Raw genomic sequence first — 55,078 nt, 5'->3', positions numbered from 1 at the left:
ATGGCACTGGCTTCCGGCCTCATCGGTTCGTTCGTGGGTGGTCTCCTCATCAGCCTGATCGCCGGCGACGGCCTCGAGTTCCGTCCGAGCGGCATCATCGGCTCCATCATCGGTGCGCTGATCGTGTCCGGCATCTGGATCGCGGTCGACCGCAAGCGCGCCGAAAAGTAGCCGTACGCAGGCGATTAGCGCTCTGACCGTCGCGTGAGCTAAGGTAAATTCGCTCCGCACGGCGGGGCAACGGGCTGTGGCGCAGCTTGGTAGCGCACCTGACTGGGGGTCAGGTGGTCGCAGGTTCAAATCCTGTCAGCCCGACCAAGAAAATTGCAGATTGGAGCGGCTTCCCGAGAAACTCGAGAAGCCGCTCTTTTCGTCTCAACCACCTCACTATCCCGCTCCGGCTCGACGTACTCCCGCGCAGCGACCGCCGCACGTTGTTCTTGTGCAAGAGGTGGCGAATGGTCAGGCAGGCGGCCAGGCTCCTGAACAGGTCAGGGGTGGCGCCCTCGCGGACGTGACTGCGTTCCATGTTGGCCGGACAGATTAAACCACTGGTGACCGGGTCACGACCGGTGCGGAATCACTCAACATCATCAAATGTCGTAACCGCGTTCTACCTTGAATCATGGGCGGGCGAAGGTCGTACTCAGATGAGGAATTGCTGGAGGCTGTCTCAGTGTCGGCATCGTGGCGGGGCGTGCTCCGCGAGCTCGGCCTGACAGCGACTTCCGGCGCGGCGATTCGATCGGTGCGCCGACGTGCGGAGTCGCTCGGTGCAGACTTCGGTCACATCGTCACGGGCCGTCCACCGGTTGAAAAGGCTGTGCGTCCGACTTCAAAGCCAGTGGAAATCGGATGCACGGATGTTCGGAGGCTGGCGCGCGCGGGTTCGCTGTACGCTGCTGCGTGGTACACATTGTCGGGCTGCGAGGTTTCTTGGCCACTGGAGCCGAATCGATACGACTTGATCGTATTCTGCGGCGATGCGGATGCCCTTCGGGTGCAGGTGAAGACGACAACAGTTCGCGTGCGACGGACCTGGAAGGTCTACATTTCGACGGGAGGCGCGAGTCGTCGGGCATACTCTCCCGACGAGATCGACGAGTTCTTCGTGATAGATGGAGAACTGAACTGCTACAGGATTCCGGTTTCGGCAGTGGCCGGTCTTCTTGCAATTCATCTCAGCGCATACCGTGAGTATCGAGTGTCGAGCCCGTTCAGCGCGCGCTCTGGCTTCGTGCGCAGTGTGGGGGCGAGCGGGCCAGCGACCGACTGATACATGCTGGCACGTTCATAGGTTGTGGTGCAGCCCAGAAATATTGAGAGGCGAACCCGCCCCGCCGACTTGTACCGTCCCGGTATGCATCGCATCGACCCGGCATGCATCGCATCGCCCCGGCTTCGCTGTCCACTCGCATCGCAGGTATCGGCTCGTCGCCGGTGCGGGATCTGCTGGCGCTCACGGAACGGCCCGAGGTGATCTCATTCGCCGGCGGACTGCCGGCGGCGGACTTCTTCGACGTGGACGGCATGCGCGCGGCCTATGATGCCGTGCTGACTCAGGATGGGCGACGCGCCCTGCAGTACTCGACGACGGAGGGGGATCCGACGCTCCGCGGACTCATCGCCGAACGCCTGAACTCTGCGGGCCTGGCGACGGACGTCGACGACCTCCTCGTGACGACCGGATCGCAGCAGGCGCTCACGCTGCTCGCGACGACGCTCGTCGATCCCGGCGATGTGGTGCTCGTCGAAGATCCCGGGTATCTGGCTGCGCTGCAGTGCTTTTCGCTAGCAGGAGCGCGAGTGGTGCCGGTGCCGACAGACGATGACGGCATCATTCCGGAGGCTCTGGCCGACGTCGCGGCGCGCGAGCGGCCCAAGCTGCTGTACCTGGTGCCGACGTTCCAGAACCCCACCGGGCGCACACTGCCGATCGAACGACGCCGGGCGGTCGCAGAGTCGGCGGAGCGGCTGGGGTTCTGGATCGTCGAGGACGATCCGTATGGCGAACTCCGTTACGACGGCCGGCCGGTGCCGTGGATCGCGACGATTCCCGAGGCCGGCGACCGGACCGCGCTGCTCGGGTCGTTCTCGAAGGTCGTGGCACCGGGGCTGCGGATCGGCTATCTGCGAGCGCCGGCACAGCTGCGCCGGGCCTGCGTGATCGCGAAGCAGGCCGCCGACCTCCACACCTCGACCGTCGATCAGGCTGCGCTGGCGTGGTACCTCACGGAGCGGGACGTGGCCGCGCACATCGAGCGGGTTCGCGACGAGTACCGGAACCGTCGCGACGCGCTGCTGGCCGGGCTGCCCGGCGCGTTGCCCGCAGGAAGCACGTGGAACCGGCCGGCGGGCGGGATGTTCGTGTGGGTCCGTCTGGCAGACGGGCTGGACGCCTCGGCGGTGCTGCCTCAGGCGATCCGGCGGGACGTGGCCTTCGTTCCGGGCGGACCGTTCTATGCGGGCAGGCAGGATCGGTCGGCGCTGCGGATGTCATTCACCGCTCACCCTCCGGAGGAGATCCGGGAAGGCCTTCGCCGGCTCTCCGGTTCGTTCCCCGTCGACGCGCGCTGCTGACCGCAGGGCCCAGCCGGAGAAACGCTTATGCCGTTGATCGTGACCGAAATACGGTCACGATCAACGGCATAAGCGTTCGTCGAGGGTCAGGCGACGGTCACGGGCAGGACGGACTCGAAGGGCAGGCCGGACTTCGGGCGCGCCGAGCCCATCTGCTTCGTGTCGCACAGGAACGAGACGAGGTCGGCGAGGGTGTCGGCCGAGGACCGCGGCTCGTAGCCGAGCTCGGCCTTGGCCTTCTCGATATCGACGGTGGGCTGGGCGACCAGGGCGGCGATCGAGGCGCGCGAGACCAGGTCGGACCCGAAGAGGTGGCTGATCGGTTCGGCGATCGGGACGACGACCTTCAGGACGCTCAGCGGGACGGCGAACAGCGGGCGGAAGCGGCCGCAGAGTTCGGCGACGGTCCGCATCGCGTCGAAGAGACGGACCTGTTCGCCGCCGAGCAGATAGTTCTCGCCGGTGACGCCGCGCTCGGCCGCGAGGGTGAGGCCTTTCGCGACGTCGCGGACGTCGACGAGGTCGAAATTGCCCTCGACGAACATCGGGACCTTGCCCTGGGCGGCGTCGCGGAGCATGCCGTTGATTCGCGACAGTCCGTGGTCGACGGGACCGTACACGCCGGTCGGATTGCAGATCACGGCGTCGAGTCCGTCGGCGATGACCTTGCGCAGTTCCTGCTCGCCGGCCCACTTGGAGCGGTCGTACACCGGGAGTGCGGGATCCTCCGACCGCGGCGAGGTCTCGTCGACGACGCCGTTATCGGTGTACTGATCGAAGGAGTGGATCGAGCTGCAGTGGACGAAGCGGCGAACGCCCGCGGCCAGCGCGGCCCGGGCCGTCGACGCGACGCCTTCGGTGTTGACCCGCCAGGCGAGTTCGTCCTGCTGCTTGAGCGTGATCATCGCGACCAGATGGTAGACGGTGTCGACGCCGTCGAAGGCCGCGGCGAGGGCGTCCTGGTCGAAGATGTCGGCGGAAGTCCAGGTCACCTGGGGGTGGTCGAGGCAGTGGGCGGGGGAGACGCGGTCGATCGCGACGACGTCATGGCCGTCGGCCACGAGCTGATTGACCAGGTTGGTTCCGACGAATCCTGCTGCTCCGGTGACCGCGACCTTCATATGCATCCTCATTCTCGACGTGACATCGACTCGGGGAGAGTCCTCAGCTTCTAGAACACGTTCTAATTTGGTCGAGGCTAACCAAAGTGCTGACGATCACGCAAGGCTCGCGTGAATTCGTGCCGGACGCCGGCGGTGGTCGGACCCACCGGCCGGGGCGCTCATCAGTTGAAACGTCAAGAGTCGACAAGGATTCGGCGAACAGGCACGATGTGCGGCATGAATTTCTCTGACATGACGGCCTCGGCGGGCGCGCGGATTCTGGAGACCGGTCACCGACTCCTGCTCACGGTGACCGGCGGTCGCTTCCCGAAGAGGCTGCTCGGTATGCAGACGCTGGAATTGCACACCGTCGGTCGCAAGTCGGGGCAGCGTCGGTCGACGATGCTGACGGCGCCGATCTTCTCGGCCGACCGCATCGTGGTGGTCGCGTCGAAGGGCGGCCACTCCGAGGATCCGGACTGGTTCAAGAACCTGGCGGCGAATCCGGAGGTCGAGGTGACGGTCGGGGACGTCACGACCGCGTGGGCGGCGCGTCGGGCGAGTGCGGCGGAGAAGGCCGAACTGTGGCCGGAGCTGGTGAAGGCGAACCCGGGCTACGACGGATACCAGCAGCGGACCGATCGCGACATTCCGGTGGTGATTCTGACGCCGCGATAGAGGGCGCAGGCGACGAGCGTCAGTGGTCCCGCCGGAAGGTCACGTGGGTCACCTGGCTCGGTGCCGACTCCACCGTCACCCGATAGTCGTTCTCGAGACCGCGGAGGTCGTCCCAGAGCCGGATGCCGCGTCCGAGCAGGATGGGAGCGATCGCCACATGGAGGCGGTCGACGAGGCCGGCGAGCAGGAAGTCGCGGACTACGGTGATGCCGCCGCCCACCCGGACGTCCCTGCCGCCGGCGGCCGCGTGTGCGCGTTCGAGCGCCGCGGCGGGCGGCTCCGACACGAAGTGGAACGTGGTTCCGCCCGCCATCTCGATCGAGTCGCGGGGCGTGTGCGTCAACACGAACACCGGACAGTGGAAGGGCGGCTCGTCGCCCCACCAGCCGCGCCAATCGGGGTCGTCGGGGAAGTCGTGGAGCCCGAACATGCCGGCACCCATCACCTCCGCCCCGACGTCCTCGAAGTAGGCGGCGGCGTAACGGTCGTCGACGCCGGTGGTGCCCTCGCCGCTGGTGTCGCCGAGGACCCGCGCGCGGAAGGTGCGGGTCGAGGCGTAGGCGTCGACGAGCCGTTGCCAGTCCGCGCCCATCGGGTTCTCGGGAGTCTGATCGGTGGTCGTCGCGAAACCGTCCAGCGAGATGTTGAGGTCCACTCGGACGGAGCCGCGCTCGGGGGAGCTGGTCATGGGCGATCTCCATTCGGTGTGCGGAAGGCACATCGATTGTCCCGTACCAGAGCGCGCGACGGCGGAGGTTTCGGCGGCGTCGTGCCGCCGCCGGGTTCGGCGACCACAGGCGAGCGATAGAGTCCTCGCTCATGGATCCCCGTCTGCGTTCGGCTCTGCTGTGGGTGCCGTATGTCGTCGTCGCGGTCGTCCATGTGATCGCGCTGGTCGTCGACCGCGGGTCGGCCGGCCCGACGAAATTGTTGTTGATGCCGCTACTCACGCTCCCGGTGATCGGGGCTTGCGCTGTCGTGGATCGACGCGTGACGACGTTGCTGTTCGCAGCGCTGGCCTCGTCATGGGTAGGCGACAGCGCGGGAGAACTCGTCTCCGGCGGCGGCGAGCTGCCGCTGATGCTTGCGTTCTTCGCGGCCGCGCACATCGCCTACATCGTGCTGTTCACCCGACGGATCGCCGTGCGGAGCCTGCCGCGGTGGACGGTGGTCTACGGCATCTGGTGGATCGCGATGGTCGCGGCCGTCGGCCCTCACGCCGGTGCACTCGTCGTGGCGGTGGCGGCTTACGGTCTGGTGCTCGCGGGCACGGCGGCGACGGCGGGACGATGCGCACCGCTGGTCGCGGTCGGCGGAGCCTGCTTTCTGACCAGTGACTCGCTGCTCGCCTTTCGGCTGTTCCTTCCGGATGCCGCACCGGGTTGGTTCGGCCCGGCGGTCATGGCCACCTACACGGTCGGGCAGGGGCTCATCGTGGCCGGCACGCTCCGTGCGGCCGGATCCGCACCGATTCGCGAACGGACCGACGACTCTCAGCGCGCGGCAAGCTGACCGGGCGTAGCGTCGCAGGAATGTCTGATGGGACGCTGAGCGTCGCGCGGCCGCTCCGGGCGGCGATGGTCGTCGGCGCACTGGGCGTGGTGTTCGGAGACCTGGGCACGAGCCCGATCTACACGGTGCAGACCGTCTTCGACCCGAAGGATCCGCATCCGATCGCGCCGACCGTCAACAACGTGTACGGCGTGATCTCACTCATCTTCTGGTCGATCATGATCATCGTGACCGTCACCTACGTGCTGCTCGCCATGCGTGCGGACAACGACGGCGAGGGTGGGATCCTGGCGTTGATGACCCTGCTCAAACGGTGGGCGACACAGATCCGGCCTCGAACGTTCATCACCTTGTCGGCCCTGGGGATCCTCGGTGCCGCACTGTTCCTCGGCGACAGCATCATCACCCCGGCGATCTCGGTCCTGTCGGCGGTCGAGGGGTTGAAGGTGATCAATCCGGAACTCCACTCGTGGGTGGTTCCGTTGACCGCGCTGATCGTGTTCGTGCTCTTCCTCGCACAGCGCTTCGGCAGCGGGCACGTCGGCCGGTTGTTCGGACCGGTGATGGTCGTGTGGTTCGCGGTGATCAGCGTGCTCGGGATCCGCGGAGTCCTGGTCGAACCCGGGATCCTCCGCGCGTTGTCTCCGACCTACGCGATCGGCTTCGTCACCGGGCACTTCCACATCGCATTCTTCGCGCTCGCCGCGGTGGTGCTGGCGGTGACCGGCGCCGAAGCTCTCTACGCCGACATGGGTCACTTCGGGCGCAGGCCCATCTCCACCGCCTGGATTCTGATCGTCGCGCCCGCCCTCACGCTCTGCTACCTCGGGCAGGGCGCGTTGGTGCTGCACGACACCCGGAATCTCAGCGCGCCGTTCTTCCTGCTCAGTCCGAGCTGGGGCCAGATCCCGCTGGTGATCCTGACGACGATGGCCACGGTGATCGCTGCGCAGGCGGTGATCTCCGGCGCGTTCTCAGTCGCGGCGCAGGCGGCGCAACTCGGCTACATGCCGAGGCTGCGACTCGTACACACCTCCGACCGCGAGTACGGGCAGGTGTATGTACCGTGGCTGAACTGGTTTCTGATGGTGTCGGTGATCACGCTGGTATTCGCGTTCCGCAGCTCCGCCGCGCTCGCGTACGCCTACGGCATGGCGGTGACCGGGACCATCGCGATCACGACGATCCTGTTCTTCGTCGTCGCCCGGCATCGCTGGCATATCCCGTCGTGGGCGATGGTCCCGGCAGCGGCATTCCTGTTGACCGTCGATCTACTGTTCTTCGCGGCCAACATCACGAAGTTCGTGCACGGAGCGTGGCTGCCGCTGGTCATCGCGCTCGCCGCGTTCACCATCATGACCACATGGCGTCGTGGACGCCTGCTCGTCGCGGCGCGGCGCAGTCTGCGCGAGGGGCCGGTCGACGAGTTCCTCGAGTCTCTTCGCGACGGCCGGCGGCCGACCGAACTGGTCGAAGGCACCGGTGTCTTTCTCAACCGCGACCCGAAGAGTGCGCCGCTCGCATTCCGGGCGAACGTCGACCACAACCACGTCCGTCACGAGAACGTCCTGTTCGTCTCGGTGGAGACGGCAACGGTTCCGCGGATCGATCCCGCCGAGCGCGTGCGACGGATCGATCTGGGTGCCGACGACGAGGGCATCCGCGGGATGATCGTTCGCTTCGGGTACGCCGAGTCGCCGGACATCCCCGCGACCCTGGCTGCCCTCGAGGACACTCCGCCCGGGGTCGACCTCGCCAGGGCGACCTACTTCCTGTCGACGGTGGAACTCCGGATCAGTGACGAGCCCGGTCTGGCAGCGTGGCGCAAGCGGGTGTTCACGGCGAGCTCGCACGTCTCCTCCGACGCGAGCGATCACTTCAGCCTGCCGCGCGACCAGGTGATCGTGATGGGTGCGCAGATCCCGGTCTGAGCCCGGGATGCCTCAGCTGAGGGCGATGACCCCTCCGGTCGGCGTCGTGGTCGGCTTGTCGCCGCCGCCGATGTCGCGGGCGATCCACACGGTGGGGGTGAGTTGGCGGTACTCGTGCAGGCTGATCCGGTATCCGTTGAAGTCGGCGGCGAAGTCGGCCGCGTACACCGGTCGGCCGTCGACTCGCGATACACCGCGCGTCACCGCGGCGCCCGCGTCGAGTCCCCAAGCGTAGTTCTTGTAAACCCACGGCTGTCCGCCGCGTCGGGTGAACGTCAATGCGTCGCCGAGCACACTCTGTGCACGGGTCAACGCCTTCGCGCTGTCGTAGGGCAGCGCGTCACCGCTGATCTGAAAGACCGGTAGCAGTGACAGCGTCTTCGTACCCGTCGGCATCAAGCCGAGCGGTGCGTCGGCGAAGAGCCCGAGGATCTCGCCGGTGCTGCAGTCGCTCATCAGCGATGCCACGGTGCGGGTCGCATCGGTCTGGTCGATCACACAGCGTTTGGCCGGGGCCGCGCCGGCCGGTGCGGGGGACGCCGCGATGGTCACGCCGACGGCGGCAGCGGTGGCGATCAGAGTGATTCCGGTCCTGGTGATTCGTCGCACGAGGCCCATCAAACAGCACCCAAAACGGGCAAGCAATCCGTGATCGCGGGCATTGTCGGCAAGATGATTACTTTGGTCCCTAGTTGAAAGCCGCTCCGATGCGCTTACCTGGGAATTGAGTCAGTTTTCTCAGGTGTGACCGCGGTGACCGGCATCACGCGCATGGAGTAGAGGTGGGTTCTCGTGGCGCTGCGAGTGCAGACGGGGAAGGCGGTGTCGCCGGCGAATCGTCATTCGACGATTCGCGGTGATCTCGCCGTGCTTCTCCTCGCGATTCTCGCCGTCGCGGGGGTCCTCGTGCACAACCGGGTCGACACGCCGGACGAGCCCCTGTTGAGTCCGATGAACGTGGCACTGACGGCCGTCTATCTGGTCCTGGCGATCCTCGGATTCATGCGAATCACGAGACCCGCGGCGAGCTGGATGCTGATGATCTGGGCGTGGATCATGGTCGTCGCGTCGTTGATCAGTCTGATGCCCCAGGCCACGTGGGCGGGGTCGCCTACCAACGTCGACGTCCACTACGGCTCGCACGTCCTGTTCGGCGCCTGCCAGATCCCGTTGATCATCATCCTGATCCGTCGTCTCAACGGCGACGTCTGTCGTTGGACCGCCCCCCGCTGATCTCGGTTCCACGTTTGCACCGTCAGAATCCTGCCCTTGCATCCTCGGTACTAAGCGTTACTATGTACTAGTACTAAGTGTTAGTGAGTACTGAGGAGGTGTGCATGGGAAAGCAGATGACCGAGATGCTCAAGGGCGTCCTGGAGGGTGTGGTTCTGGCGGTGCTCGCGTTGCGGCCCGCGCACGGTTACGACATCACCGCCTGGCTGCGCGACGAAGGCTTCTCCGACATCGCCGAGGGGACCGTGTACGCGCTGCTGGTCCGGATCGAGAAGCGGGGCCTGGTGGACGTCGAGAAGGTGCCGTCGGAGAAAGGGCCGCCGCGCAAGGTGTACACGCTCAACGCGGCAGGCCGCTCGCACCTGGACGACTTCTGGCGGACCTGGGAATTCCTGAACGGGCGCCTGGCCCGACTCCACGATCTCGACCGCAATCGAAAGGCGGATGCGTAGACATGTTCGTGACCAAGATGCTCGATGACAAACGGCGCTATCGCGAGTTCAAAGCGCATAAGAAGGCGCTCCCGCGCGACTACGAGATCGCCGTCGACGCCATCGAGCGATACATGATGTACTTCGGCTCCGGCACCGCCGACGCGGTACTGGACATGCTCGCCGACCTGATCGAGGTGTTCGAGCAGGGCGTCGCTGACGGGACGCCGATCCGGACCCTCGTCGGCGACGACCCCGTCGACTTCGCCGAGACGTTACTGCAGAACTACCCGGAGGCGCAGTGGATCGGCAAGGAGCGGAGGCGACTGGCCGACGCGATCGTCGAGGCCGAGGCGGTCGGGGACCCGGAGAACGGGGCTCCGTCATGAGCGCGGCCGTGCTCGCGCCGGCGATCAGCGTGCGCGACTTGACCAAGACCTATCGCGACACGCCGGTGCTGCGAGGGGTGGGCTTCGACGTGGCGAAGGGCAGCGTGTACGCGCTCCTCGGTTCGAACGGCGCAGGCAAGACCACGACGGTGCGGATCCTCAGCACGCTGATGCGTGCCGATGCGGGGACGGTGTCGGTCGACGGACACGACGTCGACGACTCGCCGGATGAGGTCCGGGAGTCGATCAGTCTCACCGGGCAGTTCGCCGCCGTCGACGAGATCCTGACCGGCCGGGAGAATCTGATCCTCATCGCCCGGCTCCGTCATCAGCGTGATGGGAAGACCATCGCCGCGGATCTGCTGGCGCGTTTCGGCCTGGCCGACGCGGCCGATCGTCGGGTCGGAACATACTCCGGCGGCATGCGGCGCAGGCTCGACATCGCGATGAGTCTCATCGGCGACCCGCCCGTCGTCTTCCTCGACGAACCGACGACCGGGCTCGACCCACAGGGACGCAACGAGGTCTGGGATACGGTTCGCGCTCTGGCGGCCGATGGAACCACCGTTCTGCTGACCACCCAGTACCTCGAGGAGGCCGAACAACTCGCCGACCGGATCGGGATCCTCCACGAGGGACGCATCATCGTCGAAGGGACCCTGTCGGAACTCAAGGCACTGCTCCCACCGGCGAAGGTGGAGTACCTCGAGAAGCAGCCGACGCTTGAAGAGGTCTTCCTCGCGATCGTCGGTGCCGGCTCGTCCGGGGAGGAGACGCGATGACCACACACGCCGTCGGTGACACCGTCGTCCTGTGCGGACGGTCGATGCGACACTTCACCCGCAGCCTCGACACGATCATCACGGTCTCGTTGACACCGATCGCCCTGATGCTGTTGTTCGTCTACGTCTTCGGCGGGGCGATCTCACCCGGCGGATCGTACGTCGACTACCTGCTCCCCGGAATCGTGCTCATCACCATCGCCACGGGGACGTCGTACACCGCGTTCCGGCTCTTCTCCGACCTGCAGAGCGGGCTCTTCGAGCGGTTCCAGTCGATGCCGATCGCCCCGTCGAGCGTGCTGTGGGCCCAAGTGCTGACTTCGCTGCTGTCGTCGTTCGTCTCGGTGGCGATCGTCGTGCTGGTCGGCGTGGCGATGGGATTCCGGACCGAGGCGAACCTGTGGCAATGGCTCGCCGTGCTCGGCCTGCTGCTCGCGTTCGCGCTGCCGCTGACCTGGCTCGCGGTGATCGCCGGACTCTCGGCGAAGACGATCGACGGTGCCAGTGCGTTCTCGTACCCGCTGATCTTCCTGCCGTTCATCAGCTCGGCGTTCGTGCCGACGGCAGGTATGCCTGCGGGAGTCCGGGCCTTCGCGGAGCACCAGCCGGTCACGTCGATCGTCGATTCGATCCGATCGTTGTGGGCAGGCGAGACGCCCGGTTCGAGCGTGTGGATCGCCCTCGCGTGGTGCGCGGCCCTGCTCGTTGTGACGTACTCCGTCGCGATGGTCCTGTATCGACGCCGCATCCGGTGAGCGCTCTGGTCGTCACCGCCGTCGGGAGGTGGCGACCACGCCGGCGCTCGCCGCGACGACGAGCGCGATCGCACCGAGTTGCCGCGCGTCGAGCGATTGACCCAGCACCACGAACCCGGCGAAGGCCGCGACCGCGGGCCCCAGACTCGACAAGACCCCGAAGACCCGGGTCGAGATCCGTTTGAGCGCAGTGAACTCGAGAGCGTACGGAATCACCGACGTCAGCACGGCGACACCGGCGAAGGCCGCGAGCAGGGCCGGGTCGCCGCTGACGGCGGGCGCCGCCTGAAACAGGCCGACCGGCACGATCACGACCGCCGCGACGACCATCGCCGCCGACAGTCCGTCCACACCGTGGACCCGGGCACCCAGCCGCGCCGACGCGAGGATGTACAGCGCCCAGCATGCCGCCGCGGTCGCGGCGAGCAGCGCACCCACGATGTCGATCGCGCCGCCGGCGTGTACCCCGAGGAGCGCGATGCCGGTCGCGGCGAGCAGGACCCACGCTCCGTCGACCGGCCTGCGGCTGCCTGCGGCGGCGACCGCGAGTGGCCCCATCAACTCGATGGTCACGGCGACGCCGAGCGGGATCCGGTCGATCGCGAGGTAGATGAACAAGTTCATCCCGCCGAGGCCGAGGCCGAGCAGGAGTGCGCCGAGCCAGGTCCGCCGCGACCATCCTGCGACGCGGGGACGGACGAGGAGGGCGAGGATCAGCGCGCCGCAGCCGAGCCGGAGCGCGGCCGCGCCGAACGGGCCGACACGGTCGAACAACGAACCGACGATCGCATTCCCGAACTGGACGCTGAAGATCGCAGTGATCACCAGCGCGGTCGCCGGAACGCGATCGAGCGGATTGGCGCGGGGCTCCACGGTGGGGACTCTATCCGGATCGGGTAGCGGCTAGGCTGGCGACCGTGGGACGGATTACCGCGCGATGGCCGGTGACGAGGCGCAGGCTCGGCAGCGAGCCGGATCGCCGACCCGATCTGCTGGCCGTCGAGGAGCCGTTGGAGATCCGATTGTCCGGCAAGCCGCTCACGGTCACCATGCGGACGCCCGGTCACGACGTCGAGCTCGCATCCGGATTCCTGGTCTCGGAGGGCGTCGTCACGCGGGCGGAACACGTGGTGGCGGCGATCCACTGCGGAGGTCCGGGGACCGGCGGCGAGCAGAACTCGTACAACGTCCTCGACGTGGCGTTGGGCGAAGGCGCGGCCGCCGTCGTGACGCAGGCCGAGCGGAACTACTACACGACGAGTGCGTGCGGGGTGTGCGGCAAGACCAGCATCGACGCGATCGAGACGTCGTCGTCGTTCGACGTCGCGGGCGACGACGTGGTGGTCGCCGCCGAACTCCTGGTCACGCTGCCTGATCGTCTCCGAACGGGGCAGCGGGTGTTCGACACCACCGGCGGCCTGCACGCGGCCGCGCTGTTCGACGCGGCGACCGGGGAGCTGCTGGTGCTCCGCGAGGACATCGGCAGGCACAACGCCGTCGACAAGGTGATCGGCTGGGCCGCGATGCACGACCGTCTGCCGCTGCGCGGGACGGTCCTGCAGGTGTCCGGTCGCGCCGGCTTCGAGATCGTTCAGAAGGCGGTGATGGCAGGCATCCCGACACTCGCCGCGGTCTCGGCGCCGTCGTCGCTCGCGGCCGAGCTCGCTGCGCGGTCCGGCCTCACCCTCATCGGCTTCCTGCGCGGTGAGTCGATGAACATCTACACGCGGGCCGATCGGGTGCGGTAGCGACGCTAGATGGGGTCGGTCAGGCGCCGCAGGAAGGTCGCGGTTCGTTCGTGGCGGGGTGCCCCGATGACCTGGTCGGGCGCTCCGTGCTCGACGATCACGCCGCCGTCCACGAACAGGACCTGATCGGACACCTGCCGGGCGAACGTGATCTCGTGCGTCACGACGACCATCGTCCAGCCCTGGTCGGCGAGATCCCGGATCACGCGCAGCACCTCGCCGACCAGCTCCGGATCGAGGGCGGAGGTGGGCTCGTCGAGCAGCAGCACCCGCGGGTTGAGCGCGACGGCACGGACGATGCCGACGCGCTGCTGTTGGCCCCCGGACAGCTGACCGGGATAGTCGTCGGCGCGGCCGAGGAGGCCGACGCTGTCGAGCAGCCGGCGGGCGTCGTCCGTGGCCTCGGCGACCGGGCGCTTCTGCACCACGACTGGACCCTCGATGATGTTCTGGAGCACGGTCTTGTGCGGAAACAGGTTGTGGTTCTGAAACACGAATCCGCTCTGGGCTCGGTACCGGGTGAGGTCGGCCTTCGAATAGACGCCGCCGAAGTCGATCGTCGCGTCGGCGACCGTCACCACGCCCGCATCGGGGACGTCGAGCGCGTTCAGGGATCGCAGCAGCGTGGTCTTGCCCGAGCCGGACGGTCCGATCACCGCGGTGGCCGAGCCGGCGTCGACCTGGAAGTCGATCCCGCGCAGGACATGATTGTCGCCGAACGACTTGGTCAGCCCGTCGACGCGGATCAGCTCGGTCATGTGACGATGAACCTTCCCAGTCGTGTTTCGAGTGCACCCTGCAGCAGTGACAATGCCAGACACACGATCCAGTAGTAGACCGCCGCCGTCATGTAGAGGGCGAAGAACTCGAAGGTCGGTGCGGCGGCGATCTGCGCCACGCGAAGGAGCTCGGTGACCAGGATCGTGGAGGCGAGCGAGGTGTCCTTCACCAAGGAGATCAGGGTGTTCGACAGCCCGGGGACGGCGATCCGCGCGGCCTGCGGGAGGATGATCCGGCGCATCGTGGTGGCATAGCTCATCCCGATGGTCTGCGCGGCCTCGCTCTGGCCCTTCGGCACCGACATGATCGCACTGCGGATGATCTCGGCGGCGTACCCGCCGACATTCAGGGAGAAGGCGATGGCGGCCGCGGGGAGCGGCGGGACCTTGAATCCGAGCTCGGGCAGCGCGTAGAAGATGATGAACAGCTGCACAAGCAGCGGAGTGCCACGGATGATCGAGATGTACGCGCGCGCGATCCAGGCCAGGACGCGGTTGTCGGCCATCCGGGCCAGCGCCACCAGCAACGCGATCACGAGCCCGATCGCGAAGCTCACGGCCGCGAGCGGAATCGTCGTGGTGATGGTGGCCTTGGCCATCGGCCACAGATTGCGTGCGACCAACTGCCAGGTGTTCTGTTGCTGCGGCTCACCGGGCGAACTGCCGCTGGCGTCGGCCTTGAGGTACTTCTGCGAGATCGCGGTGAGCGTCCCGTCGTTCCGCAGCTTCTCGAGGGCGTCGTTGATCTTCGGGATCAGCGGACTGCCCTTGTTCGCGGCGAACGCCTGCTCGCTGGTCTGTCCGGTCTTAGCTGCGATCTTGACCGATGTGTCGCCGGTCTCGGCGAGGTAGGCGTACACCGCGATGCTGTCGTTGACGGTGGCGTCGACCCGTCCTTGGCGGAGCAGCGTGATGGCCTGAGTGAAGCCCTCGACCGTCTGCACATCGGCACCCGCGTCCTTCGCGACCTGGGTCCAATTGCTCGTCGCGGTCTGGGCGACCGTCCGGCCCCCGAGGTCGTCGACGGAGCGGATGGAATCGTCGTCGGATCGCGTCACGACCACCCCCTCGCCGATCGCGTACGGGGTGGACAGCGCGTACTTGGCCTGGCGCTCGGGCGTGACGGTCACCTGGTTCGCGACGACGTCGAAACGGTCCGCACCGAGTGCGGCGAACAGGGAATCCCACGGCGCTTCGACGAACTCGGCTCGCATGCCCATCTGCTTCGCGACCGCGTTCGCCACGTCGACGTCGTAGCCGGACAGCTGCCCGGTGGCGGGATCATGGAAGCTGAACGGCGCGTACGTCCCCTCGGTGCCGACGCGCAGCACTCCGCCGCCGTTGTCGCCGAAGCGGTCGTCGGAACCGCCGCACGCCGATAGCAGCCCGGCGACGGCGAACAGCACGGCCAGCAGGGGCGCGAGCGCTCGCATCCGGGGACTCATAGTGCGAGTAAACCCCGTCGGCGGCCCGGGCGTCATTCTTTGGGCCGTCGGGTTCGGCGCGTCGCGCGGTTCAGAAGGATTCGGGCACCAGCCCGGCGATCCGGAGGTGATCGTGGAGGCCCGCGGCCAGCGGTACGGACGCCAGGTCGGCCGCGGTCATCCACCGTGCGTCGTCGGCGTCGTCGCCGGGGCGGAGGTCACCTCCGACGATCGTCGCGGCGAAGTCGTGGATCTCGTAGCTGCGGTCGCCCGGGTAGTCGATGGTGGCGCACCACAGCTCCGCACCGATCTCGACGCGCAGACCGGTCTCCTCGAGAACCTCGCGGGCGGCGGCCTCGGCCGTCGTCTCACCGATTTCGACGTGGCCGCCCGGGACCGACCAGCACCCCCGCTCCGGATCGTGCCCGCGCTTGACCATCAGGATGCGACCGGCATCATCGACGATGACGGCGCCGGCGGCCAGAACTGGTTTCACCCTCTCTACGGTAGGACGTCGATCTCGGCGTCGTGACCGCGGTGGCCGCCCCGGCGAACTACTGTCGGCGGAGTGACGGAACGTCGAGCGGAACCGATGAGGCTCGCCGCGATCGTGGCGACGGCGACGGACGTCGCGTCGACCCGATCCCGGACGGCGAAGAAGCGTCGCCTCGCCGAACTGCTCGCCGCCGTGGCACCGAGCGAGACTCGCGCGGTAGTCGGACTGCTGCTCGGCAGGCCGATCCAGGGCCGGATCGGAGTCGGGTGGCGGACGGCGCACGCCGTGCGTACCCAGCCGGCGGCGGATTCGACATTGACGGTCAGCGACGTGGACCGGGCGTTCACGGAGGTCGCCGCTGCGGCGGGTCGCGGCGCCGCGCAGGCCCGCGCGGCGACGCTGGAGTCGTTGATGCGCCGGGCGACGGTCGATGAGCAGGACTACCTGATCCGCGTCCTCACGGCCGAGATGCGCACCGGCGCGCTCGAAGGCGTTCTCACGGACGCGGCCGCCGACGCGGCGGGCGTACCGCCGTCGGAGGTACGCCGCGCAGCGATGCTCTCCGGTGATCTCGGGAGCACTGTGCGGGCCGCCTTGGCCGGCGAGGACCTCGGCGCCGTCGACCTGACGCCGGGCATTCCCGTCGCTCCGATGCTCGCGGGCACCGCCGGGTCCGCCGCGGAGGCCGTCGCGGGCATGGCGGACGCGTCGGTGGAGGTGAAGCTGGACGGCGCCAGGATCCAGGTGCACCGCGTGCGCGGCGAGGTCGCCGTCTACACGCGCAGTCTCGCCGACGTCACCGTCCGCGTGCCCGAGATCGTCGCGCTGGTGTCGGGGTTCTCCGGCGGCGATCTCGTCCTCGACGGTGAGACACTGGCGCTGGACGCCTCGGGAGCGGCGCGGCCCTTTCAGGAGACGATGAGCCGATTCGGTATGGGTGCGGGCGATGTCGCGCTCAGCGCATGGTTCTTCGACGCGCTGTACGCCGAGGGCCGGAGCCTGATCGACGAACCGCTCCGGCGACGTCGCGAGGTGCTGTCGCGGTTGGTCGGGGAGCGGCGGATTCGGGGAATCGAGGTCGCGGGCGGCGAGTCCGCGGCGCGGGCCGACGACTTCTTCCGCGCGGCGGTGGCCGGTGGCGACGAAGGCGTGGTGGTCAAGTCGCTCGACTCGCCGTACACGGCGGGACGTCGTGGGAGCCAGTGGATCAAGGTGAAGCCGGTCTACACCTACGACCTGGTGGTGCTGGCCGTGGAGCAGGGCTCAGGGCGTCGGCGGGGACTGCTGTCGAATCTGCATCTCGGCGCCCGTGACCCGGACGGGCGATACGGTCCGCCGGGCGGATTCGTGATGGTGGGCAAGACGTTCAAGGGGCTCACCGATGAGGTCCTGCGGTGGCAGACGGACTACTTCCCGACGATCGCCACCGGCGAGGCGGGGCATGTCCTGAACGTCCGGCCGGAGACCGTCGTCGAAGTCGCGATCGACGGTGTCCAGCGATCGTCGCGATACCCCGGCGGAGTCGCACTTCGGTTCGCGCGCGTCAAGCGGTACCGCACCGGCGTCGACGGCAAACCCGCCGTGGACGCCGATACGATCGACGTTCTGCAGTCGTTGCCGGGGGCTCGCTCGCGGGCGTGATCCGCGGTGATGGACGCGATCGACGGGAGTATCGGGTCGGCGACCGGTAAATGGGTTGCCGTGCCGATTCGTCGGATCTACCGTCTACTGCCATGAACGATCTCCGCGCCTCGCGTCCAGTCACGCGCTGATCCCGCGGCCGCTCGGCGGCCGCGACGGCATCGGCGCATCCGAAGCCGTTGGAGCCGTCATGTCTACCGATCCGTCCGCGTTCTCCGCACCTCCCGCTGTCGTGCTGTCGAATCTCTCGTTCACCTGGCCGAGCGGTGCCGAGTTGCTGACTCGTATCAACGTCGCGTTCACCGCGGGAAGCACCGGTCTGGTCGGTGCGAACGGGAGCGGGAAGTCCACCCTGCTGCGGCTGATCGCAGGCCGACTGACACCCACGTCGGGGTCGGTCAGCGTCCGCGGGACGGTGGCGTCTGCGCCGCAGGACCTGGGGCTGCGCAGCGCGGACACCGTCGGTGACCTGCTCGGCGTCCGGTCCCGAATCGATGCGGTGCGGGCTGTCGAGAACGGGTCGTGCGATCCGTCGTTGTTCGACCTGATCGCGGACGACTGGGACGTCGAAAGGCGTGCCGAGGGCGCGCTCGCGGAGGCCGGACTCGACGGGCTAGACGTCGACCGACCAGTCGGCACCGTCTCCGGGGGCGAGGCCGTGCGTGTCGGCCTCGCAGGGTTGCGCATGACGGACCATCGGATCACTCTGCTCGACGAGCCGACGAACAGCCTCGATCGGTACTCCAGGTCGGCAGTGTACGAGGCGATCCGGACATGGTCGGGGACGCTGATCGTGGTGAGCCACGACGTCCGGCTGCTCGACTCGATGGACAGGACCGCCGATCTGCACGACGGCACGCTGTCGACATTCGGCGGCGGGTGGAGCGACTACCGGGCACAGCTGGCAGACGGCCAGCACGCCGCCGAACGTGCCCTGCGGTCGGCGGAGGAGACACTCAAGGTGGAACGACGTCAGCGCGCGGTGGCCGAGGTCGCGTTGGCGCGCCGGCAGCGTTATGCGCGTACCGATTTCGACATCAAGCGGCGACCGAAAAGCATCATGCAGACGCGAAGGATGCAGGCTCAGGTGTCAGCGGGCAAGCTCCGCCGCCGCTTGGACTCACGGGTCGACGCGGCCCGAAGCGCGGTCGACGACAGGGCCGATTCCGTCCGCAGAGACGATCGGATCCGGGTCGACCTGCCGTCTCCCGGGGTGCCCGCGGGACGGCGCCTCGCCGAGTTCACCAGCTGCCGCGGAGAGACATTCGAACTCTGGGGTGCGGAGCGCGTCGGTGTGATCGGACCCAACGGAGTGGGGAAGACGACGCTGATCAGCATGCTCGCCGACGGGTCGCCGCACGGGCGCGCGATGCGGAGTACCGCGGTCATGGCGCGTGCGCACACTGATCGGATCGGCTGTGTCCCGCAGCTGCGAGACCTTCGCGCCGATGCGGAATCGGTGCTCGACGTGGTCAGCGCGACCTCGCCGAATGCGTCGCCGGATCGGATTCGGGCGCGGCTCGCACGTTTCCTGCTGCGTGGCGACGCCGTCCACCAGGCGGTCGGTTCCCTCTCCGGAGGAGAGCGGCTGCGCGTTCTGCTGGCGACGGTCCTGCTCTCCGACCCGCCCAACCAACTGCTGTTACTGGACGAGCCGACGAATGACCTCGACTCGTCCAGCGTCGACGCGCTCGTCGACGCACTGACCGGATACGGAGGCGGGCTGGTGGTGGCGACTCACGACGACGCCCTGCTCAAGCGACTGGCGGTCGGGACGGTCCTCGAACTGGACGGCGACGGGTTTCGAGTCCGGCGGGTGAGGGATTGACGAACGCGGATCGACCTCGGCCGAGCGAGTTCGTGTCACCCAGCGGATCCAGCGAACCGGACGGGGAAGACCACGGTGCGTTCGACGACCCGCTCCCGCTCCGCGGCCAGGCCTCGCCGGCGGGGATCGCCGAGGTAGGCGTCGAGAGCCACTTCGTCCGGAAGGCGGATGAACTGCGTCTCGTTGGGAGTTCCGTCGGTCCCCGGGCCGATCGCCCGGGCGAGGAGTTCGCCGTGGTGGTCGGGGAGGAGGGCGAGCACCTGGTCCTCGTACGCTGCCATGTCGTGTGCCAATTCGGCGCGAGCCCAGAGCAGACAGCACAATTCGATCGCCGCACGCCCCGGTGCGGACGGTGTCGGGGGGATGGGAAACTCGCCAGAGGCTCCCCGCGGAGTCGATGCCATGGTGACCTTCTCGATGTCGATCGCGCTGCTCGCCGGTTCCTCCAGCGTAGTGGAAATCGGACAGTGCGAGAACGGATTTGGCCTCCGCGGCCGATTCGGCACCGTAGTTCGCCGGGTTGGCGACCCGTCTGACGCTGTCACGACACGCGTTGCGCGGCAAAGTGTGTCGTCCATCCACGACGGGTCGATCCGCGGCCGGGTTGGCCATGGGGGACGTGGCGGCGGACGGATGTGGTAGGTCTGCGGGAAAGCTCATGCGGTCGTCGGGCAAGGAGTCGTGAACGTGAAGAAGTGGGCATTGCTCGCGGGAGCCATCGTGTCGGAGGTCGCCGGAACGATGCTGCTGCGCGCGTCGGTGGACCATGCTGGATGGTCGGTCGGCGTGGTGGCCGGGTACCTCGCGGCGTTCGGACTGTTGGGCATGACGCTGCGTGAGGGCTTGCCGGTCGGCGTCGCCTACGGCGTGTGGGGCGCGACCGGCGTCGCGCTGACGGCGGTGCTCGGTTCGATGGTCTTCGGGGAGACCCTCAGCCCGGTGGCGATGGTCGGCATCGCCGTCATCATCGTCGGAGTGCTCGTGGTGCAGACCGGCGGCGCGCGCTCGGGAGACGAGGAACGAGTCGAGGTCGGGAGATGAGCTATCTGTGGCTGGCGCTGGCCATCACAGCCGAACTGACCGGCACGTTGAGCATGCGTGCGAGCGACGGCTTCCGGAGGCGGTGCTGGCTGGTGCCGATGGGGCTCGGCTACATCGCGTCATTCGGCTTCCTGGCACTCGCATTGGCCGCGGGGATGCCGGTCGGCGCCGCGTACGCGGTGTGGTCGGCGGTCGGAATCGTCTTGGTGGCGTTGCTGGCCCGGGCGATCTGGCGCGACCCGCTGACCCTGCGCATGACGATGGGCTTCGCGATCATCACCCTCGGCGTCGTTCTCGTCGAGCTCGGGTGAGACCTCTCATCGGCGACGGAAGACCCGGCTGGACGCCACACCGGTGGCGATGAGTCGCCCGTCGTCGTCGGTGACCTTGATGTCGCTGAGGGTGGACGTGCGCGTCCGACTCACGACATCGGCGGTCGCGGTCAGGTCCCCGGTTCCCGGGAGCAGGTAGTGGACCGTCAGGTCCGTCGTCGCACCTCCGGTCGCATCGGCATCGGCATCGCTGAACCCGGAGGCGGAGGCCGCCGCGGCGACGGTGTCGATCAAGGTGGCGATGACGCCGCCGTGGAGGACTCCGGGGACGGTGGTGGCGTCTTCGGAGTAGGGGAGCGCGATCGTCACCGATTCGGGTTCGGCCGTCAGAAGCCGGAACCCGAGGGCCTTCGCCACGGGGGAGCCGAGGAGTGTTCCTTCGATCCAGTGCTGAGCGATCTCATGCATGATGTCGTCCTTCCGGTCGGGCGGCGTGATAGGCCGCGACTACGAGTGTCCGGCGGGCGGACCGGAAGGGCGATGACCCCGGAGGTCATGGTCGGGATGACCGCGCCGCATTGAGGACGGTCTCGCGGGTGGCGGCGTCGGCGGGATAGAAGCATTCGACCCGCAGTTCGTCGATCGTCACGTCGTGCGCCGATTCGACGCTGGTCAGGACGCTGAAGAAGCGCAGCTCGCCGTCGTCGACCCGCAGCCGCATCGGTACCACGACATCGGTCGGGTCCGGTGGATCGACGTCGTCGCCCGGGTAGGCGGCCACCTCGTCGGCGAGTGCGGCGAGCCGGGGATCGGCCAGTCGATCGGCGCGACGGCGAACCTGTCCGATCAGGTGTCTGCGCCACTGGCCGAGATTGATGATCTGCGACGCCACTCCGTCGGGGTGCAGGGCGAGCCGGACCGCGTTCATCGGCGGTTCGAGCAGGTGCGGCGCGCATCCGGCAAGCAGCGGATCGACGGCGGCGTTGTAGTCGACGACATCCCACCACCGATCCAGCAACAGGGCGGGAAACGGTGATTGGGCTTCGAGCAGGGCCTGCAGGGCGGAACTGACCGCGAACAACTCGGGCGACGAGAGGTCGGAGCACGAGTAGGCCGGAGCGAATCCGCCCGACAGCAGGAGTTGGTTCCGTTCGCGGAGAGGCACGTCGAGATGCCCGGCCAGCCGCTCGATCATGTCGCGCGTCGGCCTGGACCGGCCGTTCTCCACCCAGCTCAGGTGGCGCGTGGACACGCCCGCGCGATTCGACAGCTGGAGTTGGCTCAGTTGCCGGTGCTGTCGCCAGCGCCGTAGTTGCGGCCCGATGCCGGGTTCTGCGGTCACGCTCGTCATGCAGTCGACGCTAGCCGCCCTGGATCACGCAGACCATGACCTCCGAGGTCATGCTGCACCGACGTCATCCGGCGGCGATGGCTTTCGCGTCGGTGAGCACCGCTTCCAGCATCGGGGCGGTCAATCGGTGGGTGAACGTGTTCTGCTGGCTCACGTGAAAGCAGCCGAGGAGTGCGAGTGACCGACCGTCGGGATGCTCGATCTGCACGCGCACGCCATGACCGAAGGCCGGCCGCGGGCGCGGAACGGTCCAGCCGCCGTCTGCGAGCGACGACAGCAGCGCCTGCCAGCCGAAGCCGCCGAGCACGACCGCGGCCCGAAGGCTCGGGGCGAGCAGTTCGAGCTCGCGACCCAGGAACGGGGCACATCGTCGGCGCTCTTCGGGCGTCGGCTTGTTCGCGGGCGGAGCGCAGTGGACGGGTGAGGTGATCCGGGTGCCGAACAGCTCCAGTCCGTCGTCGGCCGAGACGGCGACGGACTGACTCGCCAGGCCGACAGCGTGCAACGCCGCGAACAGGAAGTCGCCGCTGCGGTCGCCGGTGAACATCCGTCCCGTTCGATTGGCGCCGTGCGCGGCCGGAGCCAGGCCCACGATGAGAATCCGGGCGTCGCCCGGTCCGAACCCGGGAACCGCACGGCCCCAGTACGTCTGGTCGCGGAACGCGGCGCGCTTGGTCGCTGCGACCTCCTCGCGCCAGGCGACGAGCCGCGGACAGGCGCGGCAGTCGGCGACGAGGTCGTCGAGCGCAGTCAACGACCGGATGCGTGCGGCGCGGTCGGGGGCGGATTCGGCTCGCCGGCTCATGACTGGTGACACTAGACCCGGCGGACCACACTTCGCGCGGTCGCCGGTCACCGAACCGCGTTCACGGCATAGTGAGACCATGCGCCGAACGCTCGCCGATGTCCTGCCCGCCGTCACCGAGGCGCTCGCCGGCCGCGGCGACAACGCTCTCGACCTGGCCCCTGCGAGGGACGTCGTCGTCCTGCTGATCGACGGGCTGGGCGCGCGGCTCATCGCGCGGCACAGCGAGATCGCGCCGACCCTGGCGGCTCATGTGCGGGCGACTCTGCGCGCGGGGTTTCCGGCGACCACCGCAACGAGCATCTCCAGCCTGGCCGTCGGTGCGCCGTGCGCGACGCACGGCATCATCGGATACAGTTTCGGGCTGCCCTCGGCGGACGGGCCGGAGAACTTCAACGCGCTGCGCTGGCGAACCGGCGGCGCGGCGGGAACGGATGCGCGGGAGACACACGCGCCCGAGTGGCTGCAGCCGACTCCGAGCGTTGTTCAGGAGCTGGCGGAACGCGGAGTCGAGATCCACTACGTCGTACCGGCCTACCAGGTGGAATCCGGACTGACCAGGGCGGCGTTCCGCACGCCCGGACTCCTGCATCCGGCCGAGAGCCTGGCCGCGGTGCGCGACGGCATCCTGGAAGTGGCCCGCCATCCCGACGCGGGACGTCGTTTCGCGTATGCCTACCACCCCGACCTCGACATGCACGGTCACATCTCCGGACCGGAGTCGGCGGAATGGCTCGCCGAGCTCGGCGCGATCGATGCCATGGTCGCGGATCTGCTCAGCGATCTCCCGTCGAGCTGCACGCTGCTGATCACCGGTGATCACGGGATGATCTGCGCCGGAGACGTCATCGACCTCGAAGCCGACCCGGACCTGTCACGCGACGTGGAGCTGATCTCCGGCGAGGCCCGCGTTCGCCACGTCTATGCGCGGAGTCCGGGGTCCGCGGCGGTCGTCCAGGACAGGTGGACCGCGGTGCTCGGTGACCACGCGCTCGTCGTGAGTCGCGAACAGGCGCTCGATGAGCACTGGTTCGGTGCGACGCCGCCGACCGAGACGATCGCGGCCCGCATCGGTGACGTGGTCGCGGTCGCACGCGGGACCGCGGTGCTGACCTGTCCGACCGCCGAGCCGCTGGAATCGACGATGGTCGGTCATCACGGGGCGCTGACCGACGACGAGCAGCTGGTTCCGCTGATAGTGAGCGGCGGAGCCGCTGGTTGAGCCGATTCGCGAGGCCGAAGGCCGAGAATCGGTCGAAACCGTGGTGAGATTGCAGCGAAAAACGGGCCGCGATCTGGAGTCTCAGCCCGGGTGACTGGGGTTTCGACTCGCTCCGCTCGCTCAACCAACGGTGGTGGGCTGCCCAATCTCCGCTTCCCCTTTCATCATAACCGGTGGTCGGGGCCTTGCGGCAAGGCCCCGGGCAGCGTGCACAATGGGCGCTCCGTCGCATCGAACCGAACTGGAGTCCCATTTGCCGAACCCTGTATTCGACCTGCCCGACCGCCTCGCCGACAAGACCGATCCCGGGCTGATCGCCGCCGATGCCGAGCACCTGGCCCGGGTCGCCGACCGGGTGGCCGGACAGATCACCGATCTGCGCGCCCAGCTCGACGCGGCGCGGAGATCCACGGACGTCCGCGTGGGAGCGGGACTGGAGCGCGACCAGGAGATCCGCCGGTTGGGTGCCCGCATCCGGACGCTGTCGCGGTTCGGTGCCGACGTCTGTCTGGGGCGGGTCGTCGGGGCGGACGGATCGACGACCTATGTCGGTCGGCTCGGTGTCTCTGACGAGGACGGCGCCCCGCTGCTGATCGACTGGCGTACTCCGGAGGCGGCACCGTTCTTCGCGGCGACGCTGGCCGAGCCGATGGGTCTGGTCAGTCGACGGCACTATCGCTGGTCGCGCGAGAGGATCGTCGACTTCTGGGACGAGCTGTTCGGGCCGGCCGCCGACGAGCCGACTGCTGCACTCGACAGCCAGTCTGCGTTCATCGCCGGTCTGGGCGCGAGCCGGTCGCCGAAGATGGCGTCGGTGCTGGGCACCATCGCGGCGGACCAGGATCTCGCCATCCGCGCCGATTCACACGGACCGCTGGTGGTGGACGGCGGCCCGGGGACGGGGAAGACCGTCGTCGCCCTGCATCGCGCCGCCTATCTGCTGTACGCCGATCCCCGGTTGAAGGGGAACCGCGGCGGGGTGCTGATCGTCGGCCCGCACCGGCCGTACCTGTCGTACATCAGCGACGTCCTGCCGAGCCTGGGCGAAGAGGGGGTCGCGACCTGTACGCTGACCGACCTCGTGCCGGCGGGTGAATCGGCGCTGCCCGAGTCCGATCCGGTTGTCGCGCAGCTGAAGTCGTCGTCGGCTCTGGTCGGTGCGGTGGACGCCGCGGTCGCCTTCTACGAAGAGCCGCCGACGGAGGGGTTCGAGATCGACACTCCGTGGGGCGAGCTGTGGGTGAGTCCCGCGGACTGGGCGGAGGCGTTCGCCGCCGTCGGCCCCGGCGCCGTGCACAACGAGGTGCGCGAAGACGTGCGGGACGCACTGCTCGAGATCCTGATCGCGAAAGCCGAACCGGAGGTTCCCGGCGCCCGGCTGCGCACCGCGCTGGAGGCGGACTCGGAGCTCGCCAGGGCACTGCGTCGGTCGTGGCCGATGATCGATCCGGCCGACCTGCTATCGGACCTGTGGGCGGTGCCCGCCTATCTGCGGCGCTGCGCACCGTGGCTCACGGCCGACGAGATGCGCGCACTGCGGTGTCCAGAGGGCTCGCGGCCCACCGTGTCCGACCTCCCGATCCTCGACGCCGCGCGGCGCAGGCTGGGAGATCCCGACGTGACGCGTCGGCGGCGCAGGCGCACCGCCGAACTGCGCGAACAGCGCCGGGTGCGAGACGACGTGGTCGATGAGCTGATGGCAGGCGACGACCGCGAGTCGCTGGTGTCGATGCTGCGCGCCGAGGACATCCAGGGGGTGATCGTCGACGAGTCCGGGGTGGACGACGGACCGGTCGATCCGCTCGCCGGACCGTTCGCGCATATCGTGGTCGACGAGGCGCAGGACCTCACCGACGCGCAGTGGCAGATGCTGCTCTCGCGGTGCCCGTCGCGCAGTTTCACGATCGTCGGCGACCGGGCGCAGTCGAGGGCCGGTTTCCGCGAGACCTGGGCCGAGCGGATGGAGCGAGTCGGACTCGGAACGCCCCGCCGGACCACTTTGAGAGTCAACTACCGGACTCCGGAGGAGGCGATGGCGGAAGCCGGTCCGGCGATCCGGGCGGCGCTGCCGGACGTCGAGGTCCCGGAGTCGATCCGGGCGAGCGGGCATCCGGTGATTCGCGCTGGAACGGCCGAGCTGGACCAGGTGCTGTCGGGGTGGCTCGCGTCGAACGCCGAGGGGACGGCATGCGTGATCGGCACCGAGGTTCGCCGAGGCGATGACCGGGTGCGGTTCCTGTCACCGGTCGAGGCGAAGGGCCTGGAGTTCGATCTGGTGGTCGTCGTGGATCCGGCGCAGTTCGGCGACGGGATCGGTGGAGCCGTCGACCGCTATGTCGCGATGACCCGGACCACGTCGCAGCTGGTGTTGCTGGCCGACTGATCGATCGGACGGATCAGCCGAGGTACCGGTGCGACCAGCCGACGGCGCGGACCTCGCCGACCGGCCCGGTGAGCGTGGTGATCGACTGGTACTTCGGCGTCGGCGGCTTGCCACGAGACTTGCGCGTCATCGGCACGACGAGTCCCTGCGGCGTGCCGTTTCGACTCCAGTCCTCGCTGACCAGGAACGACTCCGGAAGGCGGTCACCGAGGAAGACGTATCGCGCGGTGCCGCGCTTACCGTCGGCCGGACCGTGCAGGCGATGCATGATCATGGTCCGGCTATGAGCGCCGGGCTCGCGGATGAACTTCACCCGCTCGTACACGGGAGCGCCCATCGCGAACAGCGCGCCGTAGGGCGCACTCGCGACGTCGTGCGCGGTGATCGCCGGTGCGGCGGTCGCGGCGGGTGCGGTTACCGCCGTAGGCACGATCACCGCGGCCACGGTGGCGGACACCGCGAGGGTGAGGAGTCGCCGACTGCGCCGATCGGGGGCGATTCTGCTGAGACGAGAGGGATTCCGGCGGTCACTGGCTGTGCGCGGCGAACCTGTCATCGGTCAACCGTCTCAGCTGCGTAGCGGCAGGGCAAGGACCCGCCGCGTTCAGGTTTCGCTCGGCGTGTCGAGTTCGGCGAGCAGATCGACGGCCGCGCGGGCGTATTCACCGATCCACCGGTCATGGATCCGCTTGATCGGCAGGGGAGCGAGGCTCAGGTGTCGTTCACGGCCGACCTTCCGGCCGGTCACCAGCTCTGCCCGTTCCAGCACTCGCAGGTGTTGGAGGACGGTGGTGCGGTCGAGTTCGGGGAAGTGCTCGCAGACCTGACCCGTCGTGCGGGGCGCGACCTTCAACAGATCCAGGATCCGGCGGCGAGTGGCGGCGGCGAGGGCCTTGAAGACTAGGTCGTCGGCGTCGTCGCTCTTGTCTCTGCGGCCTGACATGTTGTAAATTTATCACATGAATGACACAGGCAAGATCGAAGACGCACCTCAGGCCGCCGAACTCGAGGACCTGTCCTTCACCGTGACCGGCATCGTCTCGCGGTCGCCCGACGAGGTCTACGAGGCCGTCGCCGACCCGGACCGGCTGTCGAAGTACTTCACGACCGGCGGCGCGAGGGGGCGCCTCGAGACCGGCGCGACCGTCTCCTGGGACTTCCACGACTTCCCCGGGGCGTTCGACGTTCGCGTAGTGGAGGCGGTCCCGCCGAAGCGGATCGTCATCGCCTGGGCGGGTGTCGAGACGGTGGACGTCGGCGGGACCACCACGACGTTCGAGTTCGAGCCTGTCGACGACGGGACCCGCACGCTGGTCACGATCACCGAGGCGGCCTGGCGGCTCACCGAGGACGGGGCGAAGAACGCCTTCGGCAACTGCATGGGCTGGACCGGCATGCTGGCCGCGATGAAGGTGTGGGTCGAGCACGGGATCAACCTGCGAGAAGGCTTCTATCGCTGACCGTCGTGCGGTCCGCGACGACGTCGTCGGACTCGGGCCGCTCGCAGCGAGCCCGGTCGCGTAGTAGTTTCGACGCGTGAGACAAGTCCGGGTCCCGAACCGCGCACGATCGGTCGCAGTGCTGGCCGCCGCGGCGTCCCTCGCCGCGGTCGTCGCCGTCTCGCCTGCGCCGGCCGCCGGGGCGCCGCAGACTGCTCGCGCGAACCTGTTCGGGGCGTCGCTCGCGCCAGGAACCGCCGGGCTGACGCCGCAGCTGGCGATCGCGTACACCGCCGCGTACCGGAGTGCCCGGTCGGCCGGGATTCCGATGTACATCAACTCCGGTAAGCGGTCCCGCGCCGAGCAGGCCGCGCTGTGGCGGCAGGGGATCGCCGAGTATGGCAGCGCCGCCGCGGCTCGCCGCTGGGTGCTGCCGCCGGACGAGTCGACACACGTCTCCGGACAGGCGGTCGACATCGGACCGCAGGCCGGTGCAGGCTGGTTGCAGGCGAACGGCATCCGGTGGGGACTGTGCCGGACTTTCGACAACGAGTGGTGGCACTTCGAACTGGCCGCGGTGCCCGGCACCAAGTGCCCACCGCGTCTGCCCGACGCCAGTCGACGCTGACCGGCCCGCGGCGCGGCCAACTCGCGATGGGGTCGTTTCCGGGCTACGAACTTCGTGCTCGATAGGTAAGGATGGATGCGTGTCGGAGAATCCGGATTCCGAGAATGCCGGCGTCGAGCCGCCCGTCGAAGACGAGCAGTCGGCGTCGTCCGCCGGTGGTGAGCGCGACGAGGTGACCGCACACGTCGACGGCGGCGATGTCGTCGACGTGGTGGAAGCCGTCGAATCGATGCAGGCGGCATTGGAAGCGGAGGTCGCACCGGCGGTCGACGCCGAGCCGACGTACATCTCGTACGAGGAATTCGGCCGGAGCTTCTTCGAGACCGCCGTCACCGAGGAGCGGATCGGCAGCGCCTTCACCGCGATCGCCGGCGAGGAGTTCGAGGTCGGGCCGATCGGGTCCGGACCGGCGGGCGTGGTCAAGGTGCACGCGAAGGTCCGAGTCGCCGAACCGGAGATCACCCGCGACGTCGGCCAGCTGATCACGTTCACCGTCAAGCTGCCGCTGCACATCGCGCTGAGCGTCGACCTCAAGGTCGACCGCATCCGCTACGACGTCGACGGACTGGTGACGCTGCCGTTGACCGTCCGCTGCGCGGCGCCGCTCCAACTGCGCATCGAGGTGGATCCGCCCCGGCCTCGAGACGTCTTCGTCGACGTCAATTCGCGGAACGTGCGCGGCGAGATCATCCGCAATCTGGCTCAGGTGGACGACGAGATCAGGCGGGTGATCGCGAGGTTCGTGGAGACCGAGATCGACAAGCCGGAGATCCGGAAGGCGCGCTTCATCGATGTCGACACGGAACTGGGCCGCGCGTTCGAAGGTCTCTGACGCGGCGACGGTGACATCCTGGGGACATGACTGACATCGACCCGGAGAGCGCCGAGACCTACGTCGCCGAGAACCAGCCGTACGAGCGCGACACCCGCTACATCGAGAGCCGGATCACGCGCGACGGTGCCGACGGCTACCCGATAGAGCCCGGTCGGTACCGCCTCGTCGTCTCGTACGCGTGCCCGTGGGCGAACCGGTCGATCATCGTGCGACGACTCCTCGGGCTCGAGAACGTGATCTCGATGGGGGTGTGCGGACCCACCCACGACAGGCGCTCATGGACCTTCGATCTGGATCCGGGTGGCGTGGACCCGGTCCTCGGCATCCCGCGACTGCAGGACGCGTATTTCAAGCGAGTCCCCGGGTACGAGAAGGGGATCACGGTTCCCGCGATCGTCGACGTGCCGACCGGCGCCGTCGTCACCAACGACTTCCCTCAGATCACCATCGACTTCGAGTTGGAGTGGACCGAGTTCCATCGCCCCGGTGCGCCGGACCTGTACCCGGAGGCGCTGCGTGCGGAGATCGACGAGGTGAACGCCGTCGTCTACCGCGACGTCAACAACGGCGTCTACCGCTGCGGATTCGCCGGGTCACAGGAGGCGTACGACGCCGCATACGACCAGTTGTTCGCCCGACTGGACTGGCTGACCGAGCGTCTTCGGGGCCGGCGCTACCTGGTCGGCGACACGATCACCGAAGCCGATGTGCGGCTGTTCACCACACTCGCGCGGTTCGACGCGGTCTACCACGGCCATTTCAAGTGCAATCGGCAGAAGCTGTCGGAGATGCCGGTCCTGTGGGCGTATGCGCGAGACCTCTTCCAGACACCGGGATTCGGCGACAGCACGAACTTCGATCACATCAAACGGCACTATTACGAGGTCCACCGCGATCTGAACCCGCTGGGCATCGTGCCGAAGGGGCCGGATCTCTCAAACTGGGCCGAACCGCATGGCCGGGAGTCGTTGGGCGGCAAGCCTTTCGGAGACGGCACACCGCCCGCCCCGCTCGGCTGAACGGAACGGGCGGCGTGAGGTCGAGGGCAGGTCAGGCGACGGACTGCTCGGCGGCGTGGGCCTTGCCTCGCGGAATCGCGAGCGTGATCGCGACGCCGACGAACGCGGCGATCGCGCCGATCAGGAAGCACCAGTGGAAGGCCGAATGCGTCGGCACCTCGTGGCCGCCGCCCAGGTCGATGGTCGACGCGGCCAGGACGACGGCCATGATGGCCGACGACAACGTGGTACCGACCGATCGCATCAGGCCGTTGAGGCCGACTGCGGCGCCGGCTTCGGTGATCGGCACCGAGCCCATGATGAGCGTCGGCATGGCCGCGTAGCCGATACCGACACCGGCGGAGGCGATCACCGAGGCCACGGCCAGCTGCCAGGGTGCATTCATCAGGAAGAACGCCGTCAGGTAGCCGATGCCGAGAACAGACGCGCCGATAGCGAGGGTCAGCTTCGGGCCGAGGCCGTTGATCAGCATGCCCGAGACCGGGGCGAACAGCATCATCATGATGCCGCCGGGTGCCATCCAGAGGCCGGTGTGCAGGATCGACTGCCCGAAGCCGCCCGCGCCCTCGGGCACCTCGAGCATCATCGGCACGACGATCGCCTGCGCCATCATGCCGAAACCGATCGCGACGGCGGCGAGATTGGTGAGCAGCACCGTCGGCTTGGCCGTGGTGCGGAGGTCGACGAGCGGATCGCTGTGGCGCAGTTCGAAGAACGACCACCCGATCAGCACGACGACGCCGACGACCAGGAACCCGAGCGTGGTGCCGGACGTCCAACCCCAGTCCTTGCCCTTCGAGATCGCGATGAGCACGCTGCACAGGCCGATCGCCAGACCGATCGAGCCGATCACGTCGAGACGTCCGCCCGCACTGTCCGCGATGTTCGGGACCACCACGATGACGAGCACGGTCACCAGCAGGGCGAGGCCGGCCGAGGCCCAGAAGAGGGCGCGCCAGTCCCAGGTCTGCGCGATCCACGCCGAGAGCGGCATGCCGACCGCGCCGCCGACGCCGAGCGTCGCGCTCATCGCAGCGACCGCCATGGAAGTCAGACGCGGGGGAGTCACCTCGCGCATCAGGCTGATGCCGACGGGGATGAAGCCCATCGCGAGGCCCTGCACGGTGCGGCCGACGAGCATCGGAAGAAGACTGTCGCCGATTGCGCAGATGAGGGAACCGATCACCAGCAGAATCGAACTGGCGAGGATGACTCGCTGCTTGCCGTACATGTCGCCGAGCCGGCCGGCGATCGGCATGGCGACGGCGGCGCCCAGCAGGGTGGCGGTGATGACCCACGACGCGTTGGAGATCGATGTGTGGAGGAGTTGCGGCAGCTCGGGCTGCACCGGAATGATCAGGGTCTGCATCAGCGACGCGACCAGGCCGCCGAAGCACAGGGTGATGACGATGCCGAGAGCGCCGCGGGGACTGAACGATTCGTCCGTCTGTGGTGCGGCGGTCGGAGCGCCGGACCCGGGCGAGGCGTCCGCGGTGTCGGAGGAGGAGGTCATTCTTGGGCCTTCGTTTCGGTGCTTTCGGGAACTATGAATAGCGTATGTAACATACATATGCATGATGCACATCCCAAATCGGGAGTGGTGTGACGGCGCGCGCCGGGATGGAGTGAGAACGGTGGGGCACGACGATTCGATCTGGCCGTCGGACGTTCATCGAGACGTTGTCGAGGAATTGCTCCGCATGCGTCGGGCGCGTGCCGAGATCGACCCGAAGGCGATCCTCGAGGCGTCGGCCTTTCACATCCTATGGCTGCTCTCGGACGGCAGGGCCCGCACGCTGCGCGAACTGAGCGAGGATCTCGATCTCGAGCAGTCGACGGTGAATCGTCAGGTGAACGCCGCGATCAAGCGCGGCTATCTCGAACGTTTCGAAGTCGCCGGACAGATCAGCCGGATGCATCGACCGACGGAGGCGGGCGTCGAAGCATTCGAGCACGATGGGAAGCGGCGCGCGGATCGGCTGAATCGCGTGTTCGCGGACCTCGCGCCCGGCGACCCCGCGATACTGCTGGTTCAGCTGCGGGCGTTCAACGACGCGTACGAACGCCAGGTCATCGACGCCGATTGATGCTGGATCGAGTCTGATCCGAAGATGTCCGGCTCTGGGCGGTCGCCCGTGCTCCGGCGATCGCGATGGCCACTGACGAGTCGATCAGGTCGGCGTCGAGCGGCTGATTCTCGAGCAGTGCGCGCATATACGCGGGAGCCGCGAGCGTCTCGATGGTGCGATCCGCGTCGACTCCGGGCGGTAGCTCACCGCGTTCGACGGCCCGGTCGATGAGGCGTGTCGCGTCGGCGAAGCGGGCGTCGAAGAACGCGGCTTTGGCGGACGAGGCCGGGCCGTCGTCGTTGAGGGCGGCGACGCCGCGGACCACACGCAGGATCTCGGGTCGGTTGAGGAGATCGACGATCTGCGAGAGCAGGGCGTGGAGGTCGCTGTCGAGCGCGCCGGTGTCGGGAAGCGGATTGTCCGCTTCGGTCAGCTTGAGCAGAGCGGCGGCGGCGAGGTGGTCGACGGTGGGCCAACGCCGGTACACGGTCGTCTCGGCGACTCCTGCGGCTTGCGCGACTCCGCGGACGGTGAGTCCGGGCAGTCCGTCGGTCAGCAGACAATCCAGTGCTGCGGCCGTGACCGCTTCGTGCGCTCGTAGGCCGTTTCGTGTCCGGGAGCCGAGCGGCCGCCGGTGCGGCGACGCGGGGTGGGTGATCCGGGCACCCCGTCATTCTGTCTGATCATCGGGACCCGCGGGTCGCGGGTGCGACGGCTTCCCTCAGGTCCTTGACGGAGTCCGCACCGTGCCATACGTTTCCTTAACGAAACTAGAAATAGCGTTAAGGTGTGAGATGAATACTCCAGAACTGCCGATCGTCGCGACCATCGCGGGACAGGTGTACTCGCGGGCAGATGTTCTCGCCTGGGAGGATGCGCGGATCGACGCGGCGGCGCGCAAGGTCGGGCTGCCCGTGCCGGAACCCGGCCCGGTCGCCCAGCGCCGGGAGGCGTGGTTGCAGAGCAAGCGGGGTCTCGGCGATGCCGAACTCCGGAGACGGCTGGCGCGGGACATCCGAGTCGCCGACGCGGTAGCGGAGCTGTCGGCGGCTGTGAGTAGACGCCGGCGGGTCTCCGTGACGGACCTGACCGTCCCCGGCGGATCAGCCGCAGGTTTCGTCGACTGGTTCAATGAGATCACGTCCTCGTCGAATCGAGATGAGATGGAACGTGCCTGCCCCGATCACTTCATCCTGCGAATGGCGGACGGGCGTCAGGAAGTGATCGAGACGAATGGCGGTGCTCCGCTCGCGGCGCTGTTCACGATCGACTACGACGACGTCTCGACGTTGGTGACCCCGATTGATCCGGCATTCGACGTGCGGGTGGACGGGGTCGCGCGTTCGGCGAAGGGTAAGGCCATTGGCGGAGTGCGGCATCAGTTCCGCGACACTCCAGACGGGGTCCATGCGCGACTGCTGGTCGAGTTTCCGTTGCCCATGCTTCCATCGATCGTCCGCGGACATCACTTCCATCTCGCGTGCGAGTTCTCGAACTGGTTCGAGGCGGCGATCGCCGCGGACGCCTGAACGCGTCCGCGACGACCGGGTGCGTCAGCTCCGGCCCGCGCCCGCCAGTGCAGCCGTGTCGGCGGCGGACTCGGAGACGCCCGTGCCCGCCGACCAGTCGTGGTCGTCACCGGCCCGCCACTCCACGATGGTCAGGAACAACCCACCGCCAGACGCCGTCAGTCGGCTACGGTGCCAGGTCAGCGGCTCGACCTGAACGGCGGCGGTGGTTTCGCTTCGCGGTGACATGTATCGGCGACTGAACAATCGCCATAGGGTCGCGGCGTCGATCTCCGAGCCCTCAGCGTCGGTGTGGCGCTGCACTTCGCGCGCAAAGTTGATCTGCAGTCGGCGCGGCAGGTCGATGCCGTACTCCTCGGCGAGCAGGTAGGCGATCCCGCCCTTGCCCGACTGGGAGTTGACCCTGATCACCTCGTCATAGGTGCGACCGAGGTCGGTGGGATCGATCGGCAGGTACGGGACCGCCCATGCGGCGTCGGCGACTGCGACGCCCGCATCGGCCGCCGCGTGGCGATGCTGTGCGAACCCCTTCGCGATCGCATCCTGGTGAGTGCCGCTGAACGCGGTATGGACCAGGTCTCCGGCGTACGGATGCCGAGGATGCAACTCGATCCGATTGACCTCCTCGACCACCCGTCGGATCTCGTCGATGTCGGAGAAGTCGATCATCGGGTCGACGCCCTGCGCGTGAAGATTCAGTGCGAGCGTCGCAATGTCGACGTTCCCGGTCCGTTCGCCGTTGCCGAAGAGGCAGCCCTCGACGCGCTGTGCTCCGGCGAGAACCGCCAGTTCGGCGCAGGCGACACCCGTGCCGCGGTCGTTGTGCGGGTGTACGGACAGGATCACCGACTCTCGGCGGTCGAGGTGGGTGTGCATGTACTCGATCTGGTCCGCGTAGACGTTGGGCGTCGCGACCTCGACCGTCGCGGGCAGATTCAATACGACCGGCCGATCGGGCGAGGCATCCCACAGCCGGGTCATCGCATTGCAGACCTCCAGCGCGAAGTCCGGTTCGGTGAGGTTGAAGACCTCCGGGGAGAACTCGAATCGGACATTGGGCAGGTCGCCTGCGAACTCGAGCATGTCGCGGCCGCCGCGGAGGATCAGGTCCAACAGGTCCGACCGGGACTGTGCCAGGACGACCTCGCGCCAGACCGGCGCGGTCGCGGTGTACAGGTGGACGACCACCGGGTTGGTGATGCCCCGAATCGACTCGATTGTGCGCTCGATCAGGTCGCGTCGGGCAGGCGTGAAGACGACCAGGGTCACATCGTCGGGGGCGAGGGCCGTCTCGGCGATGAGCCGCACGAATGCGAAGTCGGTCGCCGAGGCGGAGGGGTAGCCGATCTCGATCTCCTTGTACCCCATCGCAACCATCAACTCGAACATCCGCTGCTTGCGGTCGGGGTCCATAGGTTCGGGCAGTGCCTGATTTCCATCGCGGAGATCGACCGGAACCCACAGCGGCGCTTCGGTGAGCCGGTTGTCGGGCCAGCGCCGATAGGTCGCGCGGACATCGACTCGGCTGAACACGTCGCGGTATCGGTGGGACGGCATTTGCGATCGGCGTTGCCGATTCCACGCGGGTGCGTGGTCGGGGATCGGTCCGCGCGGAGTGTCGACGCCACCGAACGAACTGGTCGGCGTGGTGATCGAGAAGGCGGCTGGGGTCGGCATGGTGAATATCGCTTTCGCTGGGTGTCGAGGGTCCTTCACCGGCGTCAGCGACCCACAGAGAGTCGCCGGTGAAGTGGATCAGGACTCTCGGTGGCAGATAAGCCGAAGTGCGCGGTAGTTCGCCATGGGGCTAGACTATACACAAACCCATCAGACAAGTAGAGGAGTAGGGAATATGCCCGCACAGGTCCGCAGGACCCCGCTGGCCGACCAAGCTGCTGAACTCCTGCTCGAACGTATCCGCGCGGGCGAGTGGGAGCTGGGGCAGAAGCTGCCGGGGGAGAGCACTCTGGGGCCGCAGTTGGGCGTCGGACGGTCGACGCTGCGCGAGGCGATCAGGCAGTTGGCCGGGCGCGGCGTGCTGTCGTCGCGGCAGGGCGCGGGCGTGTTCGTCGCGGCACTGGACGCGCCCGAGCACTGGGACGACGTCCTCTGGAAGGCCGACATCACCGCGGTCCTCGAAGTGCGGACCGCGCTGGAGACCGAGGCGGCCGCGCTCGCTGCGCAGCGTCGGACACCCGCGCAGTTGCGTGCGATCCGCAGCGCGCTCGAGACGCGCCGCCGGACTCGGAGCGGGATCGACGAGCACGTCGCCGCCGACATCGACTTCCATCGCAGCGTGGTGGTGGCCGCGGGGAATCCGGTGCTCATCGAGATCTTCGACTCGATGACCCCGCGGGTGCGCGCCGCGATGGTCGAGATGTTGCGGATCCGTCGCGACTTCGGCGGCGATGCGGACCATCGGGCTCACGCCGATATCGTCGACGCCGTCGCGGAGAAGGACGGCGCTGCTGCTGCGGCCAGTGCACGGACGCATCTGGACGGACTCAAGGAGGCACTCGCATGACGGACCCGCAGGAGGTCTTGCGGCTCGACGCCGTGACTTTCCGCCGCAACGGCAGGCAGATTCTGCACGGCATCGACCTGACCGTGCGAGCGGGAGAGCACTGGGCTCTCCTCGGCCCCAATGGTGCGGGCAAGACGACGATCGTCGGATTCTGCGCGGCCCAGACGCACCCGACCTCCGGGACCGTCGACGTGCTGGGCAAGCGGCTCGGCCGGGTGGACACGGCGGAACTGCGCAAGCACATCGGTCACGTCAACCCCCGGCATCGTCTGCAGACGAGTCTCACGGTGACCGAGGTCGTGCTGACCGGAGTCACCGGAACCATCGACCTGCCGATGCGCTGGTCGCCGTCCGATGATCAACGAGCCCGGGCGGCGGCGCTCGTCGCTGACGTCGGGATGACCGCGCGCGCCGACTCCGATTGGCACACCCTCTCCCAAGGCGAGCGCGGTCGTGCGCTGATCGCGCGGGCGCTCATCGGTGACCCGGAACTGCTGCTGCTCGACGAGCCGACGACCGGACTCGACGTGGCCGCACGCGAGCAGTTGCTGGAGACGGTCGACTCGCTCGCGGTGTCGGCGCCGGAGGTGGCGTCCGTACTGGTCACGCATCATCTCGAAGAACTGCCGGAGTCGACGAGTCACGCCGTCGTGATCCGCGACGGTTCGGTGGTCGCCGCGGGAACGGCGGCCGACACGGTGACCTCCGAGGTCATCACGGCAGCGTTCGCCCATCCGATCGGCGTCGACTACGCCGACGGCCGGTGGAGCGCACGCGCCGTGCGGGTGCGTTGACCGCTCAGACCGTGAGCATCACTTTGATCGCCTCGCGCCGGTCCATCGCGCGGTAGCCCTCGGCGGCCTGCTCGAGGGGCAGCGACAGGTCGAACACCCGGCCCGGGTCGATCTCGCGTGCGGCGATCCGGCGCATCAGGTCGGGCAGGTACCGGCGGACGGGTGCCGGCCCGCCGTGCAGGTGAACGGCCGAGTAGAACAGCTTGTCGCCGGGGAGCTCCACACCGTGCGAGACGCCGACGAAGCCGACGTGCCCGCCGGGGCGGGTGGCGCGGACGGCCTGCATCATCGACTCCTGGGTTCCGACCGCCTCGACCACCGAGTGCGCGCCGAGTCCGCCGGTCAGCTCCTTGACGGCCGCGACGCCCTCCCTCCCGCGCTCGGCGACGATGTCGGTGGCGCCGAACGCGCGTGCCAGTTCCTGGCGGTCGGCGTGGCGGCTCATCGCGATGATGCGGTCGGCGCCCATCTCGCGCGCGGCGAGCACGCCGAGCAGACCCACCGCACCGTCACCGACGACGGCGACGGTCTTGCCCGGCCGAACTTCTGCGGCGTCGGCGGCGAACCATCCCGTTCCGAGGACGTCGGACGCGGCGAGGTACGAGGGAAGGAGGTCGGCCTCGGGCGGTGCGGGGGTTGCGACGAGGGTGCCGTCGGCCATCGGAATCCGCGCGTACTCGGCCTGGGTGCCGATGCCGCCCATCGGATGGACGTTGACGCATCGCGACTGGTATCCGGCCGCGCAGATCTCGCAGGTGTTGTCGGAGGCCATGAACGAGCCGACGACGAAGTCGCCGACCTTCACCGTCCGGACGTCCGGACCGACCTCCTCGACGTAGCCGACGTACTCGTGGCCCATCGGCGCCTCATCGACCTCGTTGGCTCCGCGATAGGGCCACAGGTCGGAACCGCAGATGCAGGTCGCGGCGAGGCGGATCACCGCGTCGGTCGGCTGTTCGATCCGCGGATCGGGACGATCGACGACGCTGACGTTTCCGGGCGAATGCATGATGACTGCGCGCATGCGTTCCACGGTAGTGCGCGGCGATCGACCGCGCAGCGGCCTCCTCCGTCCCCAGCGGAATACCAGGATGTCCGCGTACGTTGATTAACAACGGTCAAGTACTCAGGAGGGTCCGTGCAGTTGAGGCAGTCGTCGACGTTCGCCTCGCTCGCCGTACCGAACTTCCGCACGTACATCTCGGGGGCACTGGTCTCCAATGTCGGAACCTGGGTGCAGCGCGTCGCCCAGGACTGGCTGGTCCTTCAGCTCTCGGGCGGTTCGGCGATGGCGGTCGGCGTCACGACCGCCCTCCAGTTCGTCCCGGCGCTCGTCCTCTCGCCGTTCGGCGGAGTGCTGGCCGACCGGTTCGACAAGCGCAAGCTGCTGATGTTCACGCAGAGCTGGATGGCGCTGAGCGCCCTCGTCCTCGGTCTGCTGGCGGTGTCCGGCGTGGCGCAGACGTGGCACGTCTATGTGTTCGCCGTTGTCTTCGGCATCGGCACCGCGCTCGACGCACCCGCGCGCCAGGCGTTCGTCTCAGAGATGGTCGGCACCGAGCGCCTCACCAATGCGATCGGGCTCAACAGTTCGGCGTTCAACGCCGCGCGCCTCATCGGTCCCGGGGTCGCGGGACTCATCATCGCCGCGTTCGGCAGCGGATGGGCCATCCTGAGCAACGGCGTGAGTTACCTCGCCTTCCTGCTTGCCCTGCTCCTGCTCCGCGAGGACAAGCTCGTCCGGACTGAACGACTGTCGCGTGCGAAGGGACAGGTGCGCGAGGGAATCCGCTACGTCGCCGATCGAGCGGACCTGCTCATCGCGCTCGGCGTCGGGTTCGCGGTCGGCACGTTCGGCCTGAACTTCCAGATGACCAACGCGCTGATGGTGCGCAACGAGTTCCACCTCGACGCCCAGATGTACGGATTGCTGGGCACCGTCTCCGGCGCGGGGTCGCTCCTCGGTGCGTTGCTGGCCGCCAGACGGAAATCGTCCCCGGGGCTGCGGTTCGTGGTGATCGCTGCCCTGGCGTTCGCGGTCGTCAACGTGCTGTCGGGGATCGCTCCGACCCCGATCCTGTACGGCCTGGTCCTGCCCCTCGTCGGGCTGTCGGCGCTGTTGTCGTTGACGGCGACCAACATGTTCGTGCAGATGCACGTCGATCCGCAGGTGCGCGGCCGCGTGATGGCGCTCTACATGACGGTCTTGATGGGCGGCACGCCGATCGGCGCGCCGCTGCTCGGACTGCTCGCCGAGTGGTTCGGCCCGCGGGCGCCGCTGATCGGCGGCGGACTGATCCAGGTCGCGGTGATCGCCGCGGTACTCGCCCTGGTCGCGGCGCGCGTGCAACGCGGACGGTCGGAGGGCATCTCCGGCCTCGCTCCCGACAGTCGCCTCCGCATGTTCGCGGCCGTTCCGGCGGTCGCTCCCGACCCTGCACACGAGTGCTGACCTGAGGCGACGACGAAGGCCCTGACTCCGCGGAGTCAGGGCCTTCCCCGTTGTATCAAGGCCGCCGTTGTATGAGGGCGACTGTCGGATCAGGGCGTGACGATGGAGAAGTCGGGGTCACCCGGATCGATGACTGCGGCGAGTCGTTCCAGCACCGTCGTGTCACCGCTGAGTTCGATACCCGCCTCGGCGAGTCGGTCGGCGGAGAGAGCTCCGGTGGCGAGGACGGGAAGCGCCTGCTTGGTCGTCGTGATGGTCAACTCGGCCTCGCCGTTCTGCGGCGCAGCGCTGTAGGTGAGCGCGCCGTTGGACAGCCGGAGCCGGTAGCGGACGTCGGCGTCGGTCAGCACCACGTCGATGCTCAGCTTCAGGTCCCAGGCGTGCGGGCCGTCGATCTGGATAGCGACGGCGTCGAAGAGCATCTCCGGCGTGAGTGCGGAGATCACGTCCGGCGACGCAGAGACGGTCGGCGTGCCGAACTTGCCTTCGCGGAGCTCGGTGGCGCCGGACAGGTAGATGTTGCGCCACACGCCGTTCTCGCATCCGTAGCCGAGCTGCTCGAACGTGTCGGCGAGGAGCGTGCGGGCCCCGGCGTGGTCGGGTTCGGCGAATACGACGTGACTGAGGACTTCCGCCGCCCACCGCAGGTCGCCTTCGTCGAAGGCCGCCTGTGCATTGGCGACGGCCGCATCGGCGCCGCCTGCGAGCTTGACGTAGCGCTTGCCCTGCTCGACCGGCGGGTGCTGCCAGAGGTGCGCCGGATTGCCGTCGTACCAGCCCATGTAGCGCTGGTAGATCGCCTTGAGGTTGTGGCTGACCGATCCGTAGTAGCCGCGGGCGTGCCAGGCGTTCTCCAGCACGGGTGGGAGCTCGAGATGCTCGGCGATCTCGATTCCGGTCCAGCCCTGGTTGATCAGCCGGAGCGACTGGTCGTGCAGGTAGGCATAGAGGTCACGCTGTTCCGAGAGGAACTTCACCACGCGCTCGTTGCCCCACGTCGGCCAGTGGTGGGAGGCGAAGACGACCTCTGCCTCCCCGCCCCACAGGTCGATCGTCTCGGTCAGGTAGCCGGCCCACGCGTGCGGATCGCGGACGAGTGCACCGCGCAGGGTGAGCAGGTTGTGGAGGGTGTGAGTGGCGTCCTCGGCCGCGCACAGCGCCTTGTGGTCGGGGAAGTACACCAGGAACTCGGCAGGCGCCTCGGTGCCGGGGGCCATCTGGAAGACCATCCGGACTCCGTCGACGACTTCCTCCTGACCGGTGGCGGTGATGTCGAGCGTCGGCGCGATCAGGGTGATGTTGCCGGTGGCGACCGTCTGCGCCAGACCGGTGCCGATGGCGCCCTGCGGGCCGCGCGCGAGGGCGGCGCCGAACATGTATGCCGACCGGCGCGCCATGGCGGTGCCCGCGTAGACGTTCTCGGAGGCCGCGTGCTCGGTGAAGTGCTCGGGCGCGATGACCGGAACCCGGCCGGAGTCCACGTCCTCCTGGGTGGTGATGCCTCGAACGCCGCCGAAGTGGTCGACGTGTGGATGGGTGTACAGCACGCCGGTGACCGGTCGGTCACCGCGATGCTCGCGGTACAGTTCGAGCGCCGCCGCTGCGGTCTCCTCGGTCACCAGCGGGTCGAGGACCAGCACGCCGGTGTCGCCCTCGATGAAAGTGACGTTCGCCAGATCGAAGCCGCGGACCTGATAGATCCCCGGAACCACCTCGAAGAGGCCCTGGATCGCATTGAGCTGCGACTGCCGCCACAGGCTCGGATTCGCGGTATCGGGTGCCTCGCCCTGCAGGAAGTCGTAGGTGTCGTTGTCCCACACCACGGTTCCCTCGGCGTTCCGAATCGCATTGGGAACCCGCTTGCCGAGCAGGCCGCGATTGGCGTCCTCGAAGTCCTGGGTGTCGGAGAACGGCAGCCGCTCCCGCAATGCGGCGTTCTGCGCGATGATGGTGGGCGTTGCCTCGCGTGAATGAGATGTCATCTTTTCCCTTAGGTAGACCGCCAGTTCCGCTCCACCGTAAGCTCCGGCCGCCTGCCTCCGCCCCGAGGACTCACCGTCATCGGGTGAGGTCGCCCTCCCGCGCGCCGCGTCGGGTGCGGGCGGTCCGACATCGGCCGACCACACTTCGGTAGCCTGCATCCGGTGACCAACAGTGCGCCCCTCGAGTCCGTGAACGCCCGCATCGCCAAGGAGCTCGCCGTCGGCGAAGGTCAGGTGGCCGCCGCGGTGAAGCTGCTCGATGAAGGCTCGACCGTTCCGTTCATCGCGCGCTACCGCAAGGAGGTCACCGGCAGTCTCGACGACGCGCAGTTGCGCCTCCTCGACGAACGACTGCGTTATCTGCGTGAACTCGACGAGCGTCGGGCGGCGGTCCTCGCCTCCATCGAGGAGCAGGGCAAGCTGACCGATGCACTGCGTGCGTCGCTGCTGGCCGCCGACACCAAGGCACGTGTCGAGGACATCTACCTCCCGTACAAGCCGAAGCGACGGACCAAGGCGCAGATCGCTCGGGAGGCCGGCCTCGCGCCGCTCGCCGACGCGCTGCTCGCCGATCCGTCGCTGACTCCGGCCGACGCCGCCGCGGCCTACCTGTCCGACGACGTCGCCGATGCCGCGGCCGCACTCGAGGGCGCCCGGCACATCCTCATCGAGCGTGCGTCCGAGGACGCCGAACTGGTCGGTGCGGTCCGCGAGAAGTTCTGGGCCGACGGCACGATGCGCACCGAGGTACGGCCGGGGGCCGAGGCGAGTGCGGTGGCGCAGAAGTTCCGCGACTACTTCGACTTCAGCGAGCCGCTCGATGCGATGCCGTCGCACCGGGTGCTGGCGGTCCTGCGCGGCGAGAAGGAGGAGGCGCTGAGCCTCACCTTCGACGGTGGCGAGGACGAGGGCTACCAGGCGATGGTGGCCGCGACGCTCGGCGTCGATCTGTCGAATCCCGGCGCGGCCACCGAATGGCTGTCCGGAACCGTCCGGTGGGCATGGCGGACCAAGCTGATGATCACCGCGACGATCGACGCGCGAATGAAGCTGCGGAGCCGTGCCGAGGACGACGCCGTCGCCGTCTTCGCGACCAACCTCAAGGATCTCCTGCTGGCGGCACCGGCCGGAACTCGCGCGACGCTCGGACTGGACCCCGGATTCCGCACGGGCGTGAAGGTCGCCGTCGTCGACGCCACCGGCAAGGTGGTCGACCACTGCGCGATCTTCCCGCACAAGCCGCAGCAGCAGTGGGATCAGTCCAAGGCCACACTCGCCGCGCTGATCGCACGACACGGCGTTGAATTGGTCGCCATCGGCAACGGGACGGCCTCACGCGAGACCGATCAGCTGGCCGGTGAACTCCTCGCGGAGATCGCGAAATCCGGAGCGAAGGCCCCCGTCAAAGCCGTCGTGTCGGAAGCGGGCGCCTCGGTGTACTCGGCGTCCGAGTACGCCTCGCAGGAACTCCCGCAGCTGGACGTCTCCATCCGCGGCGCGGTGTCGATCGCGCGCCGTCTCCAGGATCCGCTGGCCGAGCTTGTGAAGATCGACCCGAAGTCGATCGGCGTCGGGCAGTACCAGCACGACGTCTCGGCGACCAACCTCGCCCGCAGTCTCGACGCGGTGGTCGAAGACGCGGTGAACGCGGTCGGCGTGGACCTCAACACCGCGTCGGCACCGCTGCTGTCCCGCGTCTCCGGTGTCACGCCGACGCTCGCCTCGGCGATCGTCGCGCATCGTGACCAGACCGGCGCCTTCCGGAGCCGCGCCGCGCTACTCGACGTGCCGCGACTCGGTCCCAAGGCGTTCGAACAGTGTGCCGGCTTCCTGCGGATCCGCGGGGGCGAGGATCCGCTCGACGCATCGGGTGTGCACCCGGAGTCGTACCCGGTGGTCCGCAAGATCCTCGACCGCAGCGGGCGCGAGCTCGTCGAACTCATCGGCGACAGCAAGACCCTCCGGACCTTGAAGGCCGCCGAGTTCGCCGACGAGCAGTTCGGTGTCCCCACGGTCACCGACATCCTCGCCGAGCTGGAGAAGCCGGGGCGCGACCCGCGCCCGGCGTTCACCACCGCGACGTTCGCGAGCGGCGTCGAGAAGGTCTCCGACCTCCAGCCCGGCATGGTGCTGGAAGGCGTCGTCACCAACGTGGCGGCGTTCGGCGCCTTCGTCGACGTCGGCGTGCACCAGGACGGCCTGGTCCACGTGTCGGCGATGGCCGACCGTTACGTCTCGGATCCGCACGAGGTGGTGCGGTCGGGACAGGTCGTCAAAGTCAAGGTGCTTGCGGTCGACGTGGACCGTCAGCGGATCGGCCTGTCGTTGCGACTGAACGACGAGGCCGACAGGGCGCGAACCGGCGGTGATCGACGCGGAGAGAACGGCCGCGGAGCGGGCGGCGGTCGTGGGAGCGGTGGTCGCGGCGGCAACGGTGGTCGTGGGGGCGGTCAGGGTAACGGACGCGGTCAGGCCAAGAGTGGCGGTCAGGCGAAGGGCAACGGGCACCGCGACGAACGGCCGGCAGGCGGTTCGATGGCTCAGGCGTTGCGTGACGCGGGATTCGGGCGCTGACGCACCGTCGCTGAGGCGGTCGCCGGCGGAAACTCACTTGGCCGGCCGGGCTGTCTGACCCTACTGTCGTGGCATGGCGGAGAGTCCGGTCAACGTCGAGGCGTCGGATGACGCCGCCGCCCGCCGGCGTCCGGCGAGCCGGCGGAACCGAACGTTCGCGGCGATCCTCGGCAACACCGCCGTCGCCAACCTGACGACGAGCTACCTGTTCTTCGCACTGACCTTCTGGATCTATCTCGAGACCAGAAACGTGATAGCGACGGGCGTCGTCGGCGGCGGATACATGCTCGCGATCGCGCTGTGCAGTATCGCCTTCGGCACGTTCGTCGATCGATTCCGGAAGCTCACCGTGATGCGGGCGTCCGCGGCGTTCACCACGGTCGCGTTCGCCGCCGCCGGGGCGGTGTACTTCGTCGCAGGCGACTCGATGCGGTCACTCACCTCGCCGTGGGTCTGGCTGTTCTCGGTGATCGTGCTCGCCGGCGCGGTGGTCGAGGTTCTCCGTGACGTCGCGCTGTCGACGACGGTGACGATCCTGATCGACTCCGACCGACGCGCGAACGCGAACGGTTACGTCGGCGCCGTCCAGGGACTCTCATTCGTGTTCACGAGCGTCTTCTCCGGACTGTCGGTGGGCTTCTTCGGCATGGGGCCCACGATCGTCTTCGCCGTCGCCCTGACCCTGATCGGATGGCTGCATCTGCTCACCATCCGGATGCCGGAGGAAGCGGTCGTCGCGGCGTCGGACGCAGCGGGTGCCTTCGACGTGCGCGGGGCGTGGCTCGCGACTCGTGCCGTGCCAGGCCTGCTCGCCTTGATCGTGTTCTCGATGTTCAACAACTTCGTCAGCGGCGTCCATATGGCGCTGCTCGATCCGTACGGACTCGAGCTGTTCTCGGTCCAGAGCTGGGGGCTCGTCTTCGCGTTCGGCGCGACCGGATTCATGCTCGGCGGAGCGCTCATCGGCAAGTTCGGACTCGGGTCGAACCCGATGCGCACGATGCTGCTGGGCGTCGTGGTGCTGGGGGCGATCAGCATGCTGTTCGCCATCCGTGAGTGGAGTTGGCTGCTGGTCGCGGGCGTCTGGCTGTTCATGCTCACGATGCCGGCGATCGAGGCCGCCGAACAGACGGTCATTCAGCGGGTGGTTCCGCTGCCGCAGCAGGGGCGCGTGTTCGGCTTCGCGGGGGCACTGGAAGCGTCGGCGGCACCCCTGACGTCGTTCGTGGTCGCTCCGCTGGCTGAGCAGTTCGTGATCCCGTATGCACGGTCGGCCGACGGCGCGGACCATTTGGCGCCGTGGCTGGGGGAGGGCGACGCCCGCGGCATCGCACTGATCTTCGTGGCCTCCGGCGCGGTGATGATCGCGGTGGCGGTCGCCGCCTTCGGCACTCCGGTGTATCGAAGGATGTCGGAGGCCTATCGGGCGGCGAAGTGACGCGGGCGTGGTCCGGATGCGCTGCGGTACCGCCGATGTCAGAGGTCGCCGATACAGTTCACGGTATGAGCATCAGCATTGGAATGATCACCGTCGACACGACCGATGCGGTTCGGCTCGGCAATTGGTGGGCGGACGTTCTCGGCGGCCGAATCGTGGCGGAGAACGATGGCTGGTTCGTGATCGTGTCCCTGGGCGAGGGCTCGCCCGCCCTCGTGTTCCAGAAGGTCGACGACCCGACGCCCGGCAAGAACCGGATTCACCTCGATCTGCAGACAGCAGACATGAAGGCGGAGGTAGCGAAGCTGACCGCGGCAGGGGCGACTCTCGTCGAAGAGCGCTCGATGGGTGACGGGCTGGTCTGGACGACCCTCGCCGATCCCGACGGCAACGAGTTCTGCGTCGCGACCCACTGATTCACCGAGCGCCGGTCACAGGTCACCGAGCGCCGGTCACAGGTCGTCGGTGTTGACCATCCGCCGTCGGACCGAGAGCAGTTCCACCTCGGGACGAGCGGCCCCGAAGCGTTCGACGGTGTCGAGAACCTCGGTGGCGTGTGCGGCGTCGCCGCTGACCATGGCGACGCCGATCATCGTCCGCCGATGAACGTCGCGATGGTCCACCTCGGCGACCGTGACGTCGTAACGGCGCCGGATCTCGGCGACGAGGGGGCGGACGACGGATCGTTTGGCTTTCAGCGAATGAACATCGCCGAGCAGGAAGTCGAATTCGAGAGAAGCAATCCACATGGGATCGACGACATTACGCCGATTCCGGTTCAATGCAAGCGAAGTGCCCGGGGATACAGCCGGTTCGCAAGGGCTTGTTTCCGTGATCGGTTGGCCGCCGCCGCGTCCGCGGTGAATCCGCCCGCGGTCGGCGGGGCAGGCACGTCGGCGTCCCCTGACACGACCGTCCATGCCGACCCCGCTGCGATCAGCGAGCCGTGCTTGGCGCCGTAGTAGTCGGGCCGCGGGATCACTGCGACGCCCGAGTCGCCGGCTGACGCCGCCACCAGGTGCGGATGGAAACGCGTCGAGAGCCAGGTGCGACCTCCGCCGGTCGGGAGCCCCGACTCCCAGAGCTCCCGGAATGGGACGCGCCGCGCATCGCCGAGCCGACTTCCCAGCCGATCGGCGATCAGCAGGTCGAGTCCCGGATTGCACTCGACCACCGTCACGTCCGAACCGGGCACGCGCCATTCGTCGAGCGTCGCGCGAACGAACGCGGTCAGCGCATCGGGTCCGCGGCGCCCACGCCAGGCGAAGTCGGCCGTCAAGTCTCCTTGAATGCAGAGCATGAGCTCTCCGAACGAGTGCGTGCGGTCACCGGGCGCGGCCACCCGCGGCGAGAGCCACGCATCGTCGCCGGTCGACGTCGCACCGCTCAGCGGACCGATGAAGTCGGCACTGGGGCGGTCGCGCACGTCGAAGACGTCGAACTGCTCGGCGTCGGCGTGGAATCCGTCGAGGGCGCTCCCGGTGAATCCGGGGGTCAGTCCGGCACCGGTCGCGATCGCGCGAGCTCCGGTCGTACGGGCCACGGTCGCCACGATCGCCACCAGTGATCGATGCCGCGGCCAGAGATCCGTGAGGAAGCCGCCGCCGACGATGTGCACCGTGCGGGCGCGCAGCAACAGCTCCGCGCCGACGTCGGATCGGGCATCGGTGGCGAGGGTCTCGGCGAGCGCCGGTGAACGCAGGTCTGCGGGCGAGTTCGTCAGCCGCCAGACCGTGTCGACGAAGACGGCCCGTCGGTTGGCGCGCCTCAGAAGCAGCGCGGACTGACCCGGATGCGGACTGTCGACGACCACTCTCGTGAACGGCCGCCGCATGGCGAGATGGCGCAGCCACGCTTCGGTGATCAGCTCGTCGCCGAAGTTGGGGAAGCCGGCCGCCGTCACCAGATACACGACGTCTCGCGTCTCGGCGAGGAACCGAGACAGTGGGCGCGAGTCGAAGGGGGAGCGCAAAACCGGTGCTACACCTCCATTCTCGAAGCTGCGGTCGTGGGCGGTCGGTCAGACCTCGCGGTCCCCGAGCAGACTCGCGACGTGGTCCGGGACGAACTTCGAGAGGGACCGGGGCGGTCGGTGGTAGCTGCCCGATTCGATGGGCTTCTTCGGGAGTTTGACCTGGGGCCGTTCGATCTCCTCGAAGTCGATGGTCGAGAGCAGGTGGGAGATCATGTTCAGCCGGGCGTGGCGCTTGTGGTCGGACTCGACCACGAACCAGGGACTGTTGGAGGTGTCAGTGTGCACCATCATCTCATCTTTGGCGCGGGAGTAGTCCTCCCAGCGGTACACCGACTCCAGATCCATCGGGCTCAGCTTCCACTGGCGCACCGGGTCGTCACGGCGGGCGCGGAAACGACGGAGCTGCTCCTCGTTCGACACGGAGAACCAGTACTTGCGCAGCATGATCCCGTCGTCGATCAGCATCTGTTCGAAGATCGGTGTCTGCCGTAGGAATCGGGTGTGCTCCTCGGGCGTGCAGAAGCCCATCACCTTCTCGACACCCGCCCGGTTGTACCAGGACCTGTCGAACAGCACGATCTCGCCGGGAGCCGGCAGCTGCGCCACGTAGCGCTGGTAGTACCACTGCCCCTTCTCCCGGTCGGTGGGCGCGGGGAGTGCCGCGACACGGCAGATCCGTGGACTAAGGAACTGGGTGATGCGTTTGATCGCGCCGCCCTTGCCCGCCGCGTCGCGGCCTTCGAATATGACGACCACTCGGGCGCCGGTGGCTCGAACCCACTCCTGCAGGGACACCAGCTCGGTCTGCAGGCGGAACAGCTCGGACTCGTAGACATCCTTCGGCAGCTTCGGGGTGTGATCGCTCTTCTTGGCCATGCACGAAGTGTATGTGAGCCGCTGCACACGGGGGATGACGACGCGCCTGTCCCGATAAGGCAAAAAGCATGTCCCCTGGGGTTAAGAAACCCGTTTCGGAAGCCCTTACCGTGATCTGCACCTCATCAAATCTCCGCTGTCGCACACCTCACTCCCATTCGGTGGGCGGCAGCGGGCCACAGCCCGATCGTCCCCCCAGACACCTTGACCGAGGAGAGATCCATGACCCAGACGACGACCTCCGTCGAAGCGCCCGCCATGCGGGTCGACTCGGCGGATACTAGTGGCTCGATGCCTGCCTCCCCGCCGCCGCGCCGTCGAATCTACCCATGGGTGGTCGCGGCGCTCGCCTTCGGCCTGCTGCTGTCGGACTACATGTCCCGCCAGGTGCTCGCCGCGGTCTTCCCTCTTCTGAAGGCGGATTGGGGACTCACGGACTCGAAGCTCGCATCCCTGACCAGCATCGTCGCGCTGATGGTCGGACTGCTCACCTTCCCGCTGTCGGTCATCGCCGACCGCTGGGGTCGCGTCCGAAGCCTGGTGACGATGGCGGTGGTCTGGAGCGTGGCCACTCTGGCCTGCGCGATCGCAGCCAACTTCGAACAGATGCTCATCGCGCGATTCTTCGTCGGCGTCGGCGAAGCGGCGTACGGCAGCGTGGGCATCGCGGTGGTCTTGAGCGTCTTCTCACCGCGCCTGCATTCGTCTCTCAGCGGTGCGTTCATGGCCGGCGGTTCGTTCGGTTCGGTGGTCGGTGTCTCACTAGGCGCGGTGATCGCGGTCAACCTCGGATGGCGCTGGTCGTTCACCGCGATGGCGGTCCTCGGTCTGATCCTCGCCGCACTGTTCCGCGCCGTCGTCACCGAGTCGCGACTCAAGCGCTACGCCGTGCACGACGAGGGCACCGAGGTCGTCGACGACGGGCGTCCCGAGATCCGCGTCCCCGTCTCGACGCTGTTCACCAACTCGGCAGTCTGGTGCGCCTACCTGGCCGGTGGTCTGCAGATGTTCACCGCCGCCGTCCTGCTCTCGTGGACGCCGAGCTTCTTCAACCGCTACTACGACCTCGCCCCGGGCAAGGCCGGCAGCGTCGCCGCACTGTTCGTCCTCCTGGTCGGCACCGGCATGGTGGTCTGCGGTGTCATCACCGACCGCATCAGCCGCACCGACCCGTCCCGGAAGTGGACGATCGCGATCGTCTTCTGCGCGATCTCCCTCGTCACCCTCGGTGCCGCATTCCGCGTTGAGACCGGCCCCCTGCAGCTGACGCTGCTCGCGATCGGCGCGTTCTTCTCGGCAGGCACCTCCGGTCCGACCGCGGCGATGGTCGCCGGCCTGACTCACGAGACGGTCCGGTCGTCCGCCCTGGGCACACTCACCGTCGCCAACAACGTGCTGGGACTGGCGCTCGGCCCGTTCGTCATCGGCGTCCTCGCCGACAAGATGGGACTGATGGACGCGCTCGCCTTGGCGCCGATCTTCTACATCGGTGCGATCGCGGCGCTGATCGTCGGACACCGCGTCTACCCCCGTGGACTGCGCAAGCTCGCCGCACAGAGCGCCCGGTATTCGGCGATCCCGGCATGACCGTCGCGCACCAGTCCCTCCAGCGCCCTCAGATCGAGAAGGAAGTCATGAGCAAGATCTATTCCAGCGGTGCGGCGGCAGTCGCCGACATCGGCTCCGGAGCGCGACTCGCGGTCGGCGGGTTCGGCGTATGCGGAATCCCGGACACCCTGATCGAGGCACTCGCCGCGGGCGACGCCACCGACCTCGAAGTAGTCTCGAACAACTGCGGGATCGACGACCTCGGACTCGGCGTTCTGCTCGGCGCCGGCCGGATCTCCCGGATCGTCGCGTCGTACGTGGGCGAGAACAAGGAGTTCGCGCGGCGTTACCTGGCCGGTGAGCTCGAGGTCGAGCTGACGCCGCAGGGCACGCTCGCCGAGAAGCTGCGGGCAGGCGGCGCGGGGATCGCGGCGTTCTTCACCCCGTCCGGTGTCGGCACCGCGGTCGCCGAAGGCGGACTGCCCTGGCGCTACGCCGACGACGGCTCCGTGGCCGTCGCGTCGCCCGCCAAGGAGGTCCGCGAGTTCGCCGGGCGCGAGTACGTCCTCGAGGAGGCCATCCGCGCCGACTACGCCCTCGTCCATGCACTGATCGCCGACACCGAGGGCAACCTCGTCTTCAACAAGGCGGCGATGAACTTCAATCCGCTGGCGGCGATGGCCGGCGACGTCTGCGTCGTCCAGGCGGAGAAGTTGGTTCCGGCCGGCGAACTCGATCCGTCGCAGGTGCATCTCCCCGGCATCTTCGTCGACCGGATCGTCGAAGTCGGACCGCAGAACAAGACCATCGAGAAGCGCACCGTCGCCACGTCAGGAGTCGTCGCATGACCGCCACCATCGAGACCACCGCGAGCGCCGCGGACGCCGCAGGCCAGATCGGCTGGGACCGCAGGCAGATGGCCGCACGGGCGGCACGAGAACTCGTGTCCGGCAGTTACGTCAACCTCGGGATCGGTCTGCCGACGATGATCCCGGACGTTCTGCCCGCCGGCGTCGAGGTGACGCTGCACAGCGAGAACGGCATCCTCGGGACCGGCCCGTACCCGGCGGAGGATCAGGTCGACGCCGACCTGATCAACGCGGGCAAGGAGACGGTCACCGTGAACCCCGGTGCGTCGTTCTTCGACTCGGCGCTCAGCTTCGGCATGATTCGCGGACGCCACATCGACACCGCGGTCCTCGGCGGAATGCAGGTCTCGGCCACCGGCGATCTCGCGAACTGGATGGTTCCCGGGAAGATGGTCAAGGGGATGGGCGGCGCAATGGATCTGGTGCACGGCGCGCGGCGCGTCATCGTGCTGATGGAGCACCGTGACCGTTCGGGCGGATCGAAGATCGTCTCCGAGTGCACCCTGCCGCTGACCGGCCGGGGCGTGGTCGAACGCATCATCACCGACCTGGCGGTCATCGACGTCACGGACGACGGACTCGTGCTGCGCGAATGCGCACCGGGCGTGACGCCGGAGATGGTCCGTGAGGCCACGGCGGCGGACCTCGGCTGACCCTCGCTCACGCAGACTCGTCCGGCTGATCCCGAAACGCCTCGGGATCAGCCGGACGCGTCTGTTTGCGCCATTGCCTCGGGCTCACGCCGAACTGCTGGGTGAACCACCGCGAGAAACTGCTCGGCGTCGAGAAGGCGAGCATCTCCGAGATCTCGGTGAACGAGTGGCGTTCCCCCGACACCAGTCGGCCCGCGAGGTCGGCCCGGGTGGAGTCGAGCACCTGGGTGAAGGTGAGACCGGCTTTGGCGAGCCGCCGATGAACCGTGCGGCGGTCGACGCCGAGGCTTCGCGCGATCTGGTCGATCGAACATCGACCGGTCGGCAGCAGCATCTCGATGAGTTCGTGCACCCGCGCTTCGACGGTCGGCTCGGCATCGCCGACCTGAGCCTCCAGCAGCCGCTCGGCATACGAGACCAGGCCCGGATCGGAGGCCCGGTTCGGCTGATCGAGATCCGACGTGTAGACGACGATTCCGTTGTAGTCGCCGGAGAACTTCAGGGGAGCGTCGAAGAGTCGGCGATGCGTGGTGTCGTCGAGCGGCGCCGGGTGAGTGAACGTGACGGACACCGGACTCCAGCGGTCGCCGAGGAGACTCGCGAGGAGTTGCCGGACCACGGCGACCGCCAGTTCGACGGATTGGCGCACGGGTGCCGGTTCGCCGATGTCGACGCTCACCTTGATCGTCGAGAGACCGGCACGATCGGTGACCTCCATGTAGAGCGCCTCGTTGTACATGTGCTGGTATCTGATCAGCATGGTCAGGGCGGTGCGGGCGTCGGGCTGTTCGCGAAAGCTCATGCTCAGCGGGCCCAGTGCAGACAGCCGTCGATTCTCCGCGAGGCGGAGGGCGAAGTCCGCGCGCCCGGAGGCGGCCGCGGACGTTTCGAGCAGGCGGGCGATCGACCCGGCCGGAATCCAGCGATCTTGCAGGTCCAGGCCTGCGGCGTCGAGCGAAGCGGCGCGAAGCAGATGCATCGGGTCGATCTTGAATCGCCGGCTCAGCTCGATGTAGCCCGACAGTGCCGCGTATCGAGCGAGTGGTTTGGACATCCTTCGGCTCCCGATGTGACGCAGTCAACTAGGTGTCCCCACAAGGAAAGAAAACTGTCCCACAGGGATAAGTGTGACCACCATACCGCGAATAACTTGGTGTCAGTTGAATCACACCGATTACGAGCGACAAGGAGCTCTTCTCATGGCAAACGCGATCCGCTTCTACGAGACCGGCGGACCCGAGGTCCTCAAGTGGGAGACCGTCGAGGTCGGCGATCCGGGGGCCGGTGAGGTCCGCGTGCGCCACGAGGCCGTCGGTCTGAACTTCGCCGACACCTACTTCCGCACCGGCATGTACCCGGCGCCGCTGCCGGCAGGCATGGGAGTCGAGGCCGCAGGCGTGATCGAGGCCGTCGGCCCCGGCGTGGAGGGCTTTGCCGAGGGCGATCGCGTCACCTACACGGGCAGCCCCCTCGGTGCCTACAGCACCGAGCGCGTGATGCCGATCGACAGCCTGATCCACCTTCCCGACGCGATCCCGTTCGAGACCGCGGCCGCCATGACCATGCGGGGACTGACCACCTCGTACCTGCTGCGCCGTATCGCTCCGCAGCTCAAGGCCGGGGACACTGTTCTGCTGCACGCGGCCGCAGGCGGCGTCGGTCTGCTGTTCTGCCAGTGGGCACGGGAGCTCGGCATCACAGTCATCGGCACCACCTCCACCGAGGAGAAGGCGGCCGTCGCGAAGGCACACGGAGCCGAGCACATCATCAACTACCGCACGGAGAACGTCGTCGAGCGCGTTCGCGAGCTCACCGACGGCAAGGGCGTCCCGGTGGTCTTCGACAGCATCGGCGCGACGACCTTCGACGACTCGCTCGACTGCCTGTCCCGCCGCGGCCTGCTCGTCGGCTTCGGCACCGCGTCGGGCCCGATCCCGCCGATCGACGCCCTGCAGCTGGCGATGAAGGGCTCGCTGTACGTGACCCGGCCCGCACTGGCCGACTACATCGCCGATCCCGCCGAGCGGGCCGAACTCGCCGGCGAACTCTTCGGACACGTCGCCGCCGGGCGGATCAAGGTCGAGATCAACCAGCACTACGCCCTCGAGGAGGCGCAGCAGGCGCACAAGGATCTCGAGTCCGGTTCCAGCGTCGGCTCCTCGGTCTTCACCTTCTGAGTCCGCCGAGCCACTCCCGCCAACCCTTTTCGAACGCTCCCCTCAAGGAGGATGACATGACCGCCGTACAGACCCCGATCGCGACGCGACCGGCCGCCACGATGAACGTTGAGCGCCTGACCTGCAGCATCGGCGCCGAGTTGCACGACGTCGACCTCGCCGAGGTGGCGCGTGACGACGACCTCTTCGCCGAACTGAAGTCGCATCTGCTCGACCACAAGGTGCTCTTCTTCCGCAACCAGACCATGAGCCGCGGCGAGCACGTCGCACTCGCCGAGCGCTTCGGCGAGCTCGAGGACCACCCGGTCCTGGGCAGCGACCCCGAGCACCCCGGACTGGTCCGCATCTACAAGGGCCTCGACAGCCCGCGCGAGGCCTTCGAGAACTCGTACCACTGCGACGCCACCTGGCGGGTCAACCCGCCGATGGGATCGGTGCTGCGCTGCGTCGAGGGCCCGGAGGTCGGCGGCGACACGATGTGGGTCAACATGGGCCTCGCCTACGAGCGGCTGCCCGAGCGCGTCAAGGAGCAGATCGAGGGCCTGCGCGCCCGCCACAGCATCGAGGCGTCGTTCGGCGCCCGCATGCCGATCGAGCAGCGTCTCGCCCTGAAGGAGAAGTTCCCGGATGCCGAGCACCCGGTGGTCCGCACCCACCCGGAGACCGGCGAGAAGATCCTCTTCGTCAACAGCTTCACCACGCACCTGACGAACTTCCACACCGACGCCAACATCCGGTGCGGCATCGACTACGCACCCGGGGCCGGCGAACTCCTTCGCTACCTGCAGAGCCAGGCGACCATCCCCGAGTACCAGGTGCGGTGGCGGTGGACGCCGAACAGCGTCGCGATCTGGGACAACCGCTGCACCCAGCACTACGCGGTCCAGGACTACTGGCCCGCCGTCCGAAAGATGGAGCGCGCCGGAATCATCGGCGACCGCCCCTTCTGATCGGCACCCCCTGAGACGACATCACTCCCACTCCCGCGGTTGCGCAGAGGCACGATGGCACCGCAGGTCGGACCGATCAGCCGCCGATTAGCCGCTGAACGCATGTCACACACCTCGACCCCAGGACCGCTGCGCCGTCTCATCAGCGAATCTAACTACCTCTCAGTGACCTGCCTGCCCGCGTCCCTGGTTAGGATGGAGGAGCACATCCAGAAGGCGGTGGACTGCTATGAGGCCGGCGCGACGGTGCTGCACATTCACGTGCGTGAGCTCGACGGGAAGGGCTCGAAGCGGTTGTCGAAGTTCAATGAGCTGCTGGCGGGTCTGCGGGAGGCGGTGCCGGACATGATTCTGCAGGTCGGC

The 55,078-nt window shown here is 68.0% G+C and carries 57 protein-coding genes, 1 tRNA gene and 1 pseudogene (1 of these 59 cut by a window edge); 37 read left to right on the top strand and 22 right to left on the bottom strand.

Annotated elements, in window-relative coordinates:
• The 4 genes from SCNU_RS17265 to SCNU_RS17255 all read left to right on the top strand — a co-directional run.
• A protein-coding gene (locus SCNU_RS17265) for a GlsB/YeaQ/YmgE family stress response membrane protein (protein WP_009680697.1) crosses the window boundary here: on the top strand, window positions 1-171 show its 3' portion. Its footprint begins 93 nt before the window's first position; the window shows 171 of its 264 coding nt (coding positions 94-264); its start codon lies off the left edge, out of view; its stop codon occupies window positions 169-171.
• 70 nt (window positions 172-241) lie between these two features.
• Window positions 242-318, top strand: a tRNA-Pro gene (locus SCNU_RS17260).
• A 379-nt stretch (window positions 319-697) separates the two neighbouring features.
• Complete coding sequence (locus SCNU_RS20470) at window positions 698-1,276, top strand: PDDEXK-like family protein (protein ID WP_139026081.1); 579 nt, start codon at window positions 698-700, stop codon at window positions 1,274-1,276.
• Between the two features lie 104 nt (window positions 1,277-1,380).
• The gene (locus SCNU_RS17255) at window positions 1,381-2,580 is read left to right on the top strand and encodes an aminotransferase-like domain-containing protein (protein ID WP_009680696.1); all 1,200 of its coding nucleotides are present in this window, start codon (window positions 1,381-1,383) and stop codon (window positions 2,578-2,580) included.
• A gap of 86 nt (window positions 2,581-2,666) precedes the next feature.
• Here SCNU_RS17255 and SCNU_RS17250 read toward each other — a convergent pair whose 3' ends face one another.
• Window positions 2,667-3,701 (bottom strand): NAD-dependent epimerase/dehydratase family protein, encoded by a 1,035-nt coding sequence (locus tag SCNU_RS17250; RefSeq protein ID WP_009680695.1) that lies wholly within the window; start codon window positions 3,699-3,701, stop codon window positions 2,667-2,669.
• A 219-nt stretch (window positions 3,702-3,920) separates the two neighbouring features.
• Here SCNU_RS17250 and SCNU_RS17245 point away from each other — a divergent pair, with 219 nt between their 5' ends.
• Window positions 3,921-4,361 carry a nitroreductase/quinone reductase family protein gene (locus SCNU_RS17245; protein WP_040518780.1) on the top strand — a complete coding sequence of 147 codons (441 nt, stop codon included), beginning with the start codon at window positions 3,921-3,923 and terminating at the stop codon, window positions 4,359-4,361.
• Between the two features lie 19 nt (window positions 4,362-4,380).
• Here SCNU_RS17245 and SCNU_RS17240 read toward each other — a convergent pair whose 3' ends face one another.
• Window positions 4,381-5,049, bottom strand: coding sequence for a dihydrofolate reductase family protein (locus tag SCNU_RS17240; protein ID WP_009680693.1), 669 nt, complete (start codon window positions 5,047-5,049; stop codon window positions 4,381-4,383).
• A 131-nt stretch (window positions 5,050-5,180) separates the two neighbouring features.
• Between SCNU_RS17240 and SCNU_RS17235 the strand changes: the two genes are divergently transcribed.
• Entirely contained in the window at window positions 5,181-5,873 is a 693-nt protein-coding gene (locus SCNU_RS17235; RefSeq protein WP_009680692.1) for a lysoplasmalogenase family protein, read from the top strand.
• 20 nt (window positions 5,874-5,893) lie between these two features.
• A complete protein-coding gene (locus SCNU_RS17230; protein WP_050792858.1) occupies window positions 5,894-7,804 on the top strand; it encodes a potassium transporter Kup in 1,911 nt (636 codons plus the stop codon).
• Window positions 7,805-7,816: 12 nt separating this feature from the next.
• Here the strand turns inward: SCNU_RS17230 and SCNU_RS17225 are convergent, their stop codons facing one another.
• A complete protein-coding gene (locus SCNU_RS17225; protein ID WP_420795030.1) occupies window positions 7,817-8,422 on the bottom strand; it encodes a hypothetical protein in 606 nt (201 codons plus the stop codon).
• 174 nt (window positions 8,423-8,596) lie between these two features.
• Between SCNU_RS17225 and SCNU_RS17220 the strand changes: the two genes are divergently transcribed.
• The 5 genes from SCNU_RS17220 (at window position 8,597) to SCNU_RS17200 (ending at window position 11,394) form a co-directional block, all read left to right on the top strand.
• The gene (locus tag SCNU_RS17220; protein ID WP_009680689.1) at window positions 8,597-9,037 is read left to right on the top strand and encodes a hypothetical protein; all 441 of its coding nucleotides are present in this window, start codon (window positions 8,597-8,599) and stop codon (window positions 9,035-9,037) included.
• A 104-nt stretch (window positions 9,038-9,141) separates the two neighbouring features.
• A complete protein-coding gene (locus SCNU_RS17215) occupies window positions 9,142-9,489 on the top strand; it encodes a PadR family transcriptional regulator (RefSeq protein WP_009680688.1) in 348 nt (115 codons plus the stop codon).
• A 2-nt stretch (window positions 9,490-9,491) separates the two neighbouring features.
• Window positions 9,492-9,857, top strand: a complete 366-nt coding sequence (locus SCNU_RS17210) for a DUF1048 domain-containing protein (protein WP_009680687.1) — start codon at window positions 9,492-9,494, stop codon at window positions 9,855-9,857.
• A complete protein-coding gene (locus SCNU_RS17205; protein WP_009680686.1) occupies window positions 9,854-10,639 on the top strand; it encodes an ABC transporter ATP-binding protein in 786 nt (261 codons plus the stop codon). Before SCNU_RS17210 ends, SCNU_RS17205 begins: the two co-directional genes overlap by 4 nt.
• Window positions 10,636-11,394, top strand: coding sequence for an ABC transporter permease (locus SCNU_RS17200; RefSeq protein ID WP_009680685.1), 759 nt, complete (start codon window positions 10,636-10,638; stop codon window positions 11,392-11,394). Before SCNU_RS17205 ends, SCNU_RS17200 begins: the two co-directional genes overlap by 4 nt.
• Window positions 11,395-11,406: 12 nt before the next feature.
• Here SCNU_RS17200 and SCNU_RS17195 read toward each other — a convergent pair whose 3' ends face one another.
• Window positions 11,407-12,267 carry an EamA family transporter gene (locus SCNU_RS17195; RefSeq protein ID WP_009680684.1) on the bottom strand — a complete coding sequence of 287 codons (861 nt, stop codon included), beginning with the start codon at window positions 12,265-12,267 and terminating at the stop codon, window positions 11,407-11,409.
• Between the two features lie 44 nt (window positions 12,268-12,311).
• On the opposite strand from SCNU_RS17195, the gene fdhD reads away from it, so the two are divergent.
• On the top strand, window positions 12,312-13,142 hold the full coding sequence (fdhD, locus tag SCNU_RS17190) for a formate dehydrogenase accessory sulfurtransferase FdhD (protein WP_040518756.1): 831 nt from the start codon (window positions 12,312-12,314) through the stop codon (window positions 13,140-13,142).
• 5 nt (window positions 13,143-13,147) lie between these two features.
• Here fdhD and SCNU_RS17185 read toward each other — a convergent pair whose 3' ends face one another.
• The 3 genes from SCNU_RS17185 to SCNU_RS17170 form a co-directional block, all read right to left on the bottom strand.
• A complete protein-coding gene (locus tag SCNU_RS17185; protein ID WP_009680682.1) occupies window positions 13,148-13,900 on the bottom strand; it encodes an amino acid ABC transporter ATP-binding protein in 753 nt (250 codons plus the stop codon).
• On the bottom strand, window positions 13,897-15,354 hold the full coding sequence (locus SCNU_RS20255) for an ABC transporter permease subunit (protein ID WP_009680681.1): 1,458 nt from the start codon (window positions 15,352-15,354) through the stop codon (window positions 13,897-13,899). The genes SCNU_RS17185 and SCNU_RS20255 overlap by 4 nt, the downstream gene beginning before the upstream one ends.
• Window positions 15,355-15,436: 82 nt before the next feature.
• On the bottom strand, window positions 15,437-15,841 hold the full coding sequence (locus SCNU_RS17170) for an NUDIX hydrolase (RefSeq protein WP_009680680.1): 405 nt from the start codon (window positions 15,839-15,841) through the stop codon (window positions 15,437-15,439).
• Window positions 15,842-15,937: 96 nt separating this feature from the next.
• Here SCNU_RS17170 and SCNU_RS17165 point away from each other — a divergent pair, with 96 nt between their 5' ends.
• Entirely contained in the window at window positions 15,938-17,482 is a 1,545-nt protein-coding gene (locus tag SCNU_RS17165) for an ATP-dependent DNA ligase (RefSeq protein WP_009680679.1), read from the top strand.
• Window positions 17,483-17,672: 190 nt separating this feature from the next.
• Window positions 17,673-19,310: an ABC-F family ATP-binding cassette domain-containing protein gene (locus SCNU_RS17160; RefSeq protein ID WP_009680678.1), complete on the top strand. Its 1,638-nt coding sequence runs from the start codon at window positions 17,673-17,675 to the stop codon at window positions 19,308-19,310.
• 35 nt (window positions 19,311-19,345) lie between these two features.
• Here SCNU_RS17160 and SCNU_RS17155 read toward each other — a convergent pair whose 3' ends face one another.
• On the bottom strand, window positions 19,346-19,591 hold the full coding sequence (locus tag SCNU_RS17155; protein WP_009680677.1) for a hypothetical protein: 246 nt from the start codon (window positions 19,589-19,591) through the stop codon (window positions 19,346-19,348).
• A 406-nt stretch (window positions 19,592-19,997) separates the two neighbouring features.
• On the opposite strand from SCNU_RS17155, the gene SCNU_RS17150 reads away from it, so the two are divergent.
• Both SCNU_RS17150 and SCNU_RS17145 read left to right on the top strand, forming a co-directional pair.
• On the top strand, window positions 19,998-20,351 hold the full coding sequence (locus SCNU_RS17150) for a DMT family transporter (RefSeq protein WP_040518771.1): 354 nt from the start codon (window positions 19,998-20,000) through the stop codon (window positions 20,349-20,351).
• Complete coding sequence (locus tag SCNU_RS17145; RefSeq protein ID WP_009680675.1) at window positions 20,348-20,662, top strand: DMT family transporter; 315 nt, start codon at window positions 20,348-20,350, stop codon at window positions 20,660-20,662. The genes SCNU_RS17150 and SCNU_RS17145 overlap by 4 nt, the downstream gene beginning before the upstream one ends.
• A gap of 6 nt (window positions 20,663-20,668) precedes the next feature.
• On the opposite strand, the gene SCNU_RS17140 is transcribed toward SCNU_RS17145, so the two are convergent.
• The 3 genes from SCNU_RS17140 to SCNU_RS17130 all read right to left on the bottom strand — a co-directional run bounded on the left by SCNU_RS17140 (window position 20,669) and on the right by SCNU_RS17130 (window position 22,779).
• Entirely contained in the window at window positions 20,669-21,091 is a 423-nt protein-coding gene (locus SCNU_RS17140) for a PaaI family thioesterase (protein ID WP_009680674.1), read from the bottom strand.
• Window positions 21,092-21,176: 85 nt separating this feature from the next.
• Entirely contained in the window at window positions 21,177-21,974 is a 798-nt protein-coding gene (locus tag SCNU_RS17135) for a helix-turn-helix domain-containing protein (protein WP_009680673.1), read from the bottom strand.
• 64 nt (window positions 21,975-22,038) lie between these two features.
• Window positions 22,039-22,779, bottom strand: a complete 741-nt coding sequence (locus tag SCNU_RS17130) for a uracil-DNA glycosylase (RefSeq protein ID WP_009680672.1) — start codon at window positions 22,777-22,779, stop codon at window positions 22,039-22,041.
• A 79-nt stretch (window positions 22,780-22,858) separates the two neighbouring features.
• Here SCNU_RS17130 and SCNU_RS17125 point away from each other — a divergent pair, with 79 nt between their 5' ends.
• Window positions 22,859-24,001, top strand: a complete 1,143-nt coding sequence (locus SCNU_RS17125; protein WP_009680671.1) for an alkaline phosphatase family protein — start codon at window positions 22,859-22,861, stop codon at window positions 23,999-24,001.
• A 214-nt stretch (window positions 24,002-24,215) separates the two neighbouring features.
• The gene (gene helR / locus SCNU_RS17120; RefSeq protein ID WP_009680670.1) at window positions 24,216-26,384 is read left to right on the top strand and encodes an RNA polymerase recycling motor ATPase HelR; all 2,169 of its coding nucleotides are present in this window, start codon (window positions 24,216-24,218) and stop codon (window positions 26,382-26,384) included.
• Between the two features lie 13 nt (window positions 26,385-26,397).
• Here helR and SCNU_RS17115 read toward each other — a convergent pair whose 3' ends face one another.
• Both SCNU_RS17115 and SCNU_RS17110 read right to left on the bottom strand, forming a co-directional pair.
• On the bottom strand, window positions 26,398-26,841 hold the full coding sequence (locus tag SCNU_RS17115) for a hypothetical protein (RefSeq protein WP_009680669.1): 444 nt from the start codon (window positions 26,839-26,841) through the stop codon (window positions 26,398-26,400).
• A gap of 147 nt (window positions 26,842-26,988) precedes the next feature.
• On the bottom strand, window positions 26,989-27,327 hold the full coding sequence (locus tag SCNU_RS17110) for an ArsR/SmtB family transcription factor (protein WP_009680668.1): 339 nt from the start codon (window positions 27,325-27,327) through the stop codon (window positions 26,989-26,991).
• A 16-nt stretch (window positions 27,328-27,343) separates the two neighbouring features.
• Between SCNU_RS17110 and SCNU_RS17105 the strand changes: the two genes are divergently transcribed.
• From SCNU_RS17105 to SCNU_RS17090, 4 genes are all read left to right on the top strand, one after another.
• Window positions 27,344-27,844: an SRPBCC domain-containing protein gene (locus tag SCNU_RS17105; RefSeq protein ID WP_009680667.1), complete on the top strand. Its 501-nt coding sequence runs from the start codon at window positions 27,344-27,346 to the stop codon at window positions 27,842-27,844.
• A 76-nt stretch (window positions 27,845-27,920) separates the two neighbouring features.
• Window positions 27,921-28,451: a M15 family metallopeptidase gene (locus SCNU_RS17100; protein ID WP_139026079.1), complete on the top strand. Its 531-nt coding sequence runs from the start codon at window positions 27,921-27,923 to the stop codon at window positions 28,449-28,451.
• 229 nt (window positions 28,452-28,680) lie between these two features.
• Window positions 28,681-29,283 (top strand): hypothetical protein, encoded by a 603-nt coding sequence (locus SCNU_RS17095; protein WP_050792860.1) that lies wholly within the window; start codon window positions 28,681-28,683, stop codon window positions 29,281-29,283.
• A 26-nt stretch (window positions 29,284-29,309) separates the two neighbouring features.
• Window positions 29,310-30,305, top strand: coding sequence for a glutathione S-transferase family protein (locus SCNU_RS17090; RefSeq protein WP_009680664.1), 996 nt, complete (start codon window positions 29,310-29,312; stop codon window positions 30,303-30,305).
• A 31-nt stretch (window positions 30,306-30,336) separates the two neighbouring features.
• Here the strand turns inward: SCNU_RS17090 and SCNU_RS17085 are convergent, their stop codons facing one another.
• Complete coding sequence (locus SCNU_RS17085) at window positions 30,337-31,818, bottom strand: MFS transporter (protein ID WP_009680663.1); 1,482 nt, start codon at window positions 31,816-31,818, stop codon at window positions 30,337-30,339.
• A 121-nt stretch (window positions 31,819-31,939) separates the two neighbouring features.
• On the opposite strand from SCNU_RS17085, the gene SCNU_RS17080 reads away from it, so the two are divergent.
• Entirely contained in the window at window positions 31,940-32,392 is a 453-nt protein-coding gene (locus SCNU_RS17080) for a MarR family winged helix-turn-helix transcriptional regulator (RefSeq protein ID WP_009680662.1), read from the top strand.
• Here the strand turns inward: SCNU_RS17080 and SCNU_RS20695 are convergent.
• A complete protein-coding gene (locus tag SCNU_RS20695) occupies window positions 32,376-32,942 on the bottom strand; it encodes a TetR-like C-terminal domain-containing protein (RefSeq protein ID WP_274378031.1) in 567 nt (188 codons plus the stop codon). The two genes, SCNU_RS17080 and SCNU_RS20695, sit on opposite strands and share 17 nt — an antisense overlap.
• A gap of 226 nt (window positions 32,943-33,168) precedes the next feature.
• Here SCNU_RS20695 and SCNU_RS17070 point away from each other — a divergent pair, with 226 nt between their 5' ends.
• On the top strand, window positions 33,169-33,903 hold the full coding sequence (locus tag SCNU_RS17070; protein ID WP_009680660.1) for a hypothetical protein: 735 nt from the start codon (window positions 33,169-33,171) through the stop codon (window positions 33,901-33,903).
• A gap of 24 nt (window positions 33,904-33,927) precedes the next feature.
• Here the strand turns inward: SCNU_RS17070 and SCNU_RS17065 are convergent, their stop codons facing one another.
• On the bottom strand, window positions 33,928-35,580 hold the full coding sequence (locus SCNU_RS17065; protein ID WP_009680659.1) for a 2-isopropylmalate synthase: 1,653 nt from the start codon (window positions 35,578-35,580) through the stop codon (window positions 33,928-33,930).
• A 175-nt stretch (window positions 35,581-35,755) separates the two neighbouring features.
• Here SCNU_RS17065 and SCNU_RS17060 point away from each other — a divergent pair, with 175 nt between their 5' ends.
• The gene (locus SCNU_RS17060; protein WP_009680658.1) at window positions 35,756-36,427 is read left to right on the top strand and encodes a FadR/GntR family transcriptional regulator; all 672 of its coding nucleotides are present in this window, start codon (window positions 35,756-35,758) and stop codon (window positions 36,425-36,427) included.
• Window positions 36,424-37,221, top strand: coding sequence for an ABC transporter ATP-binding protein (locus SCNU_RS17055; protein ID WP_009680657.1), 798 nt, complete (start codon window positions 36,424-36,426; stop codon window positions 37,219-37,221). Before SCNU_RS17060 ends, SCNU_RS17055 begins: the two co-directional genes overlap by 4 nt.
• A 4-nt stretch (window positions 37,222-37,225) precedes the next feature.
• Here the strand turns inward: SCNU_RS17055 and SCNU_RS17050 are convergent, their stop codons facing one another.
• Window positions 37,226-38,245 (bottom strand): zinc-dependent alcohol dehydrogenase family protein, encoded by a 1,020-nt coding sequence (locus tag SCNU_RS17050; RefSeq protein ID WP_009680656.1) that lies wholly within the window; start codon window positions 38,243-38,245, stop codon window positions 37,226-37,228.
• 114 nt (window positions 38,246-38,359) lie between these two features.
• On the opposite strand from SCNU_RS17050, the gene SCNU_RS17045 reads away from it, so the two are divergent.
• Window positions 38,360-39,673: an MFS transporter gene (locus tag SCNU_RS17045; protein ID WP_009680655.1), complete on the top strand. Its 1,314-nt coding sequence runs from the start codon at window positions 38,360-38,362 to the stop codon at window positions 39,671-39,673.
• A gap of 89 nt (window positions 39,674-39,762) precedes the next feature.
• Here the strand turns inward: SCNU_RS17045 and SCNU_RS17040 are convergent, their stop codons facing one another.
• Complete coding sequence (locus SCNU_RS17040) at window positions 39,763-41,655, bottom strand: alkyl/aryl-sulfatase (RefSeq protein ID WP_009680654.1); 1,893 nt, start codon at window positions 41,653-41,655, stop codon at window positions 39,763-39,765.
• A gap of 162 nt (window positions 41,656-41,817) precedes the next feature.
• Between SCNU_RS17040 and SCNU_RS17035 the strand changes: the two genes are divergently transcribed.
• The 3 genes from SCNU_RS17035 to SCNU_RS17025 all read left to right on the top strand — a co-directional run bounded on the left by SCNU_RS17035 (window position 41,818) and on the right by SCNU_RS17025 (window position 46,083).
• Window positions 41,818-44,229: a Tex family protein gene (locus SCNU_RS17035; RefSeq protein WP_009680653.1), complete on the top strand. Its 2,412-nt coding sequence runs from the start codon at window positions 41,818-41,820 to the stop codon at window positions 44,227-44,229.
• Between the two features lie 73 nt (window positions 44,230-44,302).
• The gene (locus tag SCNU_RS17030; RefSeq protein WP_009680652.1) at window positions 44,303-45,667 is read left to right on the top strand and encodes an MFS transporter; all 1,365 of its coding nucleotides are present in this window, start codon (window positions 44,303-44,305) and stop codon (window positions 45,665-45,667) included.
• Window positions 45,668-45,732: 65 nt separating this feature from the next.
• On the top strand, window positions 45,733-46,083 hold the full coding sequence (locus SCNU_RS17025; protein ID WP_040518750.1) for a VOC family protein: 351 nt from the start codon (window positions 45,733-45,735) through the stop codon (window positions 46,081-46,083).
• Window positions 46,084-46,119: 36 nt separating this feature from the next.
• Here the strand turns inward: SCNU_RS17025 and SCNU_RS17020 are convergent, their stop codons facing one another.
• Genes SCNU_RS17020 through ppk2 form a run of 3 tightly spaced genes read right to left on the bottom strand, consistent with a single transcriptional unit; the run spans window position 46,120 to window position 48,518 of the window.
• Window positions 46,120-46,416 carry a DUF503 domain-containing protein gene (locus SCNU_RS17020; RefSeq protein ID WP_009680650.1) on the bottom strand — a complete coding sequence of 99 codons (297 nt, stop codon included), beginning with the start codon at window positions 46,414-46,416 and terminating at the stop codon, window positions 46,120-46,122.
• A 29-nt stretch (window positions 46,417-46,445) separates the two neighbouring features.
• Entirely contained in the window at window positions 46,446-47,639 is a 1,194-nt protein-coding gene (locus tag SCNU_RS17015; RefSeq protein ID WP_009680649.1) for a polysaccharide pyruvyl transferase family protein, read from the bottom strand.
• Between the two features lie 48 nt (window positions 47,640-47,687).
• Window positions 47,688-48,518: a polyphosphate kinase 2 gene (ppk2, locus tag SCNU_RS17010; protein ID WP_009680648.1), complete on the bottom strand. Its 831-nt coding sequence runs from the start codon at window positions 48,516-48,518 to the stop codon at window positions 47,688-47,690.
• A gap of 222 nt (window positions 48,519-48,740) precedes the next feature.
• Between ppk2 and SCNU_RS17005 the strand changes: the two genes are divergently transcribed.
• The 3 genes from SCNU_RS17005 to SCNU_RS16995 are packed head-to-tail and all read left to right on the top strand — an operon-like array spanning window position 48,741 to window position 51,588.
• Entirely contained in the window at window positions 48,741-50,105 is a 1,365-nt protein-coding gene (locus SCNU_RS17005) for an MFS transporter (protein ID WP_040518747.1), read from the top strand.
• A gap of 47 nt (window positions 50,106-50,152) precedes the next feature.
• On the top strand, window positions 50,153-50,914 hold the full coding sequence (locus SCNU_RS17000) for a CoA transferase subunit A (RefSeq protein ID WP_040518767.1): 762 nt from the start codon (window positions 50,153-50,155) through the stop codon (window positions 50,912-50,914).
• Complete coding sequence (locus tag SCNU_RS16995) at window positions 50,911-51,588, top strand: 3-oxoacid CoA-transferase subunit B (RefSeq protein ID WP_009680644.1); 678 nt, start codon at window positions 50,911-50,913, stop codon at window positions 51,586-51,588. Before SCNU_RS17000 ends, SCNU_RS16995 begins: the two co-directional genes overlap by 4 nt.
• A 7-nt stretch (window positions 51,589-51,595) precedes the next feature.
• On the opposite strand, the gene SCNU_RS16990 is transcribed toward SCNU_RS16995, so the two are convergent.
• Entirely contained in the window at window positions 51,596-52,642 is a 1,047-nt protein-coding gene (locus SCNU_RS16990; protein WP_009680643.1) for an AraC family transcriptional regulator, read from the bottom strand.
• A 145-nt stretch (window positions 52,643-52,787) separates the two neighbouring features.
• On the opposite strand from SCNU_RS16990, the gene SCNU_RS16985 reads away from it, so the two are divergent.
• The 3 genes and pseudogenes from SCNU_RS16985 to SCNU_RS20250 all read left to right on the top strand — a co-directional run.
• The gene (locus SCNU_RS16985; protein WP_009680642.1) at window positions 52,788-53,765 is read left to right on the top strand and encodes a quinone oxidoreductase family protein; all 978 of its coding nucleotides are present in this window, start codon (window positions 52,788-52,790) and stop codon (window positions 53,763-53,765) included.
• 56 nt (window positions 53,766-53,821) lie between these two features.
• Window positions 53,822-54,715: a TauD/TfdA dioxygenase family protein gene (locus SCNU_RS16980; protein ID WP_040518746.1), complete on the top strand. Its 894-nt coding sequence runs from the start codon at window positions 53,822-53,824 to the stop codon at window positions 54,713-54,715.
• Window positions 54,716-54,910: 195 nt separating this feature from the next.
• A pseudogene (locus SCNU_RS20250) lies at window positions 54,911-55,078 on the top strand (3-keto-5-aminohexanoate cleavage protein); the annotation flags it as partial.

This window comes from Gordonia neofelifaecis NRRL B-59395 (genome assembly GCF_000192435.1).
In the GTDB taxonomy this organism is placed as follows: domain Bacteria; phylum Actinomycetota; class Actinomycetes; order Mycobacteriales; family Mycobacteriaceae; genus Gordonia; species Gordonia neofelifaecis.
The sequence above is the reverse complement of the archived record's forward strand: the minus strand, read 5'-3'. Positions and strand labels throughout refer to the sequence as shown.

Bases quoted from the DNA above. Each gene is read 5' to 3' on its own strand.
- SCNU_RS17090 (WP_009680664.1), top strand. From the start codon at position 29,310: ATGACTGACATCGACCCGGAGAGCGCCGAGACCTACGTCGCCGAGAAC.
- SCNU_RS17085 (WP_009680663.1), bottom strand. From the start codon at position 31,818: ATGACCTCCTCCTCCGACACCGCGGACGCCTCGCCCGGGTCCGGCGCT.
- SCNU_RS17125 (WP_009680671.1), top strand. From the start codon at position 22,859: ATGCGCCGAACGCTCGCCGATGTCCTGCCCGCCGTCACCGAGGCGCTC.
- SCNU_RS17055 (WP_009680657.1), top strand. From the start codon at position 36,424: ATGACGGACCCGCAGGAGGTCTTGCGGCTCGACGCCGTGACTTTCCGC.
- SCNU_RS17005 (WP_040518747.1), top strand. From the start codon at position 48,741: ATGACCCAGACGACGACCTCCGTCGAAGCGCCCGCCATGCGGGTCGAC.
- SCNU_RS17165 (WP_009680679.1), top strand. From the start codon at position 15,938: ATGAGGCTCGCCGCGATCGTGGCGACGGCGACGGACGTCGCGTCGACC.
- SCNU_RS17185 (WP_009680682.1), bottom strand. From the start codon at position 13,900: ATGACCGAGCTGATCCGCGTCGACGGGCTGACCAAGTCGTTCGGCGAC.
- SCNU_RS17160 (WP_009680678.1), top strand. From the start codon at position 17,673: ATGTCTACCGATCCGTCCGCGTTCTCCGCACCTCCCGCTGTCGTGCTG.
- SCNU_RS17250 (WP_009680695.1), bottom strand. From the start codon at position 3,701: ATGAAGGTCGCGGTCACCGGAGCAGCAGGATTCGTCGGAACCAACCTG.
- SCNU_RS17060 (WP_009680658.1), top strand. From the start codon at position 35,756: ATGCCCGCACAGGTCCGCAGGACCCCGCTGGCCGACCAAGCTGCTGAA.
- SCNU_RS17145 (WP_009680675.1), top strand. From the start codon at position 20,348: ATGAGCTATCTGTGGCTGGCGCTGGCCATCACAGCCGAACTGACCGGC.
- SCNU_RS20255 (WP_009680681.1), bottom strand. From the start codon at position 15,354: ATGCGAGCGCTCGCGCCCCTGCTGGCCGTGCTGTTCGCCGTCGCCGGG.
- SCNU_RS16990 (WP_009680643.1), bottom strand. From the start codon at position 52,642: ATGTCCAAACCACTCGCTCGATACGCGGCACTGTCGGGCTACATCGAG.
- SCNU_RS17200 (WP_009680685.1), top strand. From the start codon at position 10,636: ATGACCACACACGCCGTCGGTGACACCGTCGTCCTGTGCGGACGGTCG.
- SCNU_RS17255 (WP_009680696.1), top strand. From the start codon at position 1,381: ATGCATCGCATCGCCCCGGCTTCGCTGTCCACTCGCATCGCAGGTATC.
- SCNU_RS16980 (WP_040518746.1), top strand. From the start codon at position 53,822: ATGACCGCCGTACAGACCCCGATCGCGACGCGACCGGCCGCCACGATG.
- SCNU_RS17155 (WP_009680677.1), bottom strand. From the start codon at position 19,591: ATGGCAGCGTACGAGGACCAGGTGCTCGCCCTCCTCCCCGACCACCAC.
- SCNU_RS17040 (WP_009680654.1), bottom strand. From the start codon at position 41,655: ATGACATCTCATTCACGCGAGGCAACGCCCACCATCATCGCGCAGAAC.
- SCNU_RS17245 (WP_040518780.1), top strand. From the start codon at position 3,921: ATGAATTTCTCTGACATGACGGCCTCGGCGGGCGCGCGGATTCTGGAG.
- SCNU_RS17000 (WP_040518767.1), top strand. From the start codon at position 50,153: ATGAGCAAGATCTATTCCAGCGGTGCGGCGGCAGTCGCCGACATCGGC.
- SCNU_RS17050 (WP_009680656.1), bottom strand. From the start codon at position 38,245: ATGCGCGCAGTCATCATGCATTCGCCCGGAAACGTCAGCGTCGTCGAT.
- SCNU_RS17205 (WP_009680686.1), top strand. From the start codon at position 9,854: ATGAGCGCGGCCGTGCTCGCGCCGGCGATCAGCGTGCGCGACTTGACC.
- SCNU_RS17135 (WP_009680673.1), bottom strand. From the start codon at position 21,974: ATGACGAGCGTGACCGCAGAACCCGGCATCGGGCCGCAACTACGGCGC.
- SCNU_RS17230 (WP_050792858.1), top strand. From the start codon at position 5,894: ATGTCTGATGGGACGCTGAGCGTCGCGCGGCCGCTCCGGGCGGCGATG.
- SCNU_RS17210 (WP_009680687.1), top strand. From the start codon at position 9,492: ATGTTCGTGACCAAGATGCTCGATGACAAACGGCGCTATCGCGAGTTC.
- SCNU_RS17215 (WP_009680688.1), top strand. From the start codon at position 9,142: ATGGGAAAGCAGATGACCGAGATGCTCAAGGGCGTCCTGGAGGGTGTG.
- SCNU_RS17130 (WP_009680672.1), bottom strand. From the start codon at position 22,779: ATGAGCCGGCGAGCCGAATCCGCCCCCGACCGCGCCGCACGCATCCGG.
- SCNU_RS17025 (WP_040518750.1), top strand. From the start codon at position 45,733: ATGAGCATCAGCATTGGAATGATCACCGTCGACACGACCGATGCGGTT.
- SCNU_RS17225 (WP_420795030.1), bottom strand. From the start codon at position 8,422: ATGGGCCTCGTGCGACGAATCACCAGGACCGGAATCACTCTGATCGCC.
- SCNU_RS17070 (WP_009680660.1), top strand. From the start codon at position 33,169: ATGAATACTCCAGAACTGCCGATCGTCGCGACCATCGCGGGACAGGTG.
- SCNU_RS17140 (WP_009680674.1), bottom strand. From the start codon at position 21,091: ATGCATGAGATCGCTCAGCACTGGATCGAAGGAACACTCCTCGGCTCC.
- ppk2 (WP_009680648.1), bottom strand. From the start codon at position 48,518: ATGGCCAAGAAGAGCGATCACACCCCGAAGCTGCCGAAGGATGTCTAC.
- SCNU_RS17235 (WP_009680692.1), top strand. From the start codon at position 5,181: ATGGATCCCCGTCTGCGTTCGGCTCTGCTGTGGGTGCCGTATGTCGTC.
- SCNU_RS17110 (WP_009680668.1), bottom strand. From the start codon at position 27,327: ATGTCAGGCCGCAGAGACAAGAGCGACGACGCCGACGACCTAGTCTTC.
- SCNU_RS17105 (WP_009680667.1), top strand. From the start codon at position 27,344: ATGAATGACACAGGCAAGATCGAAGACGCACCTCAGGCCGCCGAACTC.
- helR (WP_009680670.1), top strand. From the start codon at position 24,216: ATGGGCGCTCCGTCGCATCGAACCGAACTGGAGTCCCATTTGCCGAAC.
- SCNU_RS17095 (WP_050792860.1), top strand. From the start codon at position 28,681: ATGCAGGCGGCATTGGAAGCGGAGGTCGCACCGGCGGTCGACGCCGAG.
- SCNU_RS16995 (WP_009680644.1), top strand. From the start codon at position 50,911: ATGACCGCCACCATCGAGACCACCGCGAGCGCCGCGGACGCCGCAGGC.
- SCNU_RS17240 (WP_009680693.1), bottom strand. From the start codon at position 5,049: ATGACCAGCTCCCCCGAGCGCGGCTCCGTCCGAGTGGACCTCAACATC.
- SCNU_RS16985 (WP_009680642.1), top strand. From the start codon at position 52,788: ATGGCAAACGCGATCCGCTTCTACGAGACCGGCGGACCCGAGGTCCTC.
- SCNU_RS17065 (WP_009680659.1), bottom strand. From the start codon at position 35,580: ATGCCGACCCCAGCCGCCTTCTCGATCACCACGCCGACCAGTTCGTTC.
- SCNU_RS17030 (WP_009680652.1), top strand. From the start codon at position 44,303: ATGGCGGAGAGTCCGGTCAACGTCGAGGCGTCGGATGACGCCGCCGCC.
- SCNU_RS17020 (WP_009680650.1), bottom strand. From the start codon at position 46,416: ATGTGGATTGCTTCTCTCGAATTCGACTTCCTGCTCGGCGATGTTCAT.